This is a genomic window from Roseospira marina, assembly GCF_014197855.1.
GTDB lineage: Bacteria > Pseudomonadota > Alphaproteobacteria > Rhodospirillales > Rhodospirillaceae > Rhodospira > Rhodospira marina.
On the sequence record NZ_JACIGJ010000021.1, the window covers coordinates 1 to 50,442 of the forward strand.

50 protein-coding genes and 3 riboswitches are annotated in these 50,442 nt (G+C 68.3%); of the genes, 28 read left to right on the plus strand and 22 right to left on the minus strand.

What is annotated here, in order from left to right:
• The first annotated feature begins 146 nt into the window (after positions 1–146).
• Positions 147–267: riboswitch (TPP riboswitch) on the plus strand.
• 130 nt (positions 268–397) lie between these two features.
• Positions 398–1,234, plus strand: coding sequence for a hydroxyethylthiazole kinase (gene thiM / locus GGD82_RS18170; RefSeq protein ID WP_150063779.1), 837 nt, complete (start codon positions 398–400; stop codon positions 1,232–1,234).
• Positions 1,231–1,872 carry a thiamine phosphate synthase gene (thiE, locus tag GGD82_RS18175; RefSeq protein WP_150063778.1) on the plus strand — a complete coding sequence of 214 codons (642 nt, stop codon included), beginning with the start codon at positions 1,231–1,233 and terminating at the stop codon, positions 1,870–1,872. The genes thiM and thiE overlap by 4 nt, the downstream gene beginning before the upstream one ends.
• Before the next feature lie 37 nt (positions 1,873–1,909).
• On the opposite strand, the gene thiD is transcribed toward thiE, so the two are convergent.
• Together thiD and GGD82_RS18185 are read right to left on the minus strand one after the other, a co-directional pair.
• The gene (gene thiD, locus GGD82_RS18180) at positions 1,910–2,731 is read right to left on the minus strand and encodes a bifunctional hydroxymethylpyrimidine kinase/phosphomethylpyrimidine kinase (RefSeq protein WP_150063777.1); all 822 of its coding nucleotides are present in this window, start codon (positions 2,729–2,731) and stop codon (positions 1,910–1,912) included.
• Complete coding sequence (locus GGD82_RS18185) at positions 2,728–3,177, minus strand: NUDIX hydrolase (RefSeq protein ID WP_150063776.1); 450 nt, start codon at positions 3,175–3,177, stop codon at positions 2,728–2,730. Before GGD82_RS18185 ends, thiD begins: the two co-directional genes overlap by 4 nt.
• A 35-nt stretch (positions 3,178–3,212) precedes the next feature.
• Positions 3,213–3,347: riboswitch (TPP riboswitch) on the minus strand.
• 205 nt (positions 3,348–3,552) lie between these two features.
• Here GGD82_RS18185 and GGD82_RS21250 point away from each other — a divergent pair.
• From GGD82_RS21250 to GGD82_RS18195, 3 genes are all read left to right on the plus strand, one after another.
• Complete coding sequence (locus tag GGD82_RS21250) at positions 3,553–3,678, plus strand: hypothetical protein (protein WP_260178478.1); 126 nt, start codon at positions 3,553–3,555, stop codon at positions 3,676–3,678.
• A 169-nt stretch (positions 3,679–3,847) separates the two neighbouring features.
• The gene (locus GGD82_RS18190) at positions 3,848–4,522 is read left to right on the plus strand and encodes an FkbM family methyltransferase (protein ID WP_170284438.1); all 675 of its coding nucleotides are present in this window, start codon (positions 3,848–3,850) and stop codon (positions 4,520–4,522) included.
• 615 nt (positions 4,523–5,137) lie between these two features.
• Positions 5,138–5,908, plus strand: coding sequence for a glycosyltransferase (locus tag GGD82_RS18195; protein WP_170284437.1), 771 nt, complete (start codon positions 5,138–5,140; stop codon positions 5,906–5,908).
• Positions 5,909–5,986: 78 nt separating this feature from the next.
• Here the strand turns inward: GGD82_RS18195 and GGD82_RS18200 are convergent, their stop codons facing one another.
• From GGD82_RS18200 to dctP, 14 genes are all read right to left on the minus strand, one after another.
• Positions 5,987–7,840 carry a DUF4153 domain-containing protein gene (locus GGD82_RS18200; RefSeq protein WP_150063773.1) on the minus strand — a complete coding sequence of 618 codons (1,854 nt, stop codon included), beginning with the start codon at positions 7,838–7,840 and terminating at the stop codon, positions 5,987–5,989.
• Between the two features lie 107 nt (positions 7,841–7,947).
• Positions 7,948–8,712, minus strand: a complete 765-nt coding sequence (cobM, locus tag GGD82_RS18205) for a precorrin-4 C(11)-methyltransferase (RefSeq protein ID WP_150063772.1) — start codon at positions 8,710–8,712, stop codon at positions 7,948–7,950.
• On the minus strand, positions 8,709–10,562 hold the full coding sequence (gene cobJ / locus GGD82_RS18210; protein ID WP_150063771.1) for a precorrin-3B C(17)-methyltransferase: 1,854 nt from the start codon (positions 10,560–10,562) through the stop codon (positions 8,709–8,711). Before cobJ ends, cobM begins: the two co-directional genes overlap by 4 nt.
• A complete protein-coding gene (cobI, locus tag GGD82_RS18215) occupies positions 10,559–11,326 on the minus strand; it encodes a precorrin-2 C(20)-methyltransferase (RefSeq protein WP_150063770.1) in 768 nt (255 codons plus the stop codon). Before cobI ends, cobJ begins: the two co-directional genes overlap by 4 nt.
• Positions 11,323–11,988: a precorrin-8X methylmutase gene (locus tag GGD82_RS18220; RefSeq protein ID WP_150063769.1), complete on the minus strand. Its 666-nt coding sequence runs from the start codon at positions 11,986–11,988 to the stop codon at positions 11,323–11,325. The genes cobI and GGD82_RS18220 overlap by 4 nt, the downstream gene beginning before the upstream one ends.
• Positions 11,989–12,086: 98 nt before the next feature.
• Positions 12,087–13,127 carry a sirohydrochlorin chelatase gene (locus GGD82_RS18225; protein WP_342791853.1) on the minus strand — a complete coding sequence of 347 codons (1,041 nt, stop codon included), beginning with the start codon at positions 13,125–13,127 and terminating at the stop codon, positions 12,087–12,089.
• Positions 13,128–13,338: 211 nt separating this feature from the next.
• The gene (locus GGD82_RS18230) at positions 13,339–14,028 is read right to left on the minus strand and encodes a sulfotransferase family protein (RefSeq protein WP_170284436.1); all 690 of its coding nucleotides are present in this window, start codon (positions 14,026–14,028) and stop codon (positions 13,339–13,341) included.
• A gap of 124 nt (positions 14,029–14,152) precedes the next feature.
• Positions 14,153–15,415, minus strand: a complete 1,263-nt coding sequence (locus GGD82_RS18235) for a UbiH/UbiF/VisC/COQ6 family ubiquinone biosynthesis hydroxylase (protein WP_150063768.1) — start codon at positions 15,413–15,415, stop codon at positions 14,153–14,155.
• Between the two features lie 42 nt (positions 15,416–15,457).
• Positions 15,458–16,138, minus strand: a complete 681-nt coding sequence (locus tag GGD82_RS18240; RefSeq protein WP_150063767.1) for a hypothetical protein — start codon at positions 16,136–16,138, stop codon at positions 15,458–15,460.
• Between the two features lie 131 nt (positions 16,139–16,269).
• A complete protein-coding gene (gene gabD, locus GGD82_RS18245; RefSeq protein WP_150063766.1) occupies positions 16,270–17,730 on the minus strand; it encodes an NADP-dependent succinate-semialdehyde dehydrogenase in 1,461 nt (486 codons plus the stop codon).
• Between the two features lie 187 nt (positions 17,731–17,917).
• A complete protein-coding gene (locus GGD82_RS18250) occupies positions 17,918–18,361 on the minus strand; it encodes a universal stress protein (RefSeq protein WP_150063765.1) in 444 nt (147 codons plus the stop codon).
• Between the two features lie 153 nt (positions 18,362–18,514).
• The gene (locus GGD82_RS18255) at positions 18,515–19,798 is read right to left on the minus strand and encodes a TRAP transporter large permease (protein WP_170284435.1); all 1,284 of its coding nucleotides are present in this window, start codon (positions 19,796–19,798) and stop codon (positions 18,515–18,517) included.
• A gap of 12 nt (positions 19,799–19,810) precedes the next feature.
• The gene (locus GGD82_RS18260; RefSeq protein ID WP_150063764.1) at positions 19,811–20,419 is read right to left on the minus strand and encodes a TRAP transporter small permease; all 609 of its coding nucleotides are present in this window, start codon (positions 20,417–20,419) and stop codon (positions 19,811–19,813) included.
• A gap of 144 nt (positions 20,420–20,563) precedes the next feature.
• Positions 20,564–21,595: a TRAP transporter substrate-binding protein DctP gene (gene dctP / locus GGD82_RS18265; protein ID WP_150063763.1), complete on the minus strand. Its 1,032-nt coding sequence runs from the start codon at positions 21,593–21,595 to the stop codon at positions 20,564–20,566.
• A gap of 627 nt (positions 21,596–22,222) precedes the next feature.
• Here dctP and GGD82_RS18270 point away from each other — a divergent pair.
• From GGD82_RS18270 to GGD82_RS18300, 7 genes are all read left to right on the plus strand, one after another.
• Entirely contained in the window at positions 22,223–23,026 is an 804-nt protein-coding gene (locus GGD82_RS18270; RefSeq protein WP_150063762.1) for an aspartate racemase/maleate isomerase family protein, read from the plus strand.
• 22 nt (positions 23,027–23,048) lie between these two features.
• Positions 23,049–24,023 carry a hydroxyectoine utilization dehydratase EutB gene (gene eutB, locus GGD82_RS18275; RefSeq protein WP_150063761.1) on the plus strand — a complete coding sequence of 325 codons (975 nt, stop codon included), beginning with the start codon at positions 23,049–23,051 and terminating at the stop codon, positions 24,021–24,023.
• 11 nt (positions 24,024–24,034) lie between these two features.
• Complete coding sequence (locus GGD82_RS18280) at positions 24,035–25,030, plus strand: cyclodeaminase (RefSeq protein ID WP_150063760.1); 996 nt, start codon at positions 24,035–24,037, stop codon at positions 25,028–25,030.
• 154 nt (positions 25,031–25,184) lie between these two features.
• On the plus strand, positions 25,185–26,369 hold the full coding sequence (gene doeA, locus GGD82_RS18285; RefSeq protein WP_150063759.1) for an ectoine hydrolase DoeA: 1,185 nt from the start codon (positions 25,185–25,187) through the stop codon (positions 26,367–26,369).
• Positions 26,370–26,499: 130 nt separating this feature from the next.
• Positions 26,500–27,561 carry a N(2)-acetyl-L-2,4-diaminobutanoate deacetylase DoeB gene (doeB, locus tag GGD82_RS18290; RefSeq protein WP_150063758.1) on the plus strand — a complete coding sequence of 354 codons (1,062 nt, stop codon included), beginning with the start codon at positions 26,500–26,502 and terminating at the stop codon, positions 27,559–27,561.
• A 112-nt stretch (positions 27,562–27,673) separates the two neighbouring features.
• Positions 27,674–27,814 carry an NnrS family protein gene (locus GGD82_RS21725; RefSeq protein ID WP_150063782.1) on the plus strand — a complete coding sequence of 47 codons (141 nt, stop codon included), beginning with the start codon at positions 27,674–27,676 and terminating at the stop codon, positions 27,812–27,814.
• A 98-nt stretch (positions 27,815–27,912) separates the two neighbouring features.
• Positions 27,913–28,374, plus strand: a complete 462-nt coding sequence (locus tag GGD82_RS18300) for a GNAT family N-acetyltransferase (RefSeq protein ID WP_150063757.1) — start codon at positions 27,913–27,915, stop codon at positions 28,372–28,374.
• A gap of 36 nt (positions 28,375–28,410) precedes the next feature.
• On the opposite strand, the gene dusA is transcribed toward GGD82_RS18300, so the two are convergent.
• Positions 28,411–29,427, minus strand: coding sequence for a tRNA dihydrouridine(20/20a) synthase DusA (dusA, locus tag GGD82_RS18305; RefSeq protein ID WP_150063756.1), 1,017 nt, complete (start codon positions 29,425–29,427; stop codon positions 28,411–28,413).
• A 211-nt stretch (positions 29,428–29,638) separates the two neighbouring features.
• Positions 29,639–30,829: an MFS transporter gene (locus tag GGD82_RS18310; protein ID WP_150063755.1), complete on the minus strand. Its 1,191-nt coding sequence runs from the start codon at positions 30,827–30,829 to the stop codon at positions 29,639–29,641.
• Positions 30,830–31,008: 179 nt separating this feature from the next.
• On the opposite strand from GGD82_RS18310, the gene GGD82_RS18315 reads away from it, so the two are divergent.
• Entirely contained in the window at positions 31,009–31,929 is a 921-nt protein-coding gene (locus GGD82_RS18315) for a LysR family transcriptional regulator (RefSeq protein ID WP_246163994.1), read from the plus strand.
• Between the two features lie 20 nt (positions 31,930–31,949).
• On the opposite strand, the gene GGD82_RS18320 is transcribed toward GGD82_RS18315, so the two are convergent.
• Positions 31,950–32,792 carry a LysR family transcriptional regulator gene (locus GGD82_RS18320; RefSeq protein ID WP_150063754.1) on the minus strand — a complete coding sequence of 281 codons (843 nt, stop codon included), beginning with the start codon at positions 32,790–32,792 and terminating at the stop codon, positions 31,950–31,952.
• Positions 32,793–32,884: 92 nt separating this feature from the next.
• On the opposite strand from GGD82_RS18320, the gene GGD82_RS18325 reads away from it, so the two are divergent.
• From GGD82_RS18325 to GGD82_RS18370, 10 genes are all read left to right on the plus strand, one after another.
• Positions 32,885–33,268, plus strand: a complete 384-nt coding sequence (locus tag GGD82_RS18325; protein WP_150063753.1) for a tautomerase family protein — start codon at positions 32,885–32,887, stop codon at positions 33,266–33,268.
• 299 nt (positions 33,269–33,567) lie between these two features.
• Positions 33,568–35,655: a glycogen debranching protein GlgX gene (glgX, locus tag GGD82_RS18330; protein WP_150063752.1), complete on the plus strand. Its 2,088-nt coding sequence runs from the start codon at positions 33,568–33,570 to the stop codon at positions 35,653–35,655.
• Positions 35,656–35,678: 23 nt separating this feature from the next.
• The gene (locus GGD82_RS18335) at positions 35,679–37,814 is read left to right on the plus strand and encodes an AGE family epimerase/isomerase (RefSeq protein ID WP_150063751.1); all 2,136 of its coding nucleotides are present in this window, start codon (positions 35,679–35,681) and stop codon (positions 37,812–37,814) included.
• A gap of 59 nt (positions 37,815–37,873) precedes the next feature.
• A complete protein-coding gene (locus GGD82_RS18340; protein WP_150063750.1) occupies positions 37,874–38,269 on the plus strand; it encodes a hypothetical protein in 396 nt (131 codons plus the stop codon).
• 194 nt (positions 38,270–38,463) lie between these two features.
• Entirely contained in the window at positions 38,464–39,288 is an 825-nt protein-coding gene (locus tag GGD82_RS18345; RefSeq protein WP_150063749.1) for a type 1 glutamine amidotransferase domain-containing protein, read from the plus strand.
• Positions 39,278–41,005 (plus strand): thiamine pyrophosphate-binding protein, encoded by a 1,728-nt coding sequence (locus GGD82_RS21485; RefSeq protein ID WP_150063748.1) that lies wholly within the window; start codon positions 39,278–39,280, stop codon positions 41,003–41,005. The genes GGD82_RS18345 and GGD82_RS21485 overlap by 11 nt, the downstream gene beginning before the upstream one ends.
• Before the next feature lie 61 nt (positions 41,006–41,066).
• Positions 41,067–41,765: an EthD domain-containing protein gene (locus tag GGD82_RS18355; RefSeq protein WP_150063747.1), complete on the plus strand. Its 699-nt coding sequence runs from the start codon at positions 41,067–41,069 to the stop codon at positions 41,763–41,765.
• 41 nt (positions 41,766–41,806) lie between these two features.
• Positions 41,807–42,388: a DJ-1/PfpI family protein gene (locus GGD82_RS18360; RefSeq protein WP_150063746.1), complete on the plus strand. Its 582-nt coding sequence runs from the start codon at positions 41,807–41,809 to the stop codon at positions 42,386–42,388.
• Positions 42,389–42,472: 84 nt separating this feature from the next.
• Entirely contained in the window at positions 42,473–42,883 is a 411-nt protein-coding gene (locus GGD82_RS18365) for a nuclear transport factor 2 family protein (protein WP_150063745.1), read from the plus strand.
• A 51-nt stretch (positions 42,884–42,934) separates the two neighbouring features.
• Positions 42,935–44,128: an ankyrin repeat domain-containing protein gene (locus GGD82_RS18370; RefSeq protein WP_150063744.1), complete on the plus strand. Its 1,194-nt coding sequence runs from the start codon at positions 42,935–42,937 to the stop codon at positions 44,126–44,128.
• Positions 44,129–44,192: 64 nt separating this feature from the next.
• On the opposite strand, the gene GGD82_RS18375 is transcribed toward GGD82_RS18370, so the two are convergent.
• Complete coding sequence (locus tag GGD82_RS18375; protein ID WP_150063743.1) at positions 44,193–45,248, minus strand: cupin domain-containing protein; 1,056 nt, start codon at positions 45,246–45,248, stop codon at positions 44,193–44,195.
• A 430-nt stretch (positions 45,249–45,678) separates the two neighbouring features.
• Between GGD82_RS18375 and GGD82_RS18380 the strand changes: the two genes are divergently transcribed.
• From GGD82_RS18380 to GGD82_RS18395, 4 genes are read left to right on the plus strand one after another with little or no spacing between them, the layout of a single operon-like run.
• A complete protein-coding gene (locus GGD82_RS18380; protein WP_150063780.1) occupies positions 45,679–46,422 on the plus strand; it encodes a MotA/TolQ/ExbB proton channel family protein in 744 nt (247 codons plus the stop codon).
• Positions 46,385–46,843, plus strand: a complete 459-nt coding sequence (locus GGD82_RS18385) for an ExbD/TolR family protein (protein WP_150063742.1) — start codon at positions 46,385–46,387, stop codon at positions 46,841–46,843. The genes GGD82_RS18380 and GGD82_RS18385 overlap by 38 nt, the downstream gene beginning before the upstream one ends.
• Positions 46,844–46,848: 5 nt before the next feature.
• Positions 46,849–47,253 (plus strand): ExbD/TolR family protein, encoded by a 405-nt coding sequence (locus GGD82_RS18390; protein WP_150063741.1) that lies wholly within the window; start codon positions 46,849–46,851, stop codon positions 47,251–47,253.
• Positions 47,253–48,161 (plus strand): energy transducer TonB, encoded by a 909-nt coding sequence (locus GGD82_RS18395; protein ID WP_150063740.1) that lies wholly within the window; start codon positions 47,253–47,255, stop codon positions 48,159–48,161. Before GGD82_RS18390 ends, GGD82_RS18395 begins: the two co-directional genes overlap by 1 nt.
• Positions 48,162–48,189: 28 nt before the next feature.
• On the opposite strand, the gene GGD82_RS18400 is transcribed toward GGD82_RS18395, so the two are convergent.
• Both GGD82_RS18400 and GGD82_RS18405 read right to left on the minus strand, forming a co-directional pair.
• Complete coding sequence (locus tag GGD82_RS18400; protein WP_150063739.1) at positions 48,190–49,101, minus strand: nickel/cobalt efflux transporter; 912 nt, start codon at positions 49,099–49,101, stop codon at positions 48,190–48,192.
• 17 nt (positions 49,102–49,118) lie between these two features.
• Entirely contained in the window at positions 49,119–49,439 is a 321-nt protein-coding gene (locus GGD82_RS18405) for a metal-sensing transcriptional repressor (RefSeq protein ID WP_150063738.1), read from the minus strand.
• Between the two features lie 155 nt (positions 49,440–49,594).
• Positions 49,595–49,812, plus strand: a riboswitch (cobalamin riboswitch).
• 254 nt (positions 49,813–50,066) lie between these two features.
• Here GGD82_RS18405 and GGD82_RS18410 point away from each other — a divergent pair.
• The coding region (locus GGD82_RS18410; protein ID WP_311731990.1) for a GTP-binding protein at positions 50,067–50,442 on the plus strand (376 nt) is incomplete at its 3' end.

The following is a 50,442-nucleotide window of genomic DNA, read 5'->3' on the forward strand; positions in this document are numbered from 1 at the left end:
CCCGCCCCGGCATCTCCATCCGCCGCAAACGCAAGCGCTGCGGATGGACCAACGAATTCGCCAGAACCATCATCGGCCAAATGCGATAGCCCTGGGTACGGTTGCGCGGCGTCTTGACACGTGCCGATCCCCGCGCGCAGTCTGGCGACCCTCACCCGGGGGGTCCCGACAAGGGGCTGAGAGACTGCTGGCCGTCTCGTGCAGCGCAGTGACCCGATGAACCTGATCCAGTTCACACTGGCGTAGGGAGGGTGCGCGGGCTGCGCGGCGATCACCGGAACGTCCATCGCGGGCACGTCAATCGCCGGAACGGTACAGGCGTAGTCCACGCGGTCCTTCTCCAGTCCTCGACACGGAACTGGGTCTCCAACGCTTTGAGCTGTGGAGGCTCCGACCGATGACAGACCGGTCTCTCCCCGTTGTCCTGTGCCAGACACCGGCAACCCTGCTGCGCACCCTGCGGGCCGAGCCGCCCCTTGTGCAGTGCATCACCAACTACGTCGCCATGAACATCGCCGCCAACGTCCTGCTGGCCGCCGGGGCCAGCCCCGCGATGGTGTGGGATGCCGAGGAGGCCGGGGACTTCGCGGCCATCGCCGGGGCGCTGACGGTTAACATCGGCACGCTCTCGGGGCCGTTCGTCGACGGCATGCGGGCTGCGATCCGGGGGGCGGAGGGGGCCGGACGGCCCTGGGTGCTCGACCCGGTGGCCTGTCAGGCGACGGCGTTGCGGCGGCGGGTCACGGCCGAGCTTGTTGCGCTGGAGCCGACGATCATCCGGGGCAATGCCTCCGAGATCCGCGCGCTGGCGGGCGAGGCCAGCCGGGGCCAGGGCGTCGACGGACGCGACAGCGTGACGGTGGCCGAGGATGGGGCACGGCGGCTGGCCGTGGACAGTGGGGCCGTCGTCGCGGTGACCGGTGAGGTGGACTACGTGACCGATGGCCGGCGGGCCGTCCGGATCGAGGGCGGATCGCCCTTCATGCCGATGAACACCGCGCTGGGGTGTTCGCTGACCTGCCTTTGCGGGGCCTATGCGGCGTCGGCCGAAGAGGCGTTCGACGCCACCGTCGGGGCCCTGGCGCATTTCGCGGTGGCCGGCCGCCGTGCGCATGCGGGGGCCACGGGGCCGGGCAGTTTCGCGCCGCGCTTCCTGGATGCGCTGCACGCTGTTACGCCCGAGGAGCTGGACGCCGAGGCGGTGATCCACGCCACCCGGGCGGTCCCGGCATGAGGCGGCCGTTCGATCTTTCGCTCTATCTCGTCCTCGATCGCGGTCTGTGCGCCGGGATCGGGATGGTCGAGACCGCTCAGCGGGCCGTGGCGGGCGGGGTGACCACGGTGCAACTGCGCGACAAGTCCGCCGATACGGCGCGGATGATCGACACCGGCCGGGCGCTCAAGGCGGCCCTGGCCGGGACGGGCGCGGCGCTGATCATCAACGACGACGTGGCGGCGGCGGTGGAAATCGGGGCCGACGGTCTGCACATCGGGCAGGGGGACATGCCGGTGACGCGGGCGCGGGACCTGATCGGCGAGGCCATGATCCTCGGTCTGTCGGTCGAGACGCCGGAACTGGCGGGCGCCGTGGATCCGGACCGCGTTGACTACATCGGGGCCGGACCGGTCTTCGCCACGCCCAGCAAGCTGGACCACGAGCGCCCCGTCGGCTTCGACGGACTGGCGGCGCAGATCGCGGCCAGCCCGGTGCCCGCCGTGGCCATCGGCGGGTTGAAGGCGGCGCACGTGGAGCCGGTCTTTGCCGCCGGAGCGCAGGGCGTGGCGGTGGTCTCGGCCATCTGCGGCCAGCCCGACCCGCACGCCGCGGCGCGGCATTTGCGGCGCGCCATCGACACGGCGCGGCGCGGATAGTCGCCTGCGGCGCGTTCAACACACCGCAGGCTGGGTGTCAGGGGCGCGTGTCCGCGGTGTTGGCCCAGAGCGCGTGGAAGTGATGCACCGGCCCGTGGCCTCCGCCGACATCCAGCCGGTCACTCGCCGCCAGCGCGCCGTGCAGATAGGCCTTTGCCTGTGCGACGGCGTCCGGCACCGTCCTCTGGGGCAGCAGCGCGGCGATGGCCGAGGACAAGGTGCAGCCGGTGCCGTGGTCGTTCTTGGTGGCGATGCGCGGCGCGGGGAAGACGGTGACGCCGTCGGCGCTGGCCAGATGGTCGGTGCTTTCGGCGCTGTCGGTGAGGTGACCACCTTTGAGCAACACCCATTCGGGCCCCATCGACAGCAGCGCGGGCAGGGCGGCTTGCATGGTCTCGACGCTCCAGTCGTCCTCCCGCTCCAAAAGCACCGCGGCTTCGGGCAGGTTTGGGGTGATCACCGTCGCCAGCGGCACCAGACGCTCGCGGACCGCCGCCACCGCATCCGGGTCGAGCAGCGCATGGCCGCTTTTCGCCACCATCACCGGATCGAGCACGATGGTCCGAACCTCATGATGACGCAGTCGGTCGGCCACGGCCTCCGCGATGCCGGCGTTGGCGATCATGCCGATCTTGACCGCGTCGATGCGGACATCGTCGAGGACCGCGTCGATCTGGTCGGCCACGAAGGACGGCTCCAGCGCCACGAAGGACCGCACCCCCTGCGTGTTCTGCGCCACCACGGCCGTGATCGCCGAACAGGCATAGGTGCCGAGCGCCGAGAACGCCTTGATATCGGCCTGGATTCCGGCCCCGCCCGAGGGGTCGGTGCCCGCGATGGTCAGGATGTTGGGGATCATGACCGCACCTCTGACATCAATGAGGCGGCTTGAGCTGCGACCTTGGCCACATCAAGGCTCAGGGCAAGGTCTGCCGTGTCGAGCCTGTCCAGATCTATCCATCGCGCTTCGAGCGCATCGTCGCCGGCAACCGGTTCGCCGGCAATCCACCGACACAAGACGGCGATCAGGATGAAGTGTTGGCGCAGACGGCCGGAGGAATCGTGGTCGAACGCATCGATCGCCGTGAACACGTGGCGTGGCTCGGCGGAAATGCCGGTTTCTTCCGCAAGTTCCCGGACGGCGCTTTGCGACACGGTCTCGCCGGGTTCGATCTTGCCGCCCGGAAATCCCCAGCGCCCCGCGTCGGGCGGGTTCGCCCGACGGACCAGAAGGACCTGTCCAGCGCGAAGGACCACCGCGATGGTCGCGGCGATGGGGCGGGGGGCTGTCGGTGGGGGGGGCATGGCGGCCTCGTCTGTTGAGGCCGGCAAGGGGGCAAGAGAGCGCAACGGTCCTGTCCCTTCGCCGGCATGATCCGGATCAGGTTCGAAGGGTCACTGCGCCGCGCTCGGCCCGATCAGCCAACTCGCCAGCAGACTCTCAGCCCCTTGTCGGGACACCCCTAGGTCTCCACCATCCTATCAAGATACAGGTCGGATTCAACGCATCTCTGACAGTGAAAGGGGGGCGTCGGTGCGTTCAAGCCGCGTCGCGGGGTGCTCAATGCCCCGGGATAAAGGGGCGCCCGCCATGATGTCGGCTGGTTCCAGGAGTCAGGTCTTGCGCCGCCGCTGCACGGAGGTCGACGACCGCGTCCGGCCTTCATCACCCGGCGCGGGTTGCGCGGCGTCACGCTGGTGATCTCGGACGGCCATGACGGCATCAAGGCCCTGGTCACGCGCCGGATCGGCGCCATGCTGCTGGCGCAAAACGACGACTGGCCGTTCCGCGCATCCGATACATGACCCTGGACCCCCCCGCCGCGCTCGGCGATGGCCCGAGCCGGATGTGCCCTTGATTGACGCTCCGTCCTGCCCCTCCTACAAAGGCGGGATACCGTTTCGACACGGCGGGTCATGGAGAGCTGCCCCCCTGCAGGAGCCAAAGGTGCGCCTCTCGCGAATCCGGAAAGTGATGGGGATCGCGGCCCGCCCCGGGCTCTGGCCCGCTTTGGCGCAGGGCGTCGCCGCGACCGTCGATCACGACGCGGTCCTGAGAGACCAGCGCTTCGCCACCATCCTCGACGTCGGCGCCAACAAGGGCCAATTCGCCGCCTATGCCCTGTGGCGCTGGCCCCAAGCGCGCCTCGTCTGCTTCGAACCCTTACCCGGGCCGCGCGCGCGGCTGGCGGCGGTCACGCGCGGGGCCGCCGAGATCCAGGCCTGCGCGCTTGGAACGGCGGATGCCGACGCGCTCATACACGTCGCGTCGCGCGCGGATTCATCGTCGATGCTTCCCCTGGGCGACCGGCAAAAAAGCCTGTTTGACATGGATGAGGTGGGCACGCTCCGGGTTCCCGTGCGGCGGCTGGATGCGTGCGTGTCGCCCGGCCTGGCGCGCCCGGCGCTCTTGAAAATCGATGTGCAAGGGTACGAGCTTGAGGTCCTCAAGGGCGCGACGGGTGTGCTTCCGGAGATCGATGCTGTGTATGTCGAGGTGTCTTACGAAGAACTGTATGTCCAGCAAGCCCTTGCGGCCGATGTCATCGGCTTTTTGGACGCGGCGGGGTTCTCAGCGAGCCGGTTCTTGAGCGGGGTGAAAACAGACGAAACCGTCGTTCAACAAGACATTTTGTTTACACGACGCTGATATACACCGGTCTGGCCACATCTTGCTCCTGCGAGACAGACGAACGGCCTATCCGTGTTCCGGTGCGTTCCGGTGTGTTCCGGCACTGACGATACACCGTTTTGCGGCTCCACCCGTCCGGGCGGTATACCGCGCATCGGGAGAGGTGCGCCGGCTCCCGCGCTTTGTATATCCTTTCGGGGTCGTACCGACGTGCCGTGAGGCCGCCACAGCGGAGGCTGGTCTGAAGCGGGGGGCGACCTCAGGGACACCATACGAGGGTGAAGGATATCCCATGCCATGATCGAGCGTATTGTTTTTGTGTGGGATAATTACGGCCCCACGCACGTGGACAGAGCGAAGGCCGTTCTGGACCGATTCTCCAAAACGCATGAGGTGTATTTTGTAGAGCTTGTGGCGAAGAGTCCGCTGTATGGCTGGGAGCCGCCACCCGATGACTTCCAAAAAATAAGTCTTGCGGCCGAGAACAAGCCGAACTTCTTTTTGGACCTGTTTCGTCTATTGCGCGTTGTTTTCCGTCTTGGACGTGGGTCCTATTTTCTACACTCATATAATTGTTTGTTTATATTTACAACCGCTATCGTCCTGAATGTATTGGGAAGTCGCGTCTATCACTTGAATGATTCGAAGTTTGACGACAAGCAACGTTCCGTCTTCGGTGAACTGGTCAAGGCCGTCTTCAAGTGGCCCTATCGTGGCGCCTTGGTCTCCGGACGGCGCAATGCCGAATACGCCATCTTTCACGGCATCTCCAAGCAGCGCGTGGCCTTCGGCTACAACGCTATTTCCGTTGCGCGGGTTCAGGCCATGGCGGAGGCGCCACCGGCCCCCGACGGCGCCCCGTTTGACGCCCGGCATTTCACCTGCGTTGCCCGTCTTGTGCCGAAAAAGAACCACGCGATGCTGTTGCAGGCCTACCGGCTGTACTGCGATCAGGTGGAGGTCCCGCGCCCGCTTCATTTGTGCGGATCCGGCCCGCTGGAGGCCGACCTGCGCCGACAGGTGGCGGCGCTTGGCCTGACGGACGGGGTCGTGTTTCGCGGATGGGTTCAGGACGACGAGGTCAGCCGTACGCTCGCCCACACGGTGGCGCTGCTGCTGCCGAGCACCGAAGAACAGTTTGGCATCGCCGTGATCGAGGCCCAGGCCATGGGCGTGCCGGTGATCCTGTCCGACAACTGCGGGGCGCGGGATTCGGTGATCCGAACCGGCGTCAATGGCTTCGTCGTCGAACCGGATAACCCGCACGGCATGGCGTTCTTCATGGCACGGCTGGGCGAGGACGAGGTCCTGTGGCGACGCATGTGTGGGGAGGCCCTGGCGACCGCCCCGCTGGGCGACGTCCAGCGGTTCGTTGAGGGGGTGGAGACCCTGCTCTCCGCCTGATGCCCCCCCAACAAGCGCGGCGGCCCACCGCTCCCGGGCGCGCCACCGCATGGCGGCACGCCCCGGATGGTGAGGCCCCTACTCCGCCGGACGCGCCAGCAGCAAGGCGCCCTCCAGCCAGCGCGGGGCGAGGCTCTCGGGCGCGCCGTCATGGGCCAAGGGCAGGGACTCGACGATCAGGCGCGCGCGCCAGCCCCCGCCGTCGGACTCCGGATCGGCTGCGGCCTCCACGGTACGCGCGGCACGGGGCAGTTCCACCGTCCGGTAGTCGTCGTCTCCCAGCTCGCCGGCGTCCTCCAGGGCGGCCGCCACGACTGGCGCGAGGTCCAGCGCGAGCGGTGTCGCGGCGTCCGGGAGGGCCAGCGAAAGGGTGGTCCCCTCCAAGCGGGCGGAGATCCCGCCGCTCAAGGCCGTAACCGGGTCACGCCCCGGCATGAGATGCACCGGAACGACCAGATCGAAGTCTGCGACGTCCAGCGCCCGGTCGTCCTCCAGCGATGTGACTTGAAGGGTCCGCGTGCGCACGCTGGGGGAAGTGACCGTCAACTCCAGCGCCTCGATGCGCTCGGCCGCCGTGATCGCGCCGTTGGGGAACAGTTCGGCAATCCGGTAGTTGGCCCCCCGGTCGTTGAAGTACGCCAGCAGGTGCACCATCCGCGCCTGATCCTCGGTGGGTACCGCCTCGTCGGCCGGCACCGCGCGGCCGTCCTCCAGCATGCCGTGCTCCGCCAGCAGGCTGCGCAGCGCGCGCTCCTGGCTCAGGAAGCTGAGTTCCGGCGCCCCCCAGGGGCCGTGGCCGCCGAGCACCAAGAGGATGCCGAGCAGGCCGACCGGGGTGGCCGGCCCCGCCTTGGCGCCCCGCAGCAGCCACGCCACACTCAGCAGCACCAGCCAAACGACGGCAATGACCAGCAGGCCCCGGGCCTCGGTCACGCCGTAGGCGAACAGCCGCACCCAGACGGCCCAGCCCAGCGCCAGCAGCGGCAACGGGATGGTCCAGGGGAAGACCCGACGATAGAATCGCGCGAGGACGTTGCCCTGCATCGCCAGGGGCATCGCGGCGATATGCGCCGCCACACCGAACGCGAGATAGGCGGCGTTCAGCACCGCGACGCTGCCCCACTCCGTTCCAAAGCCCAACACCCACTGGATGAGATAGATGTACAGGATGGCCAGATAGAGCAGAGCCAGCGGAATCAGCGCCCAGCCCACGAGGACCGCGATCCAGCGCGGCGTGCGCTCGGGCACCGGGGCGCGCTCGTGGTCCTCCTCCGGCAGGGCCTGAAGGGTACCCACCAGGAACGCCATCGGCCAGACGATGCCATAGGCCAGGATCCACACCTGCTCCACCGCCCCACCGGCGACGGTGAGGCCGAGCAGTTCCTCACAGGCGAACAGGGCCACCGTGACGCCGCCGGCCAGCAGCGTCGCGAGGCCCCAGCCCATGGCCGCGCTGACGAGCACGCGCGCCCCGGCGTACCAGCCGATCAGCTGCGCCTTCTCCTCCGGCGCGTCCTTCGGTGGGCGCAGCGCGAAGTACAGCGCCATCAGGATCGCGCCGATCTGCCAGTACAGATAGGGAAACAGGCGCGCCTCTGGATGATCGGGGATCGCGTACAGCGTGCCGCCGGCCACCAGGATGAACACGACGGCGGCGACGTTCCGGGCGGGCCGCGGCCACCATCCCTGTCGCCGCAGCCCCCAATCCACCGCGAGAGACGAAAAGAAGCCGATCCCGCAGGTCATCAGGGCGATGGTGGTGGGAAGCTCCAGCACGTCCGGCACGCCGCCGACGGTCTTCCAGCTCATCAGCAGCGTGCCGACGAGCGCGCAGGCCACGGCCACCGGCAGAGTCCGTGCGGCCGCGATCCATGTGGACGGTTGACTGGCCAGCGCCACAACGATGGCGGCGAGGGGCGTCGAAGGGTTCATGACAGGCGTTCCGGCAACGGTGGACGGAGCGGGTCGAGGCCAGCCGGCGCGGGCACGACGATCTCCTCAATCCCGGTGGCGGTACTATGCCGTCCGGGGCCCCGGGGTCAACCAGAACGGGGCCTCAGCACGTGATGATGACCGGCTGCATACAAGTGGCTGTCGCTGAACGCCGCCGTGGGATCGAGCACCCGCCCCACCAGGATCAGCGCGGTGCGGGTCAGACCGGCGGCTTTCACCGTGTCGCGAATCGTGTCGAGGGTCCCGGTCAGGACCCGCTCGTCCGGCCAGGACGCGCGGTAGATCACCGCCACCGGACAGTCGGCGCCGTAATGCGGGGTCAGGTCGCGCACCACGTTGGCGAGGTTGCTGATCGACAGGTGGATGGCCAGCGTCGCGCCGCTGCGGCCCAGGGTGTCCAGATCTTCACCCGGCGGCATGGCGGAACTGCGGGTCGAGGTGCGGGTCAGGATCACGGTCTGCGCCACGTCGGGCAGCGTCAGTTCCCGCCCCAGAGTCGCCGCCGCCGCCGCGAAGGCCGGCACGCCCGGTACGATCTCCCAGGGAATGCCGAGCGGGTCGAGGCGGCGGATCTGCTCGCCGATGGCGCCGTACAGGCTGGGGTCGCCCGAATGGACGCGGGCGACATCGTGGCCGGCGGCGTGGGCGGCCTTGATGTCCGCCAGGATCTCATCCAGGTGCAGGGGCGCGGTGTCGATCACGCGGGCGTCGGGCGCGGCCTCGTCGAGCACCGCGCGCGGCACGAGGGAGCCCGCGTACAGGATGACCGGACAGCGCCGGATCAGCGCAAGCCCGCGTACCGTGATGAGATCGGGGGCCCCCGGCCCGGCGCCGATGAAGTGGACCGTCATGACGCGGTCTCCCGTTTGCTGGCGTAGCCGCGCGGGGTGTAGACCCAGCGCCCGGCGCGGCGGGTTTCGCTCGATCCGACCAGAACCAGGGTCAGCATGTCCACATCGTCGACGGACAGGGCCGCCAGCGTGGTGACCGTGATGGTCTCGCCGCTCCGACCCAGGTTGCGCGCCAGGATCACCGGCGTCTCGGGCGGGCGGTGGCGCAGCAGGGTCTCGCGCGCCTGCGGCAGGGCGTCGCGGCGCCGCCGGGACACTGGATTGTAGAAGGCGATCACGAAATCCGCGGCGGCGGCGGCGGCCACCCGCCGCTCGATGACCGCGCGGGGGGTCAGCAGGTCGGACAGCGAGATGGCGCAGAAGTCATGCCCCAGCGGCGCCCCGACACGGGCGGCGGCGGCCTGCATGGCGGTGACCCCGGGGCAGACCGTAACGGCGACGCGCTCCCAGTCCGGGCGCTCCTCCTGCTCCAGCAGTTCGAAGATCAAGGTGGCCAGCGCGTAGATTCCGGCATCGCCCGAGCAAACCAGGGCCACCCGGCGCCCGCGCGCGGCCAGATCCAGCGCCACGCGCGCCCGCTCCGTCTCCGCCCCCAGGTCCGAGACATGGCGCGCCTTGCCCACCTGCGCCTCGCCCAGCAGGTCGAGATACAGGTGATAGCCGACCAGATCGGTGGCCGCCGCAACAGCCGCCGTGACCTCCGGCGTGCGCCACAGCGGCGTCCCCGGCCCGATGCCGACGATGTGCAGGCTGCCCTGTGCCTGCCCCACCCGCTCCGGGACGAGACCCGCCGCATGGCGTCCCACGGCGCAGGTCGCGCGCGGGCTCTTGCGCTTGGGTGCTACCAGCGTGCCGCCCGGTCCGACGGCGGCCAGCGCCGCACCCTCGGCCACGCCGTGACACCCGACCTCGCGATACACGACCTCGGACGGGGTCGCGAGGCGCGGGGTCTCCGCCTCCAGCGCCGCGGCGTCGAGAAAGCGGACCGGTACGCCGAGCGCCTGCCCCAGGGCATGCATCGCCGGCTCGTCCGCCTTCAGATCGAGCGAGACCACGCAGGCGACGGAGTCCGGCGACAGATGCTGTTCGGACAGCGTCAGGCGCGCCAGCGACAGCAGTTCATCCGGTGGACAGCCACGCACGCAGCCGACGCCCAGGGCCAGCGTCGGCGGCCGCAGGACCAGCGCCGCCTCGGACAGGGCGTGGTCGGTCCGATCCGTGACGCACACCAGCGGGTGCCCGGCGGCGGGATCGGACGGGACCGGAGGTGTATCGACCGGAACGAATCCGTCGGTCGCCTCGGTCAACCACGCGACAAGGGTGGAATCGACATCGGACAGCAAGGCCACGGGCTGATCGTCGATCAATGCCGCCATGGGCACGCGCGCCGCGGCCGGATTGTCGATCCGCCACCCCGGCGGCGCCTCGTCCAGCGGCACCCCACCGGTCACATCGCCCGCCGTGGTGATGTTCGCGGGCGTTCCCAGCACCGCCGCCAGACGCGCCGCCAGAGCGTTGGCGCCACGGTGGCCGCCCAGCAGCGGAATGACGCACGAGCCGTCCGCCGCCACCGCCAGCACCGGCGGCTCCGTTCGCTTGTCCGTCAGCAGCGGCGCCAGGGCGCGGATCATGACGCCACTGGCACACAGCCCGACGATCGGGCGGCCGTTGCGGAACAGCGCGCGCAGATGCTCGGTCACACCGGTGAAGGTGGCGTCGGTTTTGGTGTCGGGGACGCGCCCCATCAGGCCGTGCACCTCCGCGCCGGCGATCGTTGCGGCCAGCCGGCGCGCGGTGGCGACCCCGGTCCGGTTCAAGGCCACGAAAACCGGCGACGTCCGAATCGTCATGCCGCGTCTCCCTCGGCGGTCCGGGCATCACGGGCGTCGGCGGCGGCCCGCCGGGCGAGCACCAAGGTGAAATACGGCACGCCCTCGGGCCGGGTCAGTGCCTCCGGCAGGGGGCGCACCCGTTCGTCAGCATAGCCGACGCGCGTGACGCAGAGCGCACCGTCGGCCAGACCGACCTCCGCCAGGATGCGGGCGACCCTGGGCAGATGACGCCCGACCTTCATGACCACGGCGACCTCGGCCGGAGTCAGCACCGCCCGCAGGCGGTCGTCGGACGCGGTGGCAGGCACCACCGTCAGGGTCTCGGTGCCGTGGGCCAGGGGGCGCGCGATGGCGGCGGCGCTGGCCATGATGGAGGACACACCAGGCGTGACATCGACCGGATAGCGATCGCCCAGCCGCGCCAGGAGGTAAATGAACGAGCCGTGAAACAGTGGGTCGCCCTGGCACAGCACCGCCACCGACCGCCCCTCGTCGAGATGCGTGGCGATCGCATCGGCCGCCCGGTCATAGGCGGGATCATCCGGCGTCTGCGCCGGGCTGAACATCAGGGGCAAAGCGAGCTGCTCCTGATCGTCCCGTAGGAAGGCGTCCACAATCGCCAACGCCATGCTCTCTCCCTGGCGCGTCGCCGGGTAGGCGATCACGGGGGCGTCGTCGATGATCCGCACGGCGCGCAAGGTGAGAAGTTCCGGGTCGCCGGGGCCGACGCCGACCCCGTGCAGGGTTCCCACCGCCGGGGGGGCCGAGAGGGACGCGGTCATATCAGGTCGTTGCTCCCGTCCGAGGCCAGGGCGAGCGCGTTGACGGCGGCCGCCGCCATGGCCGGCCCGCCCCGCCGGCCGTGAAGGGTGACGAACGGCACCCCCCAGCGCGGCGCAAAGGCGGCCAGCGCGTGTTTGCTGTCCTCGGCACCGATGAAGCCGACGGGAAAGCCCAGGATCAACGCCGGACGCGGCGCCCCGTCCGACAGCAGTTCCAACAACCGGAACAGGGCCGTCGGGGCGGTGCCGATGGCGACCACCGCGCCATCCAGCATTGGCACCCACAGGTCCACGGCCGCCGCCGAGCGGGTCGTGCCCAGCGCCTCGGCCAGATCCGGAACCCGATTGTCACCCAGACGGCAGACGACGGGAACCGGCCGCGCACGGCTGGGGATGATGCCGCGCGCCACCATCGGCGTATCGACCAGGATCGGCGCGCCGCCCTCCATCGCCTCGCGGCCGGCCGCGGCTGCGGTTTCGGTGCCCTCGAACTCAGCGAGGATATCGACCATGCCGCACGCATGAATGACGCGGGTCGCAAGCGCATGCAGCGAGGTCGGAACCGCGGAAAGGTCCGCCTCGGCGGCGATCGCCGCGTAGGACGTGCGGCGGATGACATCCGGCCGGCGTTCGTAAGGGGGCAGAGTACCGTTCGGGGTCATGGTTTCCTCGTGTCCCGGCCGCATGGCCGAGCCGTCGGGGCGACAGGCATACCCCCCGGCGTTCCCACCGTCACACGGGTCTGGATCGGTGTGGCGTATCAGGACGTGGTCCCAGACTTACGTTCCCCGCCCGGATCGTGGCCCTCGCCATGCCCGTGATCATGGCCGTGCCCGTGATTATGCCCGTGATGGTGATGGTGATCGCCATCCGTGCCGGCACCGCGAACGTGGTGGTGATGGCCGGCCTGGGTCGCGCCGACCGCCGCCTCGAAACCGATCACCTGCTCCCGGTACTTGCAGAGCTGGCAGTTCATTGCGGTCTCCCCGGCCAGGATGTCCTGAACCCGGTCCACGAAGCTTTCGATCACCATCGGATGATCGCTCAGGTACGACGCCTTGAGGAATTCGATGTCGGGATGCGCGGCGGCCGCCGCGTCCACGCCGTCGTAGATCCGGCGCACCAGAATCCCGGTGAACAGGAAGTACGGAAACACCATGATCCGCTTGTAGCCCAGCCGCGCGGCGTGGGCGAGGCCCGGCCCGACCAGCGGGGACGTCACGCCCGAATAGCAGACCTCGGTCCAGCCGAACCCCATGCCCTCCCAGAGCATGCGGGCGACCTTGCTGATGTTGGAGTTGGCATCTGAGTCGTTGGTGCCGCGCCCCACCACCATCAACAGGGTGTCCTTGCGGTCCACGGCGGTGGGCGCGGCGGCCTCGGCTTCCTCGATGCGGGCCTGGGCGGCCTTCAGCAGCTTGGGGTCGATGCCGAGGTCACGGCCGAACTCGACCGTCACGCCGGGGGTTTCGGCGGCGAAGCTGTTGACCTCCCACGGCAGGTCGTTCTTGACGTGACCGGCCGCGAACAGCATGCCCGGCACCGCCAGGATGCGCGTGGCCCCGGCCGCGACCAGGGCATCGAATCCCTCGCGGATGACGGGGCGGGCGAACTCCAGGAAGCCGCTTTCCACCGGATAATCGGGCAGGCGCGCGCGCAGGTGGACGGCCAGACGGTTGAACTCGACCACCGCGTCGTCGTCGCGGCTGCCATGACCGCAGATCATGACGCCGAGGCGCGCCGCAGCGGCGTCGGGCGCGTCACGGTGAGGGGCGGCGGATGGGTGCGGGACGAGGGTCATGTCGCTTGGTCCTTGCCTTCGAGCGGGGGGATCGCCTGGTCATGGCCTTCGGGCGGGAACGGGGTGAACTATAGGCGCCGGGCCTCCTGGACGAAAGAGCACATGCGTCGGATTCGAAACAGAATCAACACGTTTTGGCGGCAAGGCTATGCGTGCTGCCCTGGACCCGGGCACGGCCTCACGGTCGCTCGGGTTGAGGCGGCAGCCGGCATCACGGGTCTCGCGACAGCGAGCGCACGCGGGGCACGATGCGACGGCCCAGGCGGTAGTAGGCGCGCAGGGCCCGGCGGCGGGCGCGTTCCAGCAGTCGGGTGCGGCTTTCCTTCGTGTTGGCGCGCGGGAACGGCTCGTCCGGGATCGGACACTCCAGAAAACCGCAGAGAGTCTCCCAGTTAAAGTCTTTGGTAATATCGATCACCAGAAGGTCGCTTTTCCGATCCTTAAAATAGTCCAGAATCTCTTCATTGTGGGCGCTGTAGACCGCCTTATAGTGCTCCTCATTGCCGACCGGCGTTCCGTAATCCGTTCCGTACGTCACCTGCTGGATCGGATGCTGAAACGTTCCAAAGTACATGATGGACTTGATCCAGCTTTCGGGGGACCGGACCGTCAGAATGAATTTCGACCCCGGGTGCCACGCGTCCAACTCGCGATACATTAGGGGCCAGGGCATATCCTGCACCGCATCGAACCGGCGCAGACGGCGGCGCGCGATGTCGTGCATGTCGGCCCGCAGCTTTTCCGGGTCGTCGTAGAAAAAGCCGAAGGGGCCATCGACACGATAGCCCAGCTTTTCCAGCGCGATGCCGAGCGTGGTGGTGCCGGTTTTCTGAAACCCGAGGCAGAACACCTTGGGGCCCCGCCCCCGGTGACGCGGGGTTGCGGTCGTGTCGGATGGCATGGCAACGGTCCGTTCTTGCGTGATCGCGGCCGGCTCCGCCGCTCAGGCGGTCAGCGTACACCGCAGCGCCCGGCCGCTGTCAATTGCGGCCCGGTCGCCCGCGCGGGGAGGGGGCGCGCGGCGGCTAAAGCGTCTGGCCGCGCATCAGACGGGGCACCCCACCGATGATGCCGGTGGTGCCCATCGCGTGGCGCATGAACAGGCGCTTCAGCGGGCCGAGCCGGTTCACCGTCGCGAGCCCAGCGGTGCGGGCCAGCCGCAACGCCCCCCAGTCGTTGGAGAACAGCCGCACGATGCCGTCCGTGGCGCCCAGCATGACCGCATTGTCGAGCGGCCGTAGGCGGGCATAGCGACGCAGCACGTCCGGCGTGCCCGGATCGAGGCCGAGGCGATGTGCACCCACCAGATCCTCGATCAACAGCGCGACGTCCCGCAGGCCATAGTTCATGCCCTGGCCGGCGACCGGGTGCATGCCGTGGGCGGCATCGCCCACCAGCACCAGACGCTGGTCGGTGTAGCGCTCCGCGACCTGGAGCGAGAGTGGATAGGAGAACCGGGGGCCGACGAACCGCGCATCGCCGAAATGATCGCCGAAACGGGTCATAAACTCCGCCTTGAAGCGGTCATCCGGCAAGGCGACGATCTCTCGCGCCCGGGCCGGCCGCTCGCACCAAACGATCGACGCGCGGTTGCCGGTCAGCGGCAGGGTCGCGAACGGGCCGGCGGGCAGGAAGTGCTCGATCGCGGTGCCGTGGTGGGGCGTGTCGTGCTCCACGGTCACCACGATGGCGTCCTGATCATAGCGCCAGCCTCGCGTGGTGATCCCGGCCGCCTCGCGCGTCGGCGACCGGCGGCCGTCGGCGGCCACGGCAAGACGCGCGCGCAGGCGTCGCCCATCATCCAGCGTGGCCTCGACTCCGTGCGCGTCGCGCGTCAGGCCGGTCACGCTCACCGGCGCCAGCAAGGTGGCGTGCTCCAGTTCCGCCAGCCGGGCCTGGATGGCGCGGCGGGTCACGAGGTTCTCCGCCATATAGCCCATCGGCTCATCGCCGGCCTCGTGGCGGTGATAGTGCATGAACAAGGGCGCGTTGCTGTCGGCGATGCGGATATCGTCGATGGACTGGCACGACTCGCCCATATGCCGCCAGATGCCGAGGGTCTCCAGCACCTTCTGGCAGCCCAGAGCGATGGCGGAGGCCCGGCCGTCGTAGGCGTTGCTCATCCAGCCGGCCGGATCCTCGCGCTCGGCCACCAGCACCGTCATGCCGTGTTGGGCCAGACCACAGGCCAGGGTTCCGCCCACCAGACCGCCACCGATCACCAGAACGTCGGCCGTCAGGGCGGTGTCCTCCGCCGAAGCCCGCCTGTTGTCCGCCCTCGCTGCCATGCTTCCTCCCGTCCGTCGGTCTCGTGGTGGTCCCCGGCCGCGTCAGGACCCGGACCGGGGGCATGCCGTGTTGGCGACCTCGGCGACCCACTCCAGCATCACCCGCCCCACCGCCTTGCGGGTGTTGGGGATGCGCCGTCCCACAGGCTCGAACCCGGGCACGGGCTCGTGGGTCAGGCTGACGTAGTAGAGGGTGTCCAGATCGCCCGCGATGCCATGAAAAAATTCCAGGCGGGGGAACGGATCCCCCTCGTTAAAACTGGGGGCGCCGAAGGCCAGTGCAAAGCCCTGCGAGTCCCGCGCCAGCACGAGAGGCCCGATGCGCGCCGGCCGTCCGTTGTAGCAGACGGAGCGACGCTTCATCTCGCGTTGCAAGGTCTCGGGTTCAATCCCGTTTTCATAGAAGTCCGCCAGCAGATCGGCGACCACCCCGGAACGCCCGGCCACCGCGCCCCGGTCGCCCTCCGCTTGCAGATTACGCGCCAGCAGGCTCCCCGGCCCGTCCGCGGAGCCCCCTTGTTTGTCGAGCGCCTCGACCCGGGTGATCGGCAGTTCGTCCAAGGCGGACGTGATGGTGTCGTCCGACGCCTCAAAATCAACGAACAGGGCGATGGCACCGCCCACCAGAGCAACCACCAGCAGGCCGCCCAGACAGCCCAAAGTCGCTTTCCCGTCTCCTGTGTCGTCGACCAGGAGAGTCGGTGTTGTCTTGTCCCGCGCCATCGTCGTCCGGCGGCTCCCTCACGCCCGGTTCCCGGGCGAGGCCGAAACCGGTTGCCCTCTCACGACCATGTCTCGGCATCCATGGAAGGGCAACGGTCGGCTCCACACACTCAGCGGTCCCGTGGACCGCCCTAGCGATCCACCCCACCCATGCAGAGGTACTTGATCTCCACGAAGTCGTCGATGCCGTACTTGGAGCCTTCGCGTCCCAGGCCGGATTCCTTGACCCCGCCGAAGGGCGCCACCTCTGTCGAGATGATCCCCTCGTTGACACCCACGATGCCGTATTCCAGGCCCTCGGAGACGCGCCAGACGCGGCCGATGTCGCGGGCGTAGAAGTAGGCCGCAAGCCCGAACTCGGTGTCGTTGGCCATGCGGATGGCCTCGTCCTCGGTCGAGAAGCGGTACAATGGTGCGACCGGGCCGAAGATCTCCTCGCGGAACACCCGCATGCTGTCGGTGACGTCCGTCAGGATCGTCGGCTCATAGAACGTGCCGCCCAGGGCGTGGGGCTTGCCGCCGAGCATGACGCGGGCGCCCTTGCCCACGGCGTCGCCCACCAGTTCCTCGACCTTGTCCAGGGCGGCCTTGTCGATCAACGGGCCCTGCTGGGTCTCGCCGGCGAGACCATCGCCCACCGTCAGATCCCGCACGGCCGCGGCCAGTTTCTCGGCGAAGGCCTCATAGACCCCGTCCTGCACCATCAGGCGGTTGGCGCACACGCAGGTCTGGCCGGTGTTGCGGTACTTCGAGGCGATCGCCCCGGCCACGGCCGCATCCAGGTCCGCGTCGTCGAACACGATGAACGGCGCGTTGCCGCCCAGTTCGAGCGAGACCTTTTTCACCGTGCCGGCGCACTGCTCCATCAGCGTCTTGCCGATGGCGGTGGAGCCGGTGAACGACAGCTTGCGGACCAGCGGGTTCGAGGTCATTTCCCCGCCCATCGCCGAGGACCGCTTGGTGGTCAGGATGTTCAGCACGCCCGCCGGCAGGCCGGCCTGCTCCGCGAGTTCGGCCAGCGCCAGCGCGGACAGCGGGGTCAGCGCGGCCGGCTTGATCACGACCGGACAGCCCGCCGCGAGCGCCGGGGCGCACTTGCGGGTGATCATCGCGGTGGGGAAGTTCCACGGCGTGATCGCCGCCACCACGCCGATGGGCTCCTTGAGGACGACGATGCGCTTGTCCGGGCCGTGCGAGGGGATGACATCGCCGTAGAGGCGCTTGCCTTCCTCGGCGAACCACTCAATGAAGTTCGCGCCGTAGGCGATCTCGCCCTTGGCCTCGGCCAAGGGCTTGCCCTGCTCGGCCGTCATCAGGACGGCGAGGTCCTCCTGATGCGCCATGATCCGGTTGAACCAGTCGCGCAGGATGGTCGCGCGCTCCTTGGCGGTCTTGGCGCGCCAGGACGGCCAGGCGGCGTTCGCGGCCTCGATGGCGCGCCGCGTCTCGTCCACGCCCATGTCCGGCACCCGGGCCAGTTCCGCGCCCGTGGCCGGATTCGTCACGGGAAAGGTTCCGCCCCCATCCGCGTCGCACCACTGGCCATTAATGTAGCACTGCTGGCGCAGAAGACGATGGTCGGTCAATTTCATCGGTGGGTCCTCGTGGTGGGAAACACGGTGGGTCGCGCCGACCGGCGCGACGCTCAGGGAAGGGACTTTAGCACTCTGGTCGGGTATCGTGCGAGAGTACGGGACCGGGATGGGAACGGTTGCCCGCACAACGGCCCCCACCGTGCGGGCGGGCATCGGCGAGGATGCAGGAGGGGACGCCCGGGCGCTACTTCACCAGGATGCAGGTCACAGGCGACAGGCCCGAGACCTTGTGCGAGACGGACCCCAACAGGAAACTTTCGACGTCGCCGGTGCCGCGCGCGCCCATGACAATGACGTCGCACGTGTGCTCCTTGGCGAAATCGATGATCGCCCGCGCCGGCTGGCCCCGCTTGGCGTAGGCCTCGACGTTCGGCGCGCCCTTCTCCAGGGCGTGCGCCCGCGCCGCCGCTACGAGGCCCTTGGCGTACTCCCGCAGCGCCTCGTCCGGCGTTTTGGGGTGCAGCGGGCGCACCATCGACAGCGAGCCTTCCATCGGACTGTGATGGCGAAACACGCTGAGCAGCAGAATCTTGGCGTTGTCGAACCGCACCGACAGATCGACCGCGAAGTCGACGGCCATCAACGCTTGGTCAGAGCCGTCCACCGGCACGAGAATAGTGCTGAACATGGTTTCCTACCCTTGCGTTATACTGATCGGCGATGGACCGGACTCGCCGTTCCATCGCCTCCGCCGCGTCGCGGCGCCGGTGCCGTCGCACCGGCTCGTCGATGCGTGACCTCTGCTCATGCGTCGACGGGTCTTATACCATGGCCCCGCCCGTCATTTTCCGAACGCCAGTTGGGGCAAGAACAGTGCGATTTGCGGGAACAGGATCAGCGCGACGCTGACTCCAAGCAGCATCACCACGAAGGGCGGTGTTCCGCGAATCACGTCCATGTAGGGGCGCTTGAAGATTGCGATGGCGGTGAAGATGTCGCAGCCGAACGGCGGCGTGGCGGAGCCGATCGCGACCTGAAGTGTGATGATGACCCCAACCAGGACCGGATCAATCCCGGCGCTGTCCACGATCGGGGCGAAGATCGGCACCAGCACCAGGATCACCACGATCGGGTCGACGAACATGCAGCCGATGAAGAAGGCAATGGAAATCGCCACCAGCACCATGATGGCGCTGGCCTCGTCGAGGCCGATGCTGCCCAGGATCTCCTGCGGGATCTGGTTGAACGAGATGGCCCAGGAAAAGGCGTTCCCCGCGCCCACCAGGATGAACACCACCGCCGTAATCAGACCGGTGGACTGGGCGATTTCGAACAGGTCGGCCCACTTCAGCGACCGAAAGATCAGAAACTCCAAAACGAAGGCGTAGGCGACGCAGACCGCCGCCGCCTCGGTCGGGCTGAAGATGCCGCCGTAGATGCCCCCGACCACGATGACCGGAAAGCCCAGCGGCCACAGGGCGTCGCGGGTCGCCTTCAGGCGTTCCTGCCACGTCGCCTTGGGTTGCGTCGGAATATCGTGCCGCCACGCATGAAAGACGCAGTAGCTCGCGAACAGCACCAGGATCAGCAGGCCCGGGCCGATGCCGGCGACGAACAGTTCGGCGATCGAGGTGCCGGAGATCACACCGTAAATGATCATCGCGATCGAGGGCGGGATCAGCATGGCGATATCCGAGGCGTTGACGATCAGCGCCAGGGTGAAGCTGTCGCGGTATCCGGCCTCCAGCATGCGCGGGCGCAGCGGGCTGCCGATGGCGACCACCGTGGCCTGCGTGGAGCCCGACACGGCCCCGAACAGCGCGCAACTCGCCGCCGCCGTCACCCCGAGCCCCCCGCGCATATGGCCCACGTATCGCATCACCATGTCGATCAGGCGATCGGCCGAATGCCCCTTGGTGATGATGTCGGCGGCCAGGATGAACATGGGCACCGCGACCAGGGCGGCGGGCCGGATGCCGCCCAGCATCTGCTGGACCATGATCTCCGGCGGGATCGGCATGAAGATGAAGAAGGCGACGAAACAGCCCGCGATAAGCGGGATCATCATGGGGAAGCCCAGAAGCAGAAGGACCACCATGACGGAAATCATGACCTCGGCCAGCATGACGGGTCTCCCTCAGACCTGGGTTTCCGTGTCCTCGTACGTGTCCACCACCGACGCCGAGATGTAGACGTCGGGCCGCGTGAGGTTGGCCACGGCGGTCAGCAGGTACTGGATGCCCGTGATGACGAACCCGATCGGCACCCAGACGAACGTGAGGTAGACCGGGATGCGTAGCGAGGGCGCGATGCGGCCGGTGTCGTACACGGAGACGACATAGATGTAGGCGTACCAGGCCAGGACGAACATGACGGCCGACGTCACCAGACAGATGACGATCATCAGGATTTTGCGCGCCCGGTCCGGCAGGGAGTCATACAGGGCCGACATGCGGATGTGCCGCCCCATGCGGGCGGCGTAGCCCAACCCGACGAAGGTGATCAGCACGATCAGGAAGCGATTCAATTCCTCGACGAAGAACAGGCTTTCGCCGAGAACGAACCGTCCGATCACGTTGGCTACGGACACCGTCGCCATGATCATGACGCCGATGGCGAGGACGACGGCCTCGAACCGTGCGATGGCGCCGTCGATCCACGCCAGCGGCTTCAAAAGGCCGGAAAACTGGGATCGGGGTTCGGTCGGATCCGGCCCGCCCCCTGGTGCTGCGTCGGACTCGCTCATGCAGTCCGCTCCCCCGTCTGGTGGCCCCCTCGGGCAAGGCGTCGGCGGCCGGTCTGTCGGTAAGGTGGGGCGACACGGCCCCGGCCCGCCGCAGGCGAACCGGGGCCGCTCGTCAGGATGTGTGCGGACGACGGAGCACCGATGTTATTCGGCAACCCGGGCCTTGGAGGCCTCGATGTCGGCCTCGAAGCCGTCGAGGACCGCCTGGGCGTCACCGCCGACCTCGTTCACGAACGCCTCGCGCACCTGCTGGGCGGCCTCGCGGAACGGCGCGCGCTGCTCGTCGGTCAGATGGGTGACGGTCATGGAGGGCTTGGCCTCCAGGATCTTCGCCTCGGAGCGTTCGGTCAGGCCCTGCTGGTAGTCCATGATGTGCTCGTAGGCGGCGTTCGCGGCCTCCTGCACCAGGGTCTTGTCCTCGTCGGACAGGCCATCAAAGAACGACTTGTTGGCCACCACGGCGGTCGTGAAGTTGTTGTGCCCGGCGTAGGTGATGTAGTCGGTCACCTCGTACATCTTCGTCGATTCGACGAAGAACATCGGGTTTTCCTGGCCCTGGATGATGTTGGTCTGCAAGGCGCCGTAGACCTCGCCCCATGGCAGCGGCGTCGGGGTCGCGCCGAACGCATCGTAGGTCTCGATCAGCATCGGCGAGGTCATGACGCGGACCTTCACGCCGTCCAGGTCGGCCGGGCTGGTCACCGGCTCCTTGGTGGTCATGACCACCTCACCCTCGGGATACATATCCACGAGGTGCAGACTCTTGTCCTCGTACTTCGCGGCCAGCATGTCGTTGATGGTCTCGGACGTCTGGTAGAAGTCGGCCAGGACCGCATGCTCTTCCGGCAGCACGTACGGCAGCAGGAACACCTGCAGCTCCGGAATCAGGCTGCCCGTAAAACCCGGCGACGCGGTCGCGAACTGGATCGCGCCCATCTGCGCCAGCTCGGTCGTGTCGTTGGATTCCCCCAGGGTGCCGAACGGGAAGATCTGCACCTCGTTGTCGGAGTTGGCTTCGATGTACTCCTTGAACTTGGTGGCGTAGACGCCCTGCACCTCGTCGATGGCCTCCTCCAGGGAGTACTTCCACGTGGCGGCCTGGGCGCCGGTAGCCACGGTCAGGGCCAGCGCGGAGGCGGTGGCCGCGGCAAGCGCGGCGGTCAGACGATGGGTCATGGTGATCCTCTCTCTGGTCGTGTCGATCCGGTTATGGCGCACGGCACAGCGCGAGGGGCCCGTCCGGGCGCCCCGCGGTGTTCTGTCGGAAGGGTGGGACAGGGCAGACGCTCTCCCCGTCACGCCACACTAGGACCCTGTGTGCGGAAGGCATGCCTTTATCGCAGCGCAGATATCCGGGAGCGTCAACAGCGCACCCACACCGTCGGTGGTCGCGCGGTGGGCCGGGACGGGGCGCGGGCCCTGGGCCGCGTTGGAGGAGGCGGGCACACGCCGGGTTGCGTTTGCTGCTGCGGAACATGGGGCTCCCGGATGCCGATAACGCCCTGAAATAAAGGTTGAAACGGCATCTCCGTGGGGAAAACCCGGGCGAGGTGCGGCGCGGAAAATGGATCGCGTCCGGCGCCATTCCGGGGAAAGTCCCACGGGAAACTGACCGAGGCGCCAAGACGAAATTCCTACAAAATAACTTCAAAATAGGAAGATCATCTTGCGGCCTGGGCGTATTCAGCAGGATCACCGCACCGTCGGGATTGAACGGATCCAAGGCCACGCCGCAAGATGCGGGGCACAGCACGGTCGGTATGACACGTGGGCAGCGGCCGGGCGAACAGGGAGGGCGGAACGATGGACGTTCGGGTGTCGGATCTTGGGCCGCCGCGCGCCTCCGCCGCGTTTTACCCGCCCGACGCTCTGCGCCGAGTCGGCCTGATCGTCCTGGAAACCGACCTGACCATGGAGCGCGACGTCGCCCGCCTGACGCACGGGCGCGACGTGGGCGTTCACGCCACCCGGGTCGCCTTCGCCAACCCGATCACCGCCGCCAGCCTCGCCGCGCTGGAGGCCCGCCTGACGGATGCCGCCGCCAGCCTGATCCCCGATGCGCCATTCGACGTGGTGCACTTCGGTTGCACCTCGGCCTCGGCCGTGATCGGCGACGCCGGGGTCGCGGCGGCCGTGCGCGCGGCCAAGCCCGGGGCCGCGGTCACCAACCCCGTCATCGCCGCCGACGCGGCCTTGCGTGCGCTCGGCGTCCACCGCCTCTCCATCCTGACGCCCTATGTGCCGGAGGTCAGCCGGCCGGTGGCCGCGCGCTTTGCCGATCTGGGCTACCGGATCGAGGGCCTGACCTGCTGGGGGATCGAGGACGACCGCGACATGGCCCTTGTGAGGCCCGACACGCTGGTGCGCGAGGCCGCCGCTGCCATCGCCCCGCAGGCCGAGGCGCTGTTCATCTCCTGCACCGCCGTGCCGTCGGCGGAGGCGGTCACCGCCATCGAGGCCGAGATCGGCCGCCCGGTGGTGACCAGCAACCAGGCCGCCGCGTGGATGGCGCTCCGCCTGTGCGGCGTGGAGGACGATATCCCCGAGGGCGGACGTCTGTTCGGTCGGACGCTCGCCCCCCAGGATCGGACAAAGGGGGCCGCCTGATGCCCCAGAAAGGGGACCCCTGATGCCAATTGAGCCGTCTGCCATTCATGCCGCCCGCGAGCGCATCGCCGGGCGCGTCCGCCGCACGCCGCTCGGCGCGTCACGGTCGCTGACCGAGCGCTGCGGCGTGCCCGTTGCGCTGAAGCTCGAGCACCAGCAGGTCACCGGCAGCTTCAAGGTGCGCGGCGCGACCAACGCCGTCCTGGCGCTCTCCGACGAGCAGAAGGCGCGCGGCATCGTCGGCGTCTCGACCGGCAATCACGGGCGCGGTCTGGCGCACGCGGCCAAGGAAGCGGGCGTCCGCTGCATCATCTGCATGTCCTCGCTGGTGCCCGCCAACAAGGTGGAGGGCATCAAGGCCCTGGGCGCCGAGGTGCGCATCGTGGGCGCGAGCCAGGACGAAGCGCAGGAGGTGGTCGACCGGCTGGTCGCGGACGAGGGCATGACCATGCTGCCGCCCTTCGACCATCCGGACATTATCGCCGGTCAGGGCACGCTGGGCCTGGAGATCGTCGAGGACCAGCCGGATGTCGAGACCGTGCTGGTGCCGCTGTCCGGCGGCGGACTGATTGCCGGTGTTGCCCTGGCGGTGAAGTCCCTGCGGCCCTCCGCCCGCATCGTCGGCGTCAGTATGGAGCGCGGCGCCGCCATGATCCAAAGCCTGCGCGCCGGGGCGCCGGTGTTCGTGCAGGAGGTCGCGACCCTGGCGGACTCCCTGGGGGGCGGCATCGGCCTGCAAAACCAACACACCTTCGCCATGGTGCGCGATCTGGTCGACGAGACCGTGACCCTGACGGAGGCGGATATCGCCGAGGGCATCCGTCATGCCTATTGGCACGAGATGGAGATCATCGAGGGCTCCGGCGCGGTCGGGCTCGGCGCGCTGGTCGCCGGCAAGGTCCGCCCCATCGGCCCGACCGTCGTTGTGTTGAGCGGACGGAACATCGACATGACGCTGCATCATCGCCTGATCTCGGGCGACACCGTGGAGGTATGAGGAGACCCGCCATGCCCACCGTCCGTATCGTGACCGAAGCCGACCTGCGCGCCGCCGTGGCGCTCGACGCGGACGCCGTGGCCTGCGTCGAGCAGGCGTTCCTCGCGCTGGCCGGCGGCGGGGTGGTCATGCCGCCGATCCTGCGGCTCGATATCCAGGACTCCAACGGCGAGGTGGACGTCAAGACCGCCTATGTGCCCGGGCTCGACAGCTTCGCCATCAAGATAAGCCCGGGGTTCTTCGACAATCCCGCGCTCGGGCTGCCCAGCGTCAACGGCCTGATGACCCTGTTCAGCGCCAAGACCGGCCTGCTGGAGGCCGTGCTGCTGGACAACGGCTATCTCACGGACGTGCGCACCGCCGCCGCCGGGGCGGTCGCGGCCAAGCATCTGAGCCGCCCCGATGCCCGGCGCGCCGCCGTGTTCGGGGCCGGCGTGCAGGCGCGGCTTCAGCTTGAGGCGCTGGCCCTGGTCCGCCCGCTGGAGGCCGCCACGGTCTGGGCCCGCAACGCCGATAAGGCGGCCGCCTGCGCCGCCGACCTGACGGCGCGGCTGGGGATTCCGGTCACGACGGCGGCGAGCGCGGAAGACGCGGTGGCCGAGGCGGACGTGATCGTGTTGACCACGCCGAGCACCACCCCGCTGCTGCGGGCCGAGTGGCTGCGGCCGGGCCAGCATGTGACCGCCATGGGCTCCGACGCCGAGCACAAGAACGAGTTGGACCCGGCCGTGCTGGCCCGCCCCGACGTGGTCTATGTCGCCGACAGTCTGGCGCAGACCCGCCGGTTGGGCGAACTGCACCACGCCATCGAGGCCGGGGTCGTCGCGGCCGACATCCCCTTCGCCGAACTGGGCGCGGTCGCGGCGGGCGCCGCCCCGGGGCGGACGGACGCGGACCAGATCACCGTGGCCGACCTGACCGGCACCGGCGTGCAGGACACCGCCATCGCGACCCTGGCGCGGACCCGCGTGGTCCAGGCCGACGCCGGGCAGGCGTTCGAGTCCTGAGCGCGGCGCCGCGTCCGTGTCTCCAGCGCCCGTCTGGCGCTTCCTTCTCCCAGGCGCCCGTCCGGCGCTCCCTTCTCCCAGGCGCCATACCGGCGCCGGCGGACACCCCCGATCGCTAGGGCCGGGTCCGTTTGTCCCTCTGGAACCGACGCCTATGAGTTACGCCAAGGATTTGCGTTTCGCCCCCGAGGAATACGCCCGGCGGGTCGCCAAGGCCAAGACGGCCATGGCGGCGGCCGGGATCGACCTGCTGATCGTCACCGATCCGTCGAACATGAACTGGCTGACCGGCTATGATGGCTGGTCGTTCTACGTTCATCAGGCCGTCGTGCTGCCGGTCGATGACGACCCGCTCTGGTGGGGACGCGGCCAGGACGGCAACGGCGCCCGCATGACAAGCTGGCTGGCGGAGGACCGCATCCACCCCTACGCCGACCACTTCGTGCAGTCGACGGAGCGCCATCCCATGCAGGACCTCGCCCGCGTGCTGCGGGAGCGGGGCTGGGACGCCAAGCGCACCGGCGTCGAGATGGACAACTACTATTTCTCCGCCAAGGCCTATCAGACCCTGGTGGCGGAACTGCCCAACGCCCGGTTCCAGGACGCAACCGCCCTGGTGAACTGGCAGCGTGCGGTGAAGTCCGAGCCCGAACTGGTCTACATGCGCCGGGCGGCCCGCATCGTCGACGCCATGCACGCCCGCATCCGCGACGTCGTCGCGCCGGGGATGCGCAAGAGCGATCTGGTGGCCGAGATCTACGACGCCGGCCTGCGCGGGACGGCGGACTTCGGCGGGGACTACGCCGCCATCGTGCCGCTGGTGGCCTCGGGCGTGGAGGCGTCGGCCCCGCATCTGACCTGGACCGACAAGCCCTTGCAGAGCGGGGAGGGCACGTTCTTCGAAGTCGCGGGCTGCTATCACCACTACCACTGCCCGCTGTCGCGCACCGTGTTCCTCGGCCAACCGACCCAGACGTTCCTGGACGCCGAGAAGGCGGTGCTGGAGGGCATGGAGGCCGGCCTTGAAAAGGCCCGCGCCGGCAACACCTGCGAGGATGTGGCCGCCGCCTTCTTCGGCGTGCTGCGCACCCATGGCATCGAGAAGGACAACCGCACCGGCTATCCCATCGGCGTCAGCTATCCGCCGGATTGGGGCGAGCGCACCATGAGCTTCCGCATGGGGGACCGCACCGTTCTGGAGCCGAACATGACGTTCCACTTCATGACCGGGTTGTGGATGGACGACTGGGGGTTCGAAATCACCGAAAGCCTTGTCATCCGGGACGGGGCGCCCGAGATCCTGGCGAACACACCACGCGAACTCGTGGTCAAGGCGTAGGGTCATCCGCGTTCCGCGTGGTGCGCCCGCTTTCCCGCGGGCGCGGTGCGCACAACACCAGACACCGCGCTAATCGTATGCTAACGAGGTTGACGAGGGCCGAGGCCGCTCGCTCCAGGGGCTCCAACCGATGTCGCTGATGTACGAAAAACCCACCACTATCGACCCCACGGTCGACTTCGATACCGACGGCCGTCATCACGGCTATCTGCGACTGCCCTGGAGCCGCGACGACAGCGCCTGGGGCAACATCATGATCCCGGTCTGCGTGCTGCGGAACGGCGCCGGCCCCTCGGTGCTGCTGACCGGCGCCAACCACGGCGACGAGTACGAGGGACCGCTGGCCCTGCTCGACCTGGCGCTGAACCTGGATTTGGCCGACGTTCACGGCCGCATCATCATGCTGCCGTTCCTGAACTATCCGGCGTTCCGCGCCGGACGGCGAACCTCGCCCATCGACGGCGGCAACATGAACCGGATTTTCCCGGGCGCCCCCGATGGCACCATGACGCAGCGGATCGCGGACTACGTGCAGCGGTATCTGCTGCCGATGAGCGATCTGGTGCTGGATATCCACTCCGGCGGCTCGACGCTGGACTTCGTGCCGTTCGCGGCGTCGCACGTCCTGCCCGACAAGACGCAGGAGGCCCGCTGCGCCGCCGCGGCCGAGGCGTTCAACGCGCCCTACACCACCAAGATGCTGGAGATCGACAGCGCCGGCCTGCTCGACACGGCGGCGGAGGAGGCCGGCAAGACTTTCGTCAGCACGGAGCTGCGGGGCGGCGGCACCTCGACCGCCTACACCGCCCGCATCGCCCGCAAGGGGGTGCGCAACGTGCTGATCCACGCCGGCGTGTTGGACGGCGAGATTGTGAAGGAGCCCTCGCTGTCCCTCGACATGCCGTCGATGGACTGCTTCACCTTCGCCGACACCGATGGCCTGCTGGAAATGTGCGTCGATCTCGGCGAGACGGTGCGTGCGGGCGACCGGTTGGCCCGCATCTGGCCCATGGACCGCACGGGTGTGGCGCCGCGCGACTACTTCGCCAAGCTGGACGGCATGCTGATCGGGCGCCACTTCCCCGGCGTGACCAAGACCGGCGACTCCATCGCCGTGCTCGGCGCGGTGGACGAGGGGTTGCCGCCGAGTTCGTTCCGTCCGGAGGGCATCGCCGCCGGCCAGCAACAGTAACCCGGGTGCCCGGCGCGGTGCCGGCGTCGGGCGTCCTGGGCGTCGCGCCGGCCCTGGCCGTCGGACTGGCGTTTCCGGTGGCGCTGACGGCCTACGCCGCACCACGACGGCGCTGGTCGCCCGGCTTCTGGTCCTCGCTCTGCCCGAGCACACGGGTGTGCTGCTGTGGGGCGCGGCCGGGTTCTGGATCGTCGCTTTCCTGGGCTTCTGCGTGGAATACGGACCGGCGCTGTTCCGCCCGGCGAAGGGATAACGGCCCCCGACAGCAAATGCCGGGCCTCTGAACCGGGCGCGTCCCAGGGCGACGATCCCGTGAGTCAAGAGGAGGTCCGGAGACGGAGACCCGCCTTCATGTCCATTTTCCTCTCCCACGCCCTTGCGATCCGTCCTTTTGATCGAGACGCGGAGACCACAACACTGTCGACCATCTGGTTTGACGCCTCCATGAAGGCCCACCCCTTCATTGGTGAGCCCAGGCTTGTGGAGCAACGCACGCGGATAGAGGCGGAATACCTTCCCAAAGCCGAGACGTGGGTCGCCTGTCTCGGCGGGGAAATCGTTGGGTTCATCAGTCTGCTCGATTGCTTTGTCGGCGGTCTCTTCATTGCGCCGAACCGTCAAGGCCAGGGGAGCGGCCGCGCGCTGATGGCCCATGCCCTGGCCTTGAAGGGCGAGCTGTCTCTGGAGGTGTATACCGCCAACGAACAGGCCTGCGGCTTCTACCGCGCGCTTGGTTTCACCGAGATCTCGCGCCGGGATGTGGATGATTTCGGCTATCCCTATCCGAACGCCACGCTCCGGCTCAGAGCCTGACGCAAGCGCGGCCGCACGGTCGGCCGCGCGCCGGCCTCAGGCGACGGCGGCCCGCACGCCCTCCGCTGCCCCCTGCCAGCGGGCGAGCGCGTCCCGAATCACCTCCGGTCCCGCGCCTGGCCGGTGGGCGGTTTCGCTCAGGTGCCGACGCCACGCCCGCGCGCCGGGCTCGCCGTGGAACAGCGGCAGGATGTGGCGGGTGATGGCCTGCAACGGTACGCCCTCCGCCATGCGGCGCTCCGCGTAGTCCGCCATCGCACGGGCAACGGCGGCGCGGTCGGGCGGCGCGACGGTCGTGTCGCCGAAAATCCGAGCGTCCGCCTCGGCCAGCATCCACGGCGTCTCATAGGCCGCACGGCCGATCATCACCCCGTCCAGGGCGTCCGGGCCGGTCATCAGGGCCTGGGCCGCGTCCAGATCCCGCACCCCGCCGTTGTAGATCAGCGTCAGGTGGGGAAAGGCGGCCTTCAGGCGCCGCACGCGCTCCGGCTGAAGCGGCGGAATCTCCCGATTCTCTTTCGGGCTCAGGCCGTTCAGCCACGCCTTGCGGCCGTGGACGACGAACACCGTGCAGCCCGCTCCCGCCACGGTCTCCACGAAGCGGTGCAGCAGGGCGTCGCTGTCCAGATCATCGATGCCCAGCCGGTGCTTGACCGTCACCGGCCGGTGGGTGGCCGCTCGCATGGCCGCGACACAGTCTGCGACCAGGGCGGGCTCCGCCATCAGACAGGCGCCGAAGCGGCCGCTGGACACCCGGTCGGAGGGACAGCCGACGTTGAGGTTGATCTCGTCATAGCCCCAGTCGGTGCCCAAACGGGCGCAGGCGGCCAGGGCGTCCGGATCGCTGCCGCCAAGCTGCAGCGCCAGCGGATGCTCCGACGGGTCATGGTCCAGGTGCCGGACCGGATCGCCGTGCAGCAGCGCGCCGGTCGTCACCATCTCGGTGTACAGCAGAGTGTGCTGGGTCAGCTGCCGCAGAAAGTAGCGGTCGTGCCGGTCCGTCCAGTCCATCATCGGCGCGACGGCGAGTCTATGTGCTTGATATGTCGTCATCTCTTCTCAGTTACTGGCACCGTGTTGCGCCGCGGCGCGTTCACGCCAGGGGACGACCCCGTCCGCCCCGTTTCGACCGCGCACTGTATACACAGGGAGCCCGATATGGCGACCCTATGAACGCATCCCTCGGGCTCCGGGCCGGCCTGCCGCCGCCGAACGCACCGCATCGTCGCGCCCTGGTCCAGGTCGCACGAGATGGGCCCGTGTCCTATCGCGCCGGGAACCCATGCCGGCGCGCCCCGAGCGTCAAAACCCATGCCCCCGCGATCAGCAGCAGCAGGCTCGGCGCCAGGCTTGCCGGCCCGAAGCTCTCCAGCAACAGCCCGCCGGCCAGCCCGCCCCCGGCAATCGCGGTGTTCCACATCGTGACGAGCATGGATTGCGCCAGGTCCGCCGCAGGGCCGGCCGTCTTCGCGCTGGCGGTCTGGAACAGGGTCGCACACCCGCCGAATGCCAGGCCCCAGATGGCGCTCGCGGCATAGATCGCCACAGGGCTCTCGCGTCCAAGCCAGAACAGGATCGCAGCCAGCGCGAAAAGCGCGACGCTGGACAGGGTCAGCGCCCGGAGGCGGCTGTCGATCAGCACGCCGACGATCCAGATGCTGACCAGCGAAGCCAAGCCGAACACCAGCAGGACGGTGTCGGTCCGCTCGACCATCCCGGCACCGCCGAGGTAGGGCGCGATGTAGGTGTACAGAATGTTATGAGCCAGCACGAAGGTCAGGACGACACCAAGCACCGGGCGGATGCCAGGAAGCGTCAGGACGCCGCGCAAAGTGCGGCGCTGCCCGGCGGGCTCACCCGGGAAATCGGGAACCTTGGCCATCACCCAGACGATCAGCCCCAGCGTCAGGCCGCTCATGAGGCCGAAACAGGCGCGCCAGCCGAGGATGGACCCGAGGAACGTGCCGGCGGGCACCCCGAGCGACAAGGCCAGCGGCGTCCCGGCCATGGCCACCGCAATCGCCCGCCCCTTCAGATGATCGGGCGCCATGCGCGCGGCATAGCCCGCCGCCAACGCCCAGAGCAGCCCCGCCGCGACCCCGGCCACGAAACGTGCCACCAGGGTGAGGGCATAGCTGGTGGAGAGGGCCGTGACCGTGTTCGCGATCAGGAATCCCAGGATGGCCGTCATGAGAAGCGGCCGGCGGCGCAGGCCCTGCGTCAGGGTCGTGAGCGGGATCGCGGCCACCAGCGAGCCGATGGCGTAGACCGTCACGAGTTGCCCGGCTCCCGCCTCCGACACGCCGAGCCCTTGCCCGATGGCGGGCAAAAGACCCGCCGGCAAGGCTTCGGTCAAAATGGTGAGAAAGGCCGCCATGGACAGCGCCAGCAGACCGGCCCAGGGGAACGGCGCCTCAAGGCGGGAGGCGTGGGCGGACATGCGTACGTCACTCATCGCCGCTCTCCCGCGCGTGAGGGGCCGAGCGTCTTTTCGGGCCGGCGGTGGTCGGTCGCCCGAAGGCGTGGGACGGTGAAGATCATCGTGGTTCCCCTGATGGTTAAAACGTCAGAGGAAACGTGCGGATGATCTTATTGAAGAAAAACAGGCTTCAATTCCGATGACTTCGGACCAATATGTCCGCGATCATGCCGATCCCGATGGACAGCCTCGGCGCCCTGAACGTGTTCGTTCACGCGGCGGAAACACGCAGCTTCACCGTCACCGGGCGGCAGCTCGGCGTGTCTTCGTCAGCGGTGGGAAAAGCCGTCGCCCGGCTTGAGGACCGTCTGGGGGTCCGGCTGTTTCATCGCTCGACGCGGGCGATCACGCTGACGCCGGAGGGGCAGCTGTTCCTCGAACGCTGCCGGCGCGTGCTGAGCGAAATGGAAGCGGCGGAGCTGGAGCTTGCGCAGACCCGCGCCCGCCCGGCCGGCCAATTGCGCATCAGCCTGCCTTTGGTCGGAATGCTGATGGTGCCGACCCTCTCCGCTTTCATGGACGCCTGGCCGGACATCGCACTCGATCTCGATTTTAGCGATCGTTTGGTGGACGTGATCGAGGAAGGGTTCGATGCGGTGATCCGGTCGGGCGAGCCCACGGATTCGCGCCTGATGGCACGCCGCCTCGGCCGTTCCGCGTTTCGGCTCGTTGGATCGCCCGCCTATTTCGAGCGGCACGGCACCCCCACCAGCGTGACGGAGGTTGCTCAGCATCGCTGCCTGCGCCACCGCTATCCAAGCACCGGCAAGATTGAAAAGTGGCGCCTCGTCGGCCCGGACGGCACCGCCGTCGAAGATCTTCCATGCACCGTGGTGTCGAGCGCCATAGAACCCTTGCTTTACATGGCCGAACACGGCCGGGGGCTTGCCTGTCTGCCGGACTTCGCGGTGCGCGCCTCCTGCGCCGAAGGTCGGCTTGTGTCCGTCCTGGACGATGCCGTGACCAACACGGTCGACTTCCGAATCCTTTGGCCGTCCAGCCGTTACCTGTCGCCAAAGCTTCGGGTCTTCGTCGATTTCCTGGCCGACACCGTGTTCGTCCCGGAGACGGCCTGATCGTGGCGCCTCCGGCCGGCTCAGCGGTCCGCTGCGATGCCGTCGAGACACCGGGCCAGCGTCCGTGCCGTGGCGCTCGGCGCCCCTTTTCGCCAGCGCCGCTCGACAACCGAATAGTGGATGTCCGGCAACGGAGGCAGGGCGCCGGCGGGCAGCGGAGGGCCGCCAAGCCCGATGTCGGTTCGGCCGGTGACCCCAAGGCCCGCCTGCACTGCCGCGCGCAGGCCGTCGAGGCTCGGCGTGCTCAACACCATCCGCCAGGGCCTGCCGACGGCATCGAGGCCGTGCTGCGCGGCCGTCAGAAACGGACAGGGCGGGGTGATGCCAAGCAAGGGAACCACCTCGGCTTCGGCACGGGCGGGGTCACCGAACCAGCGCACCGGCAGCACGCGCGTGGACACCGCATGGACCGCGTCACCCGCATGAACCGCGGTGTCGATCCGCTCTTCGCTCAAGGCCTGCAGCAGCTCCGCCGTGCTGCCGATGACAAGGCTGATCGCCTGCCCTGTCACGTCCACGCCGAGCGCCGCAAGGCTCGGCCGCAGCACGCTGTCCACGAGATCCTGCACGATGCCGATCCGGATCGGCTCGCCCCGGGCCCGCCCCAGGTCCTCACGCGCGGCGTCGATTCGGCCCAGGATGGCCCGGGCATGCGGCAGCAACTGCGCGCCGGTCTGGTTGAGCTTCAGCGCGCGGCCATCGCGGTCGAAGAGGGGCGTGCCGACGATGTCTTCGAGACGCGCCATCTGGAGGCTCAACGCCGAGTCGCTGCGCCCCACCCGCACCGCCGCGGCCGACAGCGATCCACAATCGACAACGGCGGTGAAGCTGCGCAGCAGCGGCGAGGGTATATCCGGAATCATGAGAAATCCTCAAATCAGAACGCCGGATTATAGGCCCAATATCCGGATACTCTCAGATAAAGATGAGGGACCACCAACAGAGGAGGTTCCCCATGCCCTTCGCCCGATTGACGCTGATCCCACAGCAACCGCCTGAAATCATTGAGCGGCTGACCACCGACCTCACCGACCTCATCGCTGCGGACCTCGGAAAACGCCATGAACTGACCTCGGTCCTGATTGAAACGCCGTCGCGGGCCCGCTGGACCATCGGCGCAGGCCCGCAGCCAACCGCCGCCCATCTTGAGATTTGCGTGACCGCGGGAACGAACAGCGCGGATGAGAAGCGCCGCTTCATCAGGCATGCGATGGATCGGCTCCGGCAGGCCATCCCCGCGCTGCCGGAGGCCAGCTATGTTGTCGTGCGGGACCTGCCCGGAGGCGACTGGGGCTATGACGGCCGAACCCAGGCGGACCGCGCTCGACACCGCCCGTGACGCCCGGGAGGCTCGCGACTCGATGTGCACGGGCCCGGGCGGCCGGCGACGGTGGGGGGCTGCGACATCGCGATGCCAGAACGATCCGCCCGACGCACCCGCCATGCGCCGTTCTGGAAGGCTAATCGCTGAAAAACACGGCACGGATCAAAACCAGCGGTGGGTGCAAAGCTGTCATTCTGTCACGCTTGCGCGATCCTCCGACAGCGCCCATCATGGGCGCCCATTGAGAGGCGTATTGGCGCGGCAAAGTCGGATTCGTCGCGAGTGTCGACCATAGGCTTTGGAGGCCCGTTGCCATGGGTGAGCAGGACCGTTCGGCCTTTCCAACGCGGCCAGGGCGCCCGCATCCCTTGGGCGCAACGGTGGAGCCGGACGGGGTCAACTTCGCGGCGTTTTCCCAATTCGCTACCGGGATCGAGCTGTTGCTGTTCGACCGGCATGACGCCGTCGAGCCGACGCGGGTCATCCCCCTGGATCCGGCGCGCAACAAGACGTTTCACTTCTGGCATGTCTTTGTCGAGGGGGCCGGGCCGGGCCTGCACTACGCCTATCGGGTCGATGGCCCCTGGGCGCCGGAGGACGGCCACCGGTTCCGCCGCGACAAGGTGCTGATCGATCCCTACGCGCGCGGCAATACGACCGCGTTGTGGAGCCGCGGCGACGCCTGTGGCGCGGGCGACAACCTGCCGTCGTCGATGCGGTCGGTGGTCATCGATCCGGACCGCTACGACTGGGAGGGGGATCAGCCGCTCAACCGGCCCCTCAACGAGACCATCGTCTACGAAATGCATGTCGGCGGCTTCACGCGGTCGGAGACGTCCGGCACGGCGGAGCCCGGCACGTTTCGGGCGGTGATCGAGAAAATTCCGTACCTCAAAGAGTTGGGCGTGACCGCCGTCGAGCTGTTGCCCGTCTGTCAGTTCGACGACAGCGAAGTGCGCGAGGTCGACGGCCGCCGGCTGACGAACTACTGGGGCTACAGCACGGTGAGCTACTTCTCGCCCCATCCCCGCTACTGCGTGACCCCGGAAGACGGCAGCCATCTCGACGAGTTCCGCGACATGGTCAAGGCGCTGCACGCGGCCGGTATCGAGGTCATGCTGGACGTCGTGTTCAACCACACGGACGAGGGCAATCATCTCGGCCCGACGTTCAATTTCCGTGGCTTCGACAACAGCACGTATTATTACCTGTCCCCGGGTGACCGGCAGTATTATTACGACTATACGGGCTGCGGCAACACGTTCAACTGCAACCATCCCATCGGGGATAAACTCATCCTCGACTGCCTCCGCTTCTGGCGCGAGGAGATGCACGTGGATGGCTTCCGGTTCGACGAGGGCTCGGTGCTGTCGCGCGGCCCCGACGGGGCACCGATGACCTACCCGCCCGTGCTGTGGAACATCGAGTTGGACGAGCCCCTCGCCGGCGCCAAGGTCGTCGCCGAGGCCTGGGACGCCGCCGGGCTGTACCAGATCGGCCACTTCCCGGGCTTCCGCTGGGGGGAGTGGAACGGCCGCTACCGCGACGATCTGCGCCGCTTCGTCAAGGGCGACGCCGGCATGATCGGTGCAGTGGCCAACCGCATCGCCGGCAGTGCCGACCTGTACCAGTGGAGCGGCCACCTGCCCGTCAACAGCGTGAACTTCATCACCGCGCACGACGGCTTCACGCTCAACGATCTGGTCTCCTACGACGTCAAGCACAACGAGGCCAACGGCGAGGGCAACCGGGACGGCGTGGACGACAACCTGTCCTGGAACTGCGGCGTCGAGGGGGCCACGGACGATCCGGCCGTCGAGGCGCTGCGCGCGCGCCAGATCCGCAACTTCGCGACGCTGCTGATGCTGTCGCAGGGCATTCCCATGATCGTCATGGGCGACGAGGTGCGGCGCACCCAGGGCGGCAACAACAACGCCTATTGCCACGACAATCCGATCAGTTGGTTCGACTGGTCGCTGGTGGAGACGAACGCCGATCTGTTCCGCTTCTGGAAGCACATGATCGCGTTCCGCCGTCGCCATACGGCCGTGCATCGGTCGCGCTTCTTCACCGGGGCCGTCAACGACCGGGGCTTGCCCGATATCTCCTGGCACGGCACCGACCTGGACCAGCCGGGCTGGGACGATCCGGGGGCCCGCGTCCTGGGGTTCACGCTCGGCGGGTTCGACGGCGAGTCCGACCTTCACGTCATGGCGAACATGTACTGGGCGCCGCTCGCCATGGCGATTCCGCCCGTTCAGGGGCGCCGCTGGTATCGCGCCGTGGACACCGCGCAGGCGCCGCCGGAGGACATCCGGCCGGCCGGGGACGAAATACGCGTGGCGGGAGATCGCTATACCGTCGGGGGACGCAGCGTCGTCGTCCTGGTGTCCAAGGATTAACCGCCCGAATCGGAGAGATACGGATGAACAGCGTCGATTTCACGTTTTCCGACCTCATCGCCGGATACGTGACTGCCTACGACAGCGACACCGACTCCTTCTCCCTCAAGACCAGCGATGATCGCGCCTACACGATCGGCTTGACCGACAACACCTTCGCCGAGGTGATTCGCAACCTCGGCGAGGGCTTCAACAACGCCACGGATCAGATGCGCGGCATGCTGGTTCCGGGCCGGTTCGTGTTCGCCTACGGGGTGTTCTACCCGGACGGACCGAACGGCACGGTCTTGTTCGATGCCAAGCATCTGGTGTTCGCCGGCCGCACCGAGAACGCCTATGTGTTCGAGCAGCCGGCGTGGTGGATCCGGCAGATCGAGCAACTCGGGCGCTTCTACGTCGAGAGCGAGTTCGGCGACGGCGAGATCGACTATCGCGACTACCGTACGCAACTGACCATCACCGGGCAGAAGCAGAAATCGGGGCGCCAGGAAACCGACACCATGTCGCGGCTGGTGTACGGCTTCGCCTCCGCCTTCCTGCTGACCGGCAACGACCGCTTTCTTGAGGCCGCCGAGAAGGGCGTGGAGTACCTGCGGGCTCACCTGCGCTTCGTCGATGCCGGCGAGGACATCGTCTACTGGTACCATGCCGTCGATCTTCAGGACGACGGCACCGAACAGAAGGTCTTCGCCTCCGAGTTCGGGGACGATTACGACGCGCTGCCCTGCTACGAGCAGATCTACGCCCTGGCCGGGCCGGTCCAGACCTACCGCATCACCGGCGATCCGGACATCTACGACGACGCCCGCCGCACCATCAATCTGTTCAACCGGTTCTACAAGGACCATGGACCGAACGGCGGCTACTACTCGCACATTGATCCCGTCACGCTGGATCCGCATGCGGAGTGCCTGGGCCACAATCGGGCGCGCAAGAACTGGAACTCGGTCGGCGACCACGCGCCAGCCTACCTGATCAATCTGTGGTTGGCCACCGGCGAGCAGCCCTTCGCCGACTTCCTGGAATACACCTTCGATACCATCTGCGAACGCTTCCCGGACTACGACAACAGCGCGTTCGTGCAGGAGAAGTTCCACGACGACTGGAGCAAGGATCAGACCTGGGGGTGGCAGCAGAACCGCGCCGTGGTCGGGCACAATCTCAAGATCGCCTGGAACCTGATGCGCATGCAGAGCCTGAAGCGCAAAGACACCTACGTGGCGTTGGCCGAGACCATTGCCCAGACCATCCCGGACCACGGCTGCGACCGCCAGCGCGGCGGCTGGTACGATGTGGTCGAGCGGGTGCTGGACCCCGGCCAGCGCTTCCATCGCTTCGCCTGGCACGACCGCAAGGCGTGGTGGCAGCAGGAACAGGGCATCCTGGCGTACCTGATCCTGCACGGCGTGTTGAAGACGGACGACTACCTGCGCTTCGCCCGCGAAGGCGCCGCGTTCTACAACGCCTTCTTCCTGGATGTTGAGTCGGGCGGTGTTTATTTCAACGTTTTAGCGAACGGCGAGCCCTATGCGCTCGGCACCGAGCGCGGCAAGGGTAGCCATTCCATGGCCGGCTATCATTCCTTCGAACTGGCCTATCTGGCATCGGTCTACACCAACCTGCTGATCCGCCAGGAGCCGATGGACTTCTACTTCCGGCCCCGGCCGGGCGGCTTCAAGGACGGCATCCTGCGCGTGCAGCCCGACATCCTGCCCGAGGGCGCGGTGCGCATCACCGACGTCTGGATCGACGGCCACGAGTATGACGATTTCGACGCCGAAGCGCTGACGGTGACGCTGCCCGAGGGCCACGGCGCCATCAAGGTGCGCGTGCGCCTGACGCCGACGGCGGTGCGGTTCTCGGCCGATGTGCTGGACGTGTCCGGCACCACGGCCCGGATTGCGCTCAACGGCACCCTGACGCCGCATGACCTGAAGTACCTGGACGAGGCGTTCCAGACCGCCACGGCGGAGGGCGCCCGGGCGCTCACGTTCGACGGTCGGGAGCTGTCCTCCATCTGCAGCGAGGGCCTGCGCTATCTGGTGTTCCGCAAGCAAAAGGCGGGGCCGGATTTCAAGATCCGGATCGAGAACGTCCAGCCGGCCGTGGCCGACGCCATTCGCGGCGCCGCGTTCGACCAAGAGATCACTATCGCGTGACGGGGAACGACTCGGGTTCCGGCGTCGTGCCGGAGCCAGTCGGTGAGAGGACACGCCCTATGACCATGAAGCCGAGAGAGGCCGTCAGGGCCACCGCGGCTCTTCCCAGAAAGGTGCATCTGGGCGTCGCCCGGCGTTTGGCGCCGATCGTCCGCCATCCGCTGGCCAGCGTGATCGCGGGGTTGGGCTTGTTGCTCAGTGGCGTGGTCGAACTGCTGGAGCATGTGCTGTCGTTCGATACGCCGATCGATGCGTACCAGGGCGTGATCCTGCTCGGGGTCGTCACGACGCTGCAAAGCCTCGCTCATATGGTCGAGGGCGCCGAGTGGTTGACCAAGGACCTCGAAGCGGCCGCCGCGCACGTCGAGGCCGCCGCCGCGCATGGCGTGGGGGCCCACCACCCCCCGTCCGAGACAACACAGTCCGCCCCGACGAACCGCGCGGCGGCCCGCTGAGAGAGTGTGTCCAAGCCCCGTGGCCGTGTCCTTGGCCGCTTCCGTGGTCGTTTCAGAGGTCCCCCACCCAGCGGTCGTCCCGACCTTCGCCGAGACCGGTTTCGCCGTGACTCCGGCCGCACGGCGCCACCCGCATCATTCGGCGCGACCGGCCCGCCCGGGCCGCGCGCCGCCGCCAGCCAGGAGCCCGACTCATGTCCAAGAAGATCCTGACCCTCCTATCCGATTACGGCTATTGGGGCGTCGAACTGACCGGCCCGATGGTCAAGCTGGAGGCGGCGGGCTACGACTTGGTCTTCGCCACGCCCAAGGGCCAGCGGCCGGTGGCCCTGCCGCCCAGCTACGACACGACGTATGTCGATCCGCCCTTGGGCATGTGCGTGACCACGCCGGAAGACGCCGAGCAGGTCAATTCCATCAAGGACAGCCCGAAACTCGACAATCCCCGCGCACTCAACGACTGGATCCCGGAACGGCCGTACTTCAGCGCCGAGAATTTCCTGCGCAAACTCGAGGCGTATTACGCCCGCCTGAAGGAGATCGACGGTGAGCTGGCGGAATACGCCGGCATCCTGCTGGTCGGCGGCAGCGGGCCGATCGTCGACATGGTGAACAATCAGCGGGTGCACGACCTGATCCTGGCGTTCCATCGCGCCGACAAGCCGATCGCCGCTATCTGCTACGGGGTCGCCTGCTTGCCCATGGCGCGCGACTTCAACGAGCGCACGAGCATCATTCGCGGCAAGCACGTCACCGGCCATTGCATCGAATACGACTACCACGACGGCACGGGTTTCATCGGCACCGACTTCAACATGGGGCCGCCGCCGTACTGCCTGGAATACATGCTGACCGACGCGGTCGGGCCGGAGGGCCAGTACCACGGCAACTTCGGTAAGCACACGTCGGTGATCGTCGACTACCCCTTCATCACGGCCCGCTCGCTTCAGTGCTCGCACGAGTTCGGCGACCAATTCGTCAAGGTTCTGGACAAGGGGCTGCGTCGCTATGGCTGGTAACGTCACGCATCGTCCCACCAACACCGGGTGCCACGCGATCTTCCGCCAGTTCCTGGCCGATGGGCTGACGACCATCTTCGGCAACCCGGGGACGGTGGAGCAGGGTTTCCTCGACGCCCTCGCCGACTTCCCGGAGATGACGTACATCCTGACCCTTCAGGAAAGCGTCGCCCTGCTGTGCGCCGACGGCTACGCCCGCGCGACCCAGAAACCGACCGTGGTGCAGCTTCACAGCTCGCCCGGGATCGGCAACGGCGTCGGGGCGCTCTATCAGGCCAAGCGTGGTCACGCCCCGCTGGTGGTGATCGGGGGTGACGCCGGCATCGGCTACATGAACATGGATGCCCAGATGGCCGCCGATCTGGTGGCCATGATGGAGCCGGTGACCAAGTACGCGACGATGGTGCTGGACCCCCGCAGCCTGCTGCGGACCCTGCGCCGGGCCATCAAGATCGCCGCGACGCCGCCGATGGGACCGGTTTACATCTGCCTGCCGGCCGATGTGATGGACGCGGTGAACACCGAGACGGTGGTGCCCACCTCCCTTCCGTCCACCCGCGTCCGCCCCGGCGACGACGACATCGAGGCGGCGGCGGCCATGCTGGCCGGCGCGCAACGGCCGAAGATCGTCATCGGCGACGGCGTGGCGTGGTCCGGTGCCACCTCGGCGTTGGAGCGTCTGGCGCTCCAGATCGGGGCCGAGGTCTGGATCGCCGGCGGCGGGGACCTCAACATCGCCACCACGCACCCCTGCCTGATGGGCAGCACCGGCCACATGTTCGGCAGTCAGAGCCTGCCGATCTTCCAGTCGGCCGACGCGGTGCTGGTGCTCGGCTGTTACCTGCTGCCGGAGGTTTTCCCGCATTTGGGCGATCTGTTCGACCCGGCCGCCAAGGTGATCCACTTCGACCTCAACGCCTACGAAATCGCCAAGAACCATCGGGTCGATCTGGGCGTGGTCTGCAATCCGCGCTGCGCGCTGGAGGCGCTGGAGCCGGTCCTGGCCCGGACCATGGACGAGGGCGCCCGCACCCGCGCGGCGGACCGGGTCGCGGCCTTCACGGCCCGCAAGGTGGAGGAGACGGCGGCGGCGGCCAAGACCGACGCCGCCCGCGCGGCCCAGCCGCACGCCACCATGGAGGCCTTCGCCGCCGAATTGGCCAAGCGGATGCCGTCGGACACCCTGGTGTTCGATGAGTCCCTGACCAGCTCCATGCCCTTCAACCGGGCGATCCCGCGCACCGAACCGGGCAGCTATTTCTTCACCCGGGGCGGCTCCCTCGGGGTCGGCTTCCCCGGAGCGGTCGGTGTGCAGATGGCGCACCCGGACAAGCTGGTCGTCGGCCTGAGCGGCGACGGCGGCACCATGTACACCCTTCAGGTCCTGTACACCGCGAAGAAGTACAACAGCCGCACCCTGTTCGTGGTCTGCAACAACACCCGCTACAAGCTGCTGGACCTCAACATCGAGCACTATTGGCAGGAGCACGGTTACACCGAACACGCCTTGCCGCCGTCCTTCGACCTGTCCGATCCACCGTTGGGCTTCGTCGAGATGGCGAAGGGTATGGGGGTGCCGGGGATCCGCATCACCCAGTCGGCGGAGATTCCGGCGGCGCTCGATCAGGCCCTGGCGACGGATGGGCCGTTCCTGATCGATCTGGTGCTGACCGAGCACACCGAGGACCACACCCCCGGCTGCACGTGCGGCCAGTAGCCCGGGCCCCCGGCGCCGCCCGCGCGGCGTCTCCCGCCCGTTTCGACCCAGAGGATGCCCCATGCTGCGTTCGTTGATCTACGCCGCCCCCAAACCGGGGATGACCGTGCAGGACTTCCAGGACTACTGGGTGCATAAGCACGCGGTCCAATTCGCGAGCAAGCTGCCCGGAGTCCGCCTGTATTCGGTGGATACCTTTCTCGATTGGGGCAGCGATCCCACCCCCTCATTGTTTGCGGGCTGCGCCGAGATTTGGATGGACGACGCCGACGCCCTGATGACGGCCTTCCAGTCGCCCGAGTACCTGAAGGGTGCGCGCGCCGACGAACCGAACTGGGCCGCGTTCTGGATGACCGTCAGCCTCGTGACGGAGACGCACACCATCCTGGCCGGCCCCCCGGACAACCGGGACAGCACGGCCCTCAAGATGATGGTGCTGGTGAAACGCAAGGAGGGGCTGGACGTCGCGGCGTTTCAGACGGCGATGCGCGCGGTCCAGGGGCCGAAGCTGGCGGCCCTTCCGGGCGTGCGCCGCTGCGAGGTCTGTCTGGTGCCCGATCCCTTCTACGCGACGGCGGAAACACCCTACGACGGTGCCGCCGTGCTGTGGTTCGACGATCAGGCCGCCGTGGAGGCGGCGCTGGCCTCCGACGTCTGGACCCAGCAGGTCGAGCCGGGCTGGGCCGACTGCGTCAACCCGAAGTACCGCCACCGCATGGTGATGCAGGAGCACTGGATCGTTGGCCCAGACCTCGCGTGACGAGCCCGCCCGACACGCACGACGCTGAAAGGGGCGCCCCCATGAGCACAGAGCCGTTACAGGGCAAGAAGATTGCCGTCCTGATGGAGTCTGACTACTACGAGAACGAAATCCACTACTACGAGCATCGTTTTCCCGAGGAGGGGCTTGATCTCCACTTCCTTACCCGCTTGTGGGGGCAGCCGCAGATCACGTTCACCGGCCACGAAATGAAGACGCCGATGACCGTGTCGGAAAGCTTCGAGGATCTGGATGACGCGGCCCTCGCGGGCTTCGCGGCGGTGATCGTGCCGTCCGGCATGGTGGCCGACCGGCTGCGCTATACCGAGGATGTCGCGAAGATCCCGCCGGCGACCGAGTTCCTGGCCCGGGCCTTTGCCGCGCCGTCGGTGCTGGTCGGGATCATCTGTCACGGCCTGTGGCTGACGGCGCCGCGCACCGATCTGGTCAAGGGCCGCCCCCTGACGTGCCACAACAATCTGATCGGCGACGCCAAGGCCTACGGCGCCGCCTACCAGGACGCCGATCTGGTGATCGACGGCGATCTCATTACCGCCCGCACCGGTGGCCACTGCCACCTGCTGGCCAAGGCGATCATCGAAACCCTGAAGGATCGCGCCTGACATCAGGGTCGCCGTTGGTTGGCCCTGGCTGCCGCTCCCTGGTTCATCACGCCCGTCCGGGCCCTTGTGCAAGGACCGAACGCCATGACCGACCAAGAGAACATCAAGGCCATCCAGACCCACATTGCGTCGTTCGGTCAGGGCGACATCGACGCCGTCTGCCTGCAGTGCACCGAGGACGTGGTCTGGACGCCGCCGATCTCCGACGGGCGGATCCCCTACAACAAGCCGTGGAGCGGCCGCGACGGTGTGCGCGAATACTGCACGCTGTTGATGGGCAACCTGGAATGGCAATCCTTCGAGGTGCCGGTGATCGTCGCCGACCAGAACGACCATGTGGTGATCCTGGGCCGCGAGGTCTTCACCATCCGCAAGACGGGCAAGACGGTCGACAACACCTTTCTCACCCTGTTCACCATGCGCGACGGCCTGATCGCCGGGTTCACCCTGTGCGAGAACACCGAACTGGTCGCCGCGGCCTTCGCCGGGTCCTGACGGCGTCCACGCCCGTGCGTGCCCCTTTCGCGCCGTCCCAGGAGACCGCCCATGGCCCCGATCGATATCGCCATCACCCGCGCCAAGGCCGGCGACACGGCGGGGCTGGAGGACTGGATCGCCGGCGGTGGCAATCCCAATGCTCACGACGCCGATGGTTGGACGCCGCTGCTTTGGGCCTCGGCCCGTGGTCACGCCGCGACCGTCGCCGCGCTGCTGGCCCGGGGCGCCGAGAGCACCCTGGCCCACGGCCGATCCGCCGCCCTGCCGATCCACATGGCCGGGCATTCGGGCGACGTGGCGACCGCCACAGCCTTGCTGGATCACGCGCCGGACCAGATCGACGCGGTCTGGGACTTGAACGGCCACACGATTCTGCTGCAAGCGGTGTTTTACGGGCATCTCGACCTCGCCCGGACGCTGGTGGAGCGTGGTGCGGATACCGCCATCACCACCGCGCGCGGTCTGGGGCCGATGGAGTTCGCCCACCAGTTCCAGAACCAGCCGATGACGGACGTCCTGCGGCCCTACGACAGCCCGGCGGAGAAAAAGGCCGCGTATTACGCCCGCTACCTCGAGCGCATCGCGCCGATCATTCCCGAGGCCGAGAAGCCGGCCCAGGCGCTTGCGGACCGGCTGTGTCGCGCCATCGAGGACGGTATCCATGCCACCGCGACCGACCCGACCCGCGTGGACGCCACCCTCGCGGCCGTGCGGGCGCTGGTCGAGGACGAGGGCGCCGACGTCAACCGGCTCGGCGGGCCGCTACACCAGCCGCCGCTGATCGTCGCCGTGACGGGCAACAACGGCTTGCCGGCCAACCCGACCGTCAAGCGCCTGCGCGACGAGACCGCGCGCTATCTGCTGGAGCGGGGCGCGGATCCGGCGCGTCACGAGGATCACCCGATGGGCGCGCAAACCATCATCCGCGCCGCCGTCTTCAACCACCTCGATATCCTGCGGATGTGCGGGGCGCACATGACGCCCGTGGCGCTGGCCGACGCCATCAACGAGGTCCCGATCGTCAACGGCCTGACGGCCATGCACGACACATGCTTGCGGGCGGGCATGGTGGCGGCCGAGCAGGCCGGCGGCTACATCGAGCAGGCGCGCTGGTTCACCGAAAACGGCGGGCGGCACGATATGGAGGACTTCTCCGGCCAGACCCAGCAGAGCGTCGCCGAAAGCTGCCCCGATCCAGAGCGGCGGCGGCGTTTGCTCGCCGCCCTGGGCGTGTCGTCCTGAGGCAGATCGTGCCTCACGGAAACCAGGCCCGGCGGGCATGCGGCGTTCCGGCCGACCCCGTGAATCAGAGGTGCTCCAGGTCCGTCACCGTTCGGGCGTCCGTGGCGGAGCCGGTGTTCACGGTGGTGGCCGGCTCCAACAGCACGACCTCGCAGGTCTCGTCCAGGGCCACCGGGCAATGTTCAACCCCGCGCGGCACGACGATGAACGCGCCCGGTTCGACGATCTCGTCGCGGTCCCGGAACTTCATCAGCAGCCGGCCCTTATGCACCAGAAACAGCTCGTCCTCTGTGGAGTGGAAATGCCAAGTGAACGCCCCTTCGAACTTGGCGAGCTTGATCTGCATGCCGTTGATCTGACCCGCGACCTTGGGTGACCAGGTGTCGGAAAAGCGCCCGAACGCGGCCGCCAGATTGGTCGTGTGAAACGGCGAGATGTGGTTGTTGAGAGTGGCGACGTCGCGCAGGATCGCGGCGAGCTGGCTCGCCATATCCGTCGCGTCGGCGGGATAGCGGCCATCAAGGGCGGCCGTGCCGATCGTGAACCCCGCGGCGCCAGCCGCCTTCAGCGCCGCGATGCGCTCCGGCGTATCGATCGATCCGGCGACATAGACGGGCTTGGTCACCGCCGCGCAGACCGCCTGGATCAAGGCGGGAACGTCCTCGTGCGACCGGTAGGCCAACAGGTCCAGGCCATGAACGGTCTCGCGGGCCGTCAGGGCCTTGGCGCTGGCGACGATCTCCTCAAGGGTGCCTTCCAGCACACTCGGATGACCGGCGATGCGGCCCGGGAACGGGCAATACTGGATGGCTGTCCCGGCGAGAATCGGTGTCACCGCTTCCACCCGCGTTCCGCCCAGCAGCACATCGACGCCGATCTCGACGGCGGCCGTCGCCGAGGCGATCTCGCTGTCGCGGTCGAGCGAGACCACTTCGAGATAAGAGGTCGCCCCGCCGTCCTTGATCGTCCGGTTGAGCGCGGTCACCTGGTCGAGGGACAGGCCGATGTCCTTAAAGCCGATATGACGGACGCCAAGGCTCAGCGCGGTGTGAAGCAGCGGCCACGGGTCGTCGACCGTGCGGTCGTTGCGCGTCAGCATGAAAATGAACCGAAGCCCCATGCCAGCCCCCTTTTAAAGCTGTGTCTCGGTGGCGTCCGGCACCGCGCCCCTGTCTGGGCCGGCGCGCCTGACTGGCTGTGTCTCTCCCGGCCTGTCTTGCCCGTATCCACCGCGCCGGCTCCGGGTTCAGGGCCTTGCCAAACGTCAACGCCCTTGCATATCCCTAAGAAACATGATGTGAGTGCGAGTCACTCGCAAGGCCGACGGGCCGACCGCGCCACCGAACGGAACCGCCGCGATGAACGAACAGGATGCCTCCGTAACCCGCCCGACCGCAAACCCCCTTGAGGGTGCCGTACCGGCTGTGCCTTTGGACGGCGATGCCGCCGGTGCGGGGCCAACCGGTCCGGTTCCATCCGGCGACGCTGTGGGGCCGATGGATGCCGCCGGCGCCCCGGCGCTGCCCGCCGACTCGGGTCCGGGGGCGGATATGACGCTCCTGGGATGGCCGTTGCCCGACCCGGTTGCCCAGGCCGTGGACATGGTGGTCGGCGGCGGTCCGGTGGTCCTGATCCTGGTGAGCCTGTCCGTCGTGGCGGTCGCCATCGTGCTCTTGAAGCTCTGGCAGTTCCGGGCCGCCCGGCTGGGGCAGACCCGAGTCGCGCGCGATGCCCTGCGCCTCTACACGACCGGACGTGCGAGCGAAGCGATCGCGTTGGCCGGGCGCTGTCGCAATCCGGTCGCGCAGGCCCTGGCCCGCGCCATTCGGGGCCAAAGCCGGGGCCTGCCCGAGGCGCGGGTCCGCGAGGAAGTGCTGCGCACCGGCGCGGAGGCCCTGCACACCCTGCGCAGTTGGTTCCGCGCCCTGGAGGTCATCGGCTCCCTCGCCCCGCTGCTGGGGCTGTTCGGTACGGTGCTCGGCATGATCGAGGCGTTCCGCCAGCTCGAAGCCGCCGGCAATCAGGTCAATCCCGCCGTCCTGTCGGGCGGCATCTGGGAGGCGCTTTTGACCACCGCCGTGGGTCTGGCTGTGGCCATTCCCGTGGTGGCGCTTTTGAACTGGATGGAACGCCGCGTCGATCAGGTCGCGCATGACATGGACACCATCGTCACGCGCGTGTTCACCGACGACCTGTCGCACGACGCCTTCGACGGCCCCCACGGCGACACCATCGCCCCGCACCAGGAGCCAAGCCATGACGGGTCCCGCCGTCTCGCGGCCCTCGGGGCTTGAGGCGCTGCGCCCGGCGGCCCGCCGCCGGCCGCTGGTCAGCCTGACGCCGCTGATCGACGTGGTGTTCATCCTGCTGGTGTTCTTCATGCTGGCGACCAGTTTCATGGACTGGCGGGTGATCGGCCTGGATACGCCGCACCACACCGCGCCAACGACCGCGAGCCCGACGAAGTCGACAACGTTGCGGATCGACGTGGGCGCGCGGGAGCTGCGCCTGGACGGTCAGCCGGCCACCCTGGAGCAGATCGCCCGCACGGTGGCGGCGCGCCTGGAGACAACGCCCGACCAGCGTGTTCTGGTCCGCCCGGCGCCCGGCGTGCCCCTGCAACGGGCGGTGACGGTACTGGATCACTTGGCGGCCCTCGGCGTGTCGGCCATGGCCTTGTCGCGCCCCGGCGGCGCCGCCGCGTCCGGGGAGTGACGGCCATGCGTTTCGAACCGCGACGGCACACCAGCGACGACGAGCGGATCCTGCCGCTTATCAACGTGGTCTTCTTGCTGCTGATCTTCTTCATGCTGGCGGGCACCCTGTCGGCCATGGATCCGTTCGAGATCACCCCGCCCCGATCCGCCAGCTCCGGCGAGGACAACCCGCGGGACATCGTCGTCCTGGTCGGCGCCGACGGCCGGCTGGCGCTGGACGGCACCCCGGTGGCGGAGGCCGACTTCGAAGCGGCGCTGGCCGCCCAACTGACCGAGTCGGAGGGGGCGCGGGTGCGCCTGAAGGCGGATGGTCACGCCGACGCCACGCACGTGGTGGCGTTGATGGAGCGCTTGCGGGCCGCCGGAGTGACCCGGGTCCTTCTTCTCACCATCCGGGACGAGGCCTGATGGAGATCCAGCGGCGCCATTGGGTCGTGGCCCTGTCGGCGGCGATCGCAATGCATCTGGGCGCGCTCGCCGTGTTGGCCCGCTCGGCGCCGCCCCCGGACGCCGGCGTGCCGGGGCCGGGCGGGGTGTCCATCGCTCTGGGGCCGGCCGGTGGGATGTCGGCGGGGCCGGAGCAAAGGGCCGAAGCGACGCCCGATCCCGCTTCGGACCCGGATCCACAACCGATGCCCGAGCCGGAACCGATGCCCGAGCCGGAACCGGAGCCTGAGCCGGAACCCGAACCGGAGCCGGAACCCGAGCCCGAGCCGGAACCGGAGCCAGAACCGGAGCCGGAACCGGAGCCGGAACCCGAACCGGAGCCGGACCCGGAGCCCGAGGTGCGGGACCTCCCGCCGCCACCGCCGGTCCGGCCGCCGGAGCCCGAGCGTCCGCGTCCCGTGCGCGTGGCGCAGCCCCAGCCCCAGGTCCAGGCGCCGGCGCCGGCGCCGGCTCCGCCTCAGGCGCAAACCTCCACCGGCGCGCCCGCGTCAGGTGCCACCACCGGCGATGCGTCGTCCGCACCCGCATCGGGGGCGGCCCCGGGGCCGGCGACCGCCCAGGCCGGCGGCGGCGACCCGGCCGCGCGGGACAGCTACATCGGCCGTCTGCGCGCTTGGCTGGAGCGCCACAAGACCTATCCCCGGCGCGCCCAGCGACGGCGGATCGAGGGCACCGTCCTGCTGTATTTCGTGATGGATCGGACCGGCCAGGTTCTGACGCACCGCGTGTACCGCAGTTCCGGGTCCTCGATGCTGGACGAGGCCGTTCTGGACCTGATCGCGCGGGCGCAGCCGCTTCCGGCCATGCCGGCGTCCATGTCTGATAATCGGCTGGAACTGGTCGTGCCGATCCAGTTTGAACTGCGGTAGCGGGGCGGGATGCCCCACCCCCTCCGCGTCAGGCCCCGGTGCCGGGCGTGGCGGCCAGATGGGCCCAGCCGGCGGCGATCATGCCCACGCCGATGACGGCGATGATCGTGGCGGAGACATAGGGTGCTTTTTCAAGCCAGCCGTCGAACCGGCGGGTGCGCCGCGACACCGCGCGCAACCCCACGGCGGCCACGACGCCGGCGGCCACCAGCGTCACCGCCAGGCCGAGGCTGAAGGCGCCCACCAGCCCGACGCCCAGCCAGATCCGGTCCAGGTGCAGGCACAGGATCAGAACCGTGATCGCCGCCGAGCAGGGGATCAGCCCGCCGGTCAGGCCGAACAAGATCACCTGACCCGTGGTCGCCCCACCGCCGCCGCCGAACCGGGTTTCGATGCCGCGGGCGTGGGCGCGGGCGTGCGCGTCCATAGTCCCCTCCTGGGGGAGGGGATCATTATGGTGATGCGACGCCGCCGCATCGGGACCGTGACCGTGCGCATGATCGTGGCCGTGATGATGGTGGTCGTGGTCGTGATGGGGATCGTGACCGTGATGATGGTCGTGATCGTGGGCGTCCCCATGCCCGCCGCCATGTCTGCCGTCCGTCTGGCGGGTCCGCAGTCCCATCCAGGCGGCGATGACCAGGATGATCGCGCCGGAGGCCATCATGAACCAGGGCTCCAGGGCCTCGCCGATCATCGCCTCACCCAGCCACAGGGCGAGCAGGGCCAGAATCCAGACGATCAGGGTGTGGGACAGCGCCGCCGACAGCCCCAGCAGAATGGCCTGGCATACGGTGCCGCGTACGGCCACGATGAACGCCGCCATCATGGTCTTCGAGTGGCCGGGCTCCAGCCCGTGCAGGGCCCCCAAAGCCAGAGCGGTGGCCGCCAGAACCACGGGCTGGCCCGTCTCGTCGGCAAGCGCGGCGGTGATGTCCATCGCGACCGGTCCTTTCGCTACAGATACCGCGAGATGGCCTTGAACTCGGCGAGGACGGCCTTGGCCTCCGGCCCTTCGCGCAGCAGGCCGTCCAGGCAATGGTCGATGTGATCGCGGATGAACACCTGCTTGGCTTGCCGCACCGCGGCTTCCACGGCCGCGAGCTGCTGGGCCACGTCCACGCAGGGGCGCTCCTCCTCGATCATGCTGCTGATCTTGCGCAGATGGCCCTCCGCCCGGCGCAGGCGCTTGACGATATCGCCGTGGGTGGTGTGGACGGCGCCGTGACCGGGTCGCGCGTCGTCGTCCGTTGCGGTCGCCGTATTGGAGGGGGGCATGCCGGGACTCCTGTTTCGAATCAAGCATCTTATACCTATCCCCCGGGAGGGGTTCCGTCAACAGGGCGAGGCCCCATGATCGCGCCGTGGGCCGGGCTGCAGGCGGCGGTTCGGGGCCTTCGGCCTTGACATGCGGTCCCCTCAAACCGCACCGTTTCCCCGTCATGCGCGACGGTCCCCGCGAGGGGATAAAAGGGAATCCGGTGCGCGGCCGCCGTTCGCCACGGTCCGCAAGTCCGGAGCTGTCCCCGCAACTGTCAGCGGTGAAGGGCGCTCATTCCAGGCCACTGGGGGCTCGGTCGAAAGCCACCCCGGGAAGGCGAGTCGTCCCATGCCCGCGAGCCAGGAGACCTGCCGCCGCGCCCGCTCCCCTTATGGACCGACCGGGGAAGTCGGTGGAGGTTGATCCATGACCCCCATACCCGTGTTCGACGCGCGCTGGCACCCGACCGGCGCGCCCCCGTGATGCGAGCACCGGCCGACGGGTCCCGTATCCGCCCCGGGGGCATCGCCGCGCCCCGGGGCGCACGCCCCCGGGCCCGCGCCCTGATCCGTTCCCGACCGTAACCGTCGACCAAGGCCGCCGACCCCGACCCCGACCCCGACCGTCGACAAGGAGACCGCAGCATGCCCTTCGCCAAAGCCATTCCCGTCACGGTCATCACCGGGTTTCTCGGGGCCGGCAAGACGACCCTGGTGCGCCATCTGATGACGAACGCGGGCGGCCGGCGCATCGCGCTGCTCATCAACGAGTTCGGCGACGTCGGCATGGATCGCGAGATCCTGTCGGCCTGCGGGATCGAGGGCTGTGGTGACGACGACATCGTGGAGCTGGCCAACGGCTGCCTGTGCTGCACGGTCGCCGACGAGTTTCTGCCGACCATGGAAGCCCTGATCCATCGCGCCGCGCCGCCGGACCACATCGTCATCGAGACCTCGGGCTTGGCGCTGCCGAAGCCGCTGGTGCAGGCGTTCGCGTGGCCGGAGATCCGCACCCGCCTGA

Bases quoted from the DNA above. Each gene is read 5' to 3' on its own strand.
- GGD82_RS18260 (WP_150063764.1), bottom strand. From the start codon at position 20,419: ATGAGCGAGTCCGACGCAGCACCAGGGGGCGGGCCGGATCCGACCGAA.
- GGD82_RS18185 (WP_150063776.1), bottom strand. From the start codon at position 3,177: ATGCCCCCCCCACCGACAGCCCCCCGCCCCATCGCCGCGACCATCGCG.
- doeA (WP_150063759.1), top strand. From the start codon at position 25,185: ATGAGTTACGCCAAGGATTTGCGTTTCGCCCCCGAGGAATACGCCCGG.
- thiM (WP_150063779.1), top strand. From the start codon at position 398: ATGACAGACCGGTCTCTCCCCGTTGTCCTGTGCCAGACACCGGCAACC.
- GGD82_RS18200 (WP_150063773.1), bottom strand. From the start codon at position 7,840: ATGAACCCTTCGACGCCCCTCGCCGCCATCGTTGTGGCGCTGGCCAGT.
- GGD82_RS18390 (WP_150063741.1), top strand. From the start codon at position 46,849: ATGCGTTTCGAACCGCGACGGCACACCAGCGACGACGAGCGGATCCTG.
- thiD (WP_150063777.1), bottom strand. From the start codon at position 2,731: ATGATCCCCAACATCCTGACCATCGCGGGCACCGACCCCTCGGGCGGG.
- glgX (WP_150063752.1), top strand. From the start codon at position 33,568: ATGGGTGAGCAGGACCGTTCGGCCTTTCCAACGCGGCCAGGGCGCCCG.
- GGD82_RS18250 (WP_150063765.1), bottom strand. From the start codon at position 18,361: ATGTTCAGCACTATTCTCGTGCCGGTGGACGGCTCTGACCAAGCGTTG.
- GGD82_RS18300 (WP_150063757.1), top strand. From the start codon at position 27,913: ATGTCCATTTTCCTCTCCCACGCCCTTGCGATCCGTCCTTTTGATCGA.
- thiE (WP_150063778.1), top strand. From the start codon at position 1,231: ATGAGGCGGCCGTTCGATCTTTCGCTCTATCTCGTCCTCGATCGCGGT.
- GGD82_RS18355 (WP_150063747.1), top strand. From the start codon at position 41,067: ATGCTGCGTTCGTTGATCTACGCCGCCCCCAAACCGGGGATGACCGTG.
- dctP (WP_150063763.1), bottom strand. From the start codon at position 21,595: ATGACCCATCGTCTGACCGCCGCGCTTGCCGCGGCCACCGCCTCCGCG.
- eutB (WP_150063761.1), top strand. From the start codon at position 23,049: ATGCCAATTGAGCCGTCTGCCATTCATGCCGCCCGCGAGCGCATCGCC.
- GGD82_RS18190 (WP_170284438.1), top strand. From the start codon at position 3,848: ATGGGGATCGCGGCCCGCCCCGGGCTCTGGCCCGCTTTGGCGCAGGGC.
- GGD82_RS18380 (WP_150063780.1), top strand. From the start codon at position 45,679: ATGACGCTCCTGGGATGGCCGTTGCCCGACCCGGTTGCCCAGGCCGTG.
- cobJ (WP_150063771.1), bottom strand. From the start codon at position 10,562: ATGACGATTCGGACGTCGCCGGTTTTCGTGGCCTTGAACCGGACCGGG.
- GGD82_RS18310 (WP_150063755.1), bottom strand. From the start codon at position 30,829: ATGAGTGACGTACGCATGTCCGCCCACGCCTCCCGCCTTGAGGCGCCG.
- dusA (WP_150063756.1), bottom strand. From the start codon at position 29,427: ATGACGACATATCAAGCACATAGACTCGCCGTCGCGCCGATGATGGAC.
- GGD82_RS18395 (WP_150063740.1), top strand. From the start codon at position 47,253: ATGGAGATCCAGCGGCGCCATTGGGTCGTGGCCCTGTCGGCGGCGATC.
- GGD82_RS18385 (WP_150063742.1), top strand. From the start codon at position 46,385: ATGACGGGTCCCGCCGTCTCGCGGCCCTCGGGGCTTGAGGCGCTGCGC.
- GGD82_RS18320 (WP_150063754.1), bottom strand. From the start codon at position 32,792: ATGATTCCGGATATACCCTCGCCGCTGCTGCGCAGCTTCACCGCCGTT.
- GGD82_RS18405 (WP_150063738.1), bottom strand. From the start codon at position 49,439: ATGCCCCCCTCCAATACGGCGACCGCAACGGACGACGACGCGCGACCC.
- GGD82_RS18345 (WP_150063749.1), top strand. From the start codon at position 38,464: ATGTCCAAGAAGATCCTGACCCTCCTATCCGATTACGGCTATTGGGGC.
- GGD82_RS18325 (WP_150063753.1), top strand. From the start codon at position 32,885: ATGCCCTTCGCCCGATTGACGCTGATCCCACAGCAACCGCCTGAAATC.
- GGD82_RS18315 (WP_246163994.1), top strand. From the start codon at position 31,009: ATGTCCGCGATCATGCCGATCCCGATGGACAGCCTCGGCGCCCTGAAC.
- GGD82_RS18280 (WP_150063760.1), top strand. From the start codon at position 24,035: ATGCCCACCGTCCGTATCGTGACCGAAGCCGACCTGCGCGCCGCCGTG.
- GGD82_RS18270 (WP_150063762.1), top strand. From the start codon at position 22,223: ATGGACGTTCGGGTGTCGGATCTTGGGCCGCCGCGCGCCTCCGCCGCG.
- GGD82_RS18235 (WP_150063768.1), bottom strand. From the start codon at position 15,415: ATGGCAGCGAGGGCGGACAACAGGCGGGCTTCGGCGGAGGACACCGCC.
- GGD82_RS18375 (WP_150063743.1), bottom strand. From the start codon at position 45,248: ATGGGGCTTCGGTTCATTTTCATGCTGACGCGCAACGACCGCACGGTC.
- GGD82_RS18225 (WP_342791853.1), bottom strand. From the start codon at position 13,127: ATGACCCTCGTCCCGCACCCATCCGCCGCCCCTCACCGTGACGCGCCC.
- GGD82_RS18230 (WP_170284436.1), bottom strand. From the start codon at position 14,028: ATGCCATCCGACACGACCGCAACCCCGCGTCACCGGGGGCGGGGCCCC.
- cobM (WP_150063772.1), bottom strand. From the start codon at position 8,712: ATGACGGTCCACTTCATCGGCGCCGGGCCGGGGGCCCCCGATCTCATC.
- GGD82_RS18335 (WP_150063751.1), top strand. From the start codon at position 35,679: ATGAACAGCGTCGATTTCACGTTTTCCGACCTCATCGCCGGATACGTG.
- GGD82_RS18255 (WP_170284435.1), bottom strand. From the start codon at position 19,798: ATGCTGGCCGAGGTCATGATTTCCGTCATGGTGGTCCTTCTGCTTCTG.
- GGD82_RS18400 (WP_150063739.1), bottom strand. From the start codon at position 49,101: ATGGACATCACCGCCGCGCTTGCCGACGAGACGGGCCAGCCCGTGGTT.
- GGD82_RS18360 (WP_150063746.1), top strand. From the start codon at position 41,807: ATGAGCACAGAGCCGTTACAGGGCAAGAAGATTGCCGTCCTGATGGAG.
- GGD82_RS18340 (WP_150063750.1), top strand. From the start codon at position 37,874: ATGACCATGAAGCCGAGAGAGGCCGTCAGGGCCACCGCGGCTCTTCCC.
- doeB (WP_150063758.1), top strand. From the start codon at position 26,500: ATGTCGCTGATGTACGAAAAACCCACCACTATCGACCCCACGGTCGAC.
- cobI (WP_150063770.1), bottom strand. From the start codon at position 11,326: ATGACCGCGTCCCTCTCGGCCCCCCCGGCGGTGGGAACCCTGCACGGG.
- GGD82_RS18240 (WP_150063767.1), bottom strand. From the start codon at position 16,138: ATGGCGCGGGACAAGACAACACCGACTCTCCTGGTCGACGACACAGGA.
- GGD82_RS18370 (WP_150063744.1), top strand. From the start codon at position 42,935: ATGGCCCCGATCGATATCGCCATCACCCGCGCCAAGGCCGGCGACACG.
- GGD82_RS21485 (WP_150063748.1), top strand. From the start codon at position 39,278: ATGGCTGGTAACGTCACGCATCGTCCCACCAACACCGGGTGCCACGCG.
- gabD (WP_150063766.1), bottom strand. From the start codon at position 17,730: ATGAAATTGACCGACCATCGTCTTCTGCGCCAGCAGTGCTACATTAAT.
- GGD82_RS18365 (WP_150063745.1), top strand. From the start codon at position 42,473: ATGACCGACCAAGAGAACATCAAGGCCATCCAGACCCACATTGCGTCG.
- GGD82_RS18220 (WP_150063769.1), bottom strand. From the start codon at position 11,988: ATGACCCCGAACGGTACTCTGCCCCCTTACGAACGCCGGCCGGATGTC.